The sequence below is a fragment of the Streptomyces sp. BE20 genome, assembly GCF_036322525.1.
Lineage (GTDB): Bacteria > Actinomycetota > Actinomycetes > Streptomycetales > Streptomycetaceae > Kitasatospora.
Genome location: NZ_JAQYWW010001223.1, coordinates 1 through 56,342, shown reverse-complemented (window position 1 = coordinate 56,342; position 56,342 = coordinate 1). Strand labels below are relative to the sequence as shown.

Here is a 56,342-nt window from a genome sequence, read left to right as displayed (position 1 = left end):
TTCCTGCTCGACCGCACCAACCGCACCTTCCTGGCCATGGCCAGCGTCGAGGGCGGTGTGGAGATCGAGGTCGTCGCGGAGCAGAACCCGGAGGCGCTCGCGAAGATCCCGGTCGACGCCAACGAGGGTGTGACCCCGGAGAAGGCCGCCGAGATCGTCGCCGCGGCGAAGTTCCCGGCCGAGATCGCCGACCAGGTCGCCGATGTCCTGCAGAAGCTCTGGGTCGTCTTCATCAAGGAGGACGCCCTCCTCGTCGAGGTCAACCCGCTGATCAAGTCCGGTGACGGCAAGATCATCGCGCTCGACGGCAAGGTCTCCCTGGACGAGAACGCCGAGTTCCGCCAGCCGGAGCACGAGGCGCTCGAGGACAAGGCCGCGGCCAACCCGCTGGAGGCCGCCGCCAAGGCCAAGGGCCTCAACTACGTCAAGCTCGACGGCGAGGTCGGCATCATCGGCAACGGCGCGGGTCTCGTCATGAGCACCCTCGACGTGGTCGCCTACGCGGGCGAGAACCACGGCGGCGTCAAGCCCGCCAACTTCCTCGACATCGGTGGCGGTGCCTCCGCCGAGGTGATGGCGAACGGCCTGGAGATCATCCTGGGCGACCCCGACGTCAAGTCGGTCTTCGTCAACGTCTTCGGTGGCATCACCGCGTGCGACGCCGTCGCCAACGGCATCGTGCAGGCCCTGGAGCTGCTCGCGTCGAAGGGCGAGGCCGTCACCAAGCCGCTCGTCGTCCGCCTCGACGGCAACAACGCGGAGCTGGGTCGCAAGATCCTCGACGACGCCAACCACCCGCTGGTCCAGCGCGTGGACACCATGGACGGTGCGGCCGACCGCGCCGCCGAGCTGGCCAACAAGTAAGGAAGGGGACTTTCACACCATGGCTATCTTCCTTACCAAGGACAGCAAGGTCATCGTTCAGGGCATGACCGGCTCCGAGGGCATGAAGCACACCCGCCGCATGCTCGCCTCCGGCACCCAGATCGTCGGCGGTGTCAACCCGCGCAAGGCCGGCACCACGGTCGACGTCGACGGCACCGACGTGCCCGTCTTCGGCACCGTCGCCGAGGCCATCGAGAAGACCGGTGCCGACGTCACCGTCATCTTCGTGCCGCCGAAGTTCACCAAGGACGCCGTCGTCGAGGCCATCGACGCCGAGATCGGCCTGGCCGTCGTCATCACCGAGGGCGTCCCGGTGCACGACACCGCAGCCTTCTGGGCCCACGCCGGCTCGAAGGGCAACGTGACCCGGATCATCGGCCCGAACTGCCCCGGTCTGATCAGCCCCGGACAGTCGAACGCCGGCATCATCCCGGCCGACATCACCAAGGCCGGCAAGATCGGTCTGGTCTCGAAGTCCGGCACCCTGACCTACCAGCTCATGTACGAGCTGCGCGACATCGGCTTCTCCTCGGCCGTGGGCATCGGCGGTGACCCGGTCATCGGCACCACCCACATCGACGCCCTCAAGGCGTTCCAGGAGGACCCGGAGACCGAGCTCATCGTCATGATCGGTGAGATCGGCGGCGACGCCGAGGAGCGTGCCGCGGCCTACATCGCCGAGCACGTCACCAAGCCGGTCGTCGGCTACGTCGCGGGCTTCACCGCCCCCGAGGGCAAGACCATGGGCCACGCCGGCGCCATCGTCTCCGGCTCCTCGGGCACCGCCCAGGCGAAGAAGGAGGCCCTTGAGGCCGCCGGTGTCAAGGTCGGCAAGACGCCGTCCGAGACCGCCCGCCTGGCGCGTGAGCTGTTCAAGGGCTGACGCTCCTGCTCAGGTCGAGCGCCCCCGTCCGGTGATCCGGGCGGGGGCGCTCGCCTTTCCGGGGCCGTCGCCCGGTCCCGGCGGCCGGGGTTCAGCGACCGGCCGCGCACGGGTGCAGTGCCCAGTCGTGGCACGGGTGGGGACCGACGGCCACCGTGCCCGGCGGCGGCAGCGCCTCGGCCGCCCGCCCCGCCGTCGGCGGCCGGTACGGATCGTCGGGCCGGGGCGGCGGCGGATCCATCACCACCGGCTCCAGGCCCGGGGTCGGCGAGCACCAGAGGCTGCGGATCCCGGAGGGCGCCCCGTCCGGGAGCAGCGGGAGCAGCGCCTCGGGCTCCGTCGCGAGCGTCGGGACCGGCGCGCAGAGCACCGGCGGCGGCGCATCGGCCGGCCGGAACAGCTCCCCGGGCCCGCCGCCCGCGAGCGTCGCCGCCACCGCGCCGCCCACCGCCACCGTGAGCAGTGCCGCCGCCCCCGTCCGGCCCGCGTTCACCAGCCCGTGCCGGGCCCGCAGCAGCGGCACCGGCGGGCGGTGCGGTTCCGGGGCCCCGCGCACCGCCGCCCGGTGCAGCAGCCCGCTCAGCCGGTCGGCGAACCCGTCCGCCGCCGGGTCCGTCCCGACCAGGTCCGGCACCCAGTGCGCCAGCGACGTCCGGGCCGCCCAGACCCGGCCCTCGGCCGCCGCCACCGTCGACTCCACCTCGACCGCCACCGCGTCGGCCGGCAGGCCCAGGCCGTCGTGCAGCACCAGTGCCCGGCGCTGCGGGCGGGAGAGCCGCCGGAGCGCCTTCAGCAGCGCGCGGTCGCGGTCGGTGAGGCGGTCGTGGTCCGGGAGCACCGCCTGGGACTCGTCGGCCGGGCGCACCTTGATCCGCCGGTGCGGCAGTCGCCAGGCGTGCGCCCGCCGGGGCCCGCCCCGGTGCCACGGCGAGAGGGCCAGCTCGAACGCCCGCGTCCGCACCCACCGTTCCGGCGCGCCCGCCGCGACCACCTCCGTCCACCGCCGCCGCGCCTCTCCGAACGCGCGCCCGACGCAGTGCACGGCCCGGTGCTTGCAGGTGGTGAGCAGGAACGTCTGCTGCACGAGCCGGGTGTGCGTCCTCTCGTACAGCTCCTCGAAGGAGCCCGCGCCGGTGTCCGCGCCGACGCCCTGGTCGACGGTCGGGTCGGTGTGCGGGCCGGTGACGGTGGGAGCGTCCGCGCCGGAGCCGGTGCTCGCCGCTGCCGGACGCTGCCCGTCGGCGGCCGTCGGCGGGCCGGCCTCGCCGGCGGACGCGGTGGGGATGCCCGCCGCCGGGAGTTCGGCGGGGCGGCGGCCAGGGGTGGTCGGCCCACCCTCCCCGGCCTGCGCGGGGGCGGCGGGCCGGGCGCCGGGGGCCGCCGACGGGTCGGCGGCGGGCCGATCGGGCCGCTTGCCCGGTGCGGCCTCCGGTGCAGGGGTACCGGCGCGCGCGGGGGCCTGCCGGGCGGCCGTCGGCTCGTCGTCCTTGCCGTCCTTGTCGTCTTTGCCGGTGCCGGTGCCGGCCGCCGGGCGGCCGCCGGGTGCGGTGTCGGGCGACCGCTTCGTCGGCGCCGCCGGGACGGCCCGGCCGCCGGGTGTGTCACTCCCGGCCCCCGGGGCGGCCGTACCGGCTGACGTCCGGTCGGCCCGGGGCGCCGGGGCGGGTGTGTCGGGGGCCGGGCGACCGTCGGCAGCCGGGTCGCCGGTGCGGACACCTCCCGGGGCGGCGCCGCCGGCCGGGTCCGGCGCCGGGTCGGGGTCGGCCGCCGGGACAGCCTTCGACGCGGCCGTCGGCGTCTCTGCTGCCGATGCCGATGCCGATGCCGACGTCGACCTTTCGGGCCCTACGGGGCCCAGCAGGGCGGCGAAGGCGACGATCTCGGCCTGGGTGCGGGTGCCGAGCTTGCGCAGGGCCCGGTGCTGGTAGCTGCGGGCGGTGGTCGGGGTGACTCCGAGTGCGGTAGCGGTCTCGGCGAGGTCCCGGCCGGCCGCGAGGTGGGCGAAGGCCTCGGCCTCACGGGCCGTCAACCGGCCGAGCAGCCGTGCGGCCTCCTCCTGCGGCGCGGTTCCCGGGGGCGTCTCCTTCGGCGGGGCCTTGGCGGTCCCGGACCGGCCGCGTCCGGCCTTGGCCTTGCCGGGGCGGCCTTTCGCGCCGGCGTTCTGCGGTGCGGGTGGGGGGGTCGGCTGGCCGGTGGGGCGCTCGGCGGTCGGGGGCTTGGTCATCAGACGCTCCGGGCCGGGTCGGTGGCGGCGGCGTGAGGGCAGGGTCTGAAAATGCGCATAAGCCAATAATCTGGGACACCCCGGCGGTTTGCCTCTTCACGGAGCATGGCGAGTCGCCTTGGCACGATGAGCCGCATGACGCAGCTGATGGGCCGTCCGATTCTCGAAGTGCCGGGCGAACTGGGCGCCAGACCGGTGTTGTCCGCCCTGCTGGCGGGGGTCCGGACCGCCCTGATCGGGCTGGCCGCCGTCGCCGTCCCGGTGCTCGGGCTCTGGGTGGTGACCCCGTACGCGGACGACGGTGCGACCGGGGCGTTGCGACTGGCGGGGGCGCTCTGGCTGCTCGGACACGGGGCGCCGGTGCTGCGCGGGGCGTCCGAGGCGCCGCTGACGGTGACCCCGCTGCTGCTCGGACTGCTGACGACGGTCCAGCTGTACCGCGCGGGTGCGCGGGCGGGGAGGCGGACGGGAGCCGGCGGGGCGGGGCGGAGCCGGCGGGGCGGCGCGTTCGCGGTCTGGGCCGGTTACTGCGCGGTGGCGGTCGGGGTGGTGGCGCAGTGCGCGGGTGCGGGGGAGTTCCGCGCGCGGGTGCTGCCGGATCTGCTGGTCGTCGCGGCACTGGCCGGGGCGGCGACGGCGGCGGGTGCCCGTCGCGGGGAGCCGGTGCGGCTGCCGTCGGGTGGGTGGGAGCGCGTGCTGGCCCGGTTGCCGGGGCCGGTCCGGCCGCCGACGGTGATTCGTCCGGTGGGGGGAGCGGAGACGGTCCGGGTGGCGGTGCTGGCGGCCGGGGCGGGGCTGCTGGCGGCGGGCTCGGCGGTGCTGGCCGGGGCGGCTCTGCTGGCAGCGGTGGACGGCGGCGATCGTCCGGCGGCGGCACTGGCGGGTGGCCCGGCGGCGGTCGCGGGGACGGTGCTGCTCGGCGTGGTGCTGCTGCCGAACGCGGTGCTGTGGGGTGCGGCGTACGCGCTCGGGCCGGGGTTCGCGGTGGGCACGGGAGCGGTGGCCGCGCCGACGCGGACGGTCCTCGGGCCGGTGCCGGAGTTCCCGCTGCTCGCGCTGCTGCCGGACCCGGGGGCGGGCGGTTGGCGGCTGCTGGTCTGCCTGCTGCCCGTGGCGGCGGGGGTGGTGCCGGGGCTTCTGCTGGGCCGGGTGGCGGCGGCCGGCGGACGCCCGGAGGGCCCGGCGGAGGCCGAGGCGGCAGCGGGGGCGCCGGAGCGGAGGCGGGGCGAGGAGACCGGGCCGGGTCCGAGGTCGCCGTGGCACGCGTCCGCCACGGTGACGGCGGTGCTGGCGGTCGCACTGCTGACCGGCGGCGGGGCGGCGCTGCTCGGCTGGCTCTCCGGCGGGGCGCTGGCGGGCGGGCGGATGGCCTGGCTCGGCCCGGCGCCGTGGTCGACGGGGTTGGCAGCGACGGTCTGGGTGGCGGTGGTGGCGGGTCCGATCGCGTTGGTGACCCGGGGCCGCGCCCTGCGGGCGTCCGCCGGGCGGACCGGGACCGGCGCGCTCGTCCTCACCGCGCGCCGGGGCGTGCTGCTGCTGCGCGCCCGGTCGTACGCCGCGGTGGTCCGGTTGTCCGGCCGGGCGGGCCGCACGGAGTGAGTCGCGGCAGGGACCGGCCGGAACGGGCCCGTGCCGGCGTCCCGGCATCGACCCCCTGCCGCCGGACACCGACCGCGGACGGCGGTCCGCCCTCGGACCGCCGGCCGGGTGTCGCCTACTCGCTCGTCTTGGTGATGTCCACGTACCACTGCGGTGCGAGCTTGTCGCAGCCGTCGACCGCGCTGGAGGTCAGCGAGTCCTGGACGCAGGTGACGTAGTCGTTGTAGTAGACCGCGAGACCGAGCACCGAGGAGACGAAGACCACCGTCATCGCCCCGGTGAGGATGCCGGCCAGGGCGGCCGGGGTCAGGGGGTTGGGCGTGGAGGGCTCCGACGGCGCCTGACCGGCCGATCCCCCGCCCGCCGTACCCGCGCCGGAGCTCTGCTTGGGGGCCCGCATGGCGGAGACGCCCCAGAAGACGGCGAGCGCGCCGACGAACAGCGCGACGTAGTGCAGCGACGCGAAGGCGCAGACCAGCGAGATCATGCCGGCCAGGGCGGCGTTGCGGGCCCGGCGCTGGGCCGGGTCGTTCGGGTCGAGCTTGGGCGGCTGGGGTGCCGACGGGCGGGGGTTCCGGCCGCCGCCCTGGTAGCCGGGGCTCCACGGGTGCGGCGGCGGGACGAGCGGGCGCTCGTCCGGCTCGCCGTCCTGACCGTCGGGCCGGTCGGCGCCCCCGTTCGGGCGGGGAGCTCGCGGCCGCCACGGCTGGTCAGGGGCATCCGCCGGCGGCGGCGCGAAGGGGTTGCGCTCGCCGGTGTCGTCTCCGCTGCTCATGGTTCGGCCATTCCTTCTCGGTCGGTGGGCGGATGCCCGCGCCACCCTATGATCCCGCAGGCGTGCGCGGGAGGCTTCGGCGGCCTGCCGTCGGAGGCCGACCGGGCCGGGCGGGCTGCCCGGCGAGATCCCGGTCTCAGCTACGCGCGTAGCCCGAGTGGGCGTTTCGGAGGCCGTCCGACCAGCCGTTATCGTGGTGACGGTCAGCAGCTCGCACGGGTTCCCCGGGCTCCCGCGTCGCGGCGGGTTTTCTCGGAGTTCCCCCTCGCTCGACCTGCCGTTCGTAGTGGCCCCACCGCCGGTGGACGTACCAGCGGACGGCGACCGACCTACGGAGAATCGCGCAGTGGCCGCCGCCCCCGCTCAGCTCTTCCCGCCCCGCACGCCCGGACCGGCCCGTCTGGTGGTGCTGGTCTCGGGCTCCGGCACCAATCTGCAGGCCCTGATCGACGCCGCCGCCGACCCGCAGTTCGGCGCCGAGATCCTCGCCGTGGGTGCGGACCGCGACGGCATCGCCGGGCTGGAGCGTGCCGGGCGTGCCGGTCTGCCGGTCTTCGTGCAGCGGGTGAAGGACTTCGCGGACCGGGCCGGCTGGGACCGCGCGCTGGCCGACTCGGTGCGGGCGTACGAGCCGGACCTGGTCGTCACGGCCGGCTTCATGAAGATCCTCGGCCCCGAGTTCATCGCGGCCTTCGCCGGGCGGATCGTCAACACCCACCCCGCGCTGCTGCCCGCCTTCCCCGGCGCCCACGGCGTCACCGACGCGCTGGCGTACGGGGTGAAGGTCACCGGCTGCACCGTCCACTTCGTCGACGCCGGCGTCGACACCGGGCCGATCATCGCGCAGGGCGTCGTGGAGGTTCTCGACGCCGACCACGCCGATGGCGGCGACGCGCTGCACGAGCGCATCAAGACTGTCGAGCGCAAGCTGCTCGTCGACGTCGTGGGCCGGCTGGCCCGCGAGGGTCACCGCATCGAGGACCGAAAGGTATGGATTCCGGCATGAGCGCCGCTCCCACCACGCCCGTTGTCTCCGAGGACGTCCGTCCGATCCGCCGCGCCCTGATCAGCGTGTACGACAAGACCGGTCTGGAGGAGCTGGCCCAGGGCCTGCACGCCGCCGGGGTCGCCATCGTCTCCACCGGTTCCACCGCCGGCCGGATCGCCGCCGCGGGCGTCCCGGTGACCGAGGTCTCCGAGCTGACGGGCTTTCCGGAGTGCCTGGACGGGCGCGTGAAGACGCTGCACCCGCGCGTGCACGCCGGCGTGCTGGCCGACCTGCGGCTGGAGTCGCACCGTGAGCAGCTGGTCGAGCTGGGCGTCGAGCCCTTCGACCTGGTCGTGGTGAACCTCTACCCGTTCAAGGCGACCGTCGCCTCCGGCGCCACCCCGGACGAGTGCGTCGAGCAGATCGACATCGGCGGCCCGAGCATGGTCCGCGCCGCCGCCAAGAACCACCCCTCGGTGGCTGTCGTGGTCGACCCGGCCCGCTACGCCGACGTGCTCGCGGCCGTGCAGTCCGGTGGCTTCGACCTGCTGACCCGCAAGCGGCTGGCCGCCCGGGCCTTCGCCCACACCGCGGCCTACGACGTCGCGGTGGCCGACTGGTTCGAGACCTCCGGCTACACCGAGACCGAGGACGCGTTCCCGGCCTTCCTCGGCTCCACCTTCGAGCGCCAGAACGTGCTCCGCTACGGCGAGAACCCGCACCAGGGCGCCGCGCTCTACACCGACGGCACCGGCGGCCTGGCCGGCGCGCAGCAGTTGCACGGCAAGGAGATGTCGTACAACAACTACGTCGACACCGATGCCGCCCGCCGCGCCGCGCACGACCACGCGGAGCCGGCCGTCGCGATCATCAAGCACGCCAACCCGTGCGGCATCGCGGTCGGCGCCGACGTCGCCGAGGCGCACCGCAAGGCGCACGAGTGCGACCCGGCCTCGGCGTACGGCGGTGTGATCGCCGTGAACCGCCCGGTCACCGTGGCGCTGGCCGAGCAGATCGCCCCGATCTTCACCGAGGTCGTGGTGGCCCCCGGTTACGAGGACGGCGCCGTCGAGGTGCTGGCCCGCAAGAAGAACCTGCGGGTGCTGCTGGCCCCCGAGGCCCCGGCCGTCCGCCAGGAGGTGCGCCAGATCTCCGGTGGCGTGCTGCTCCAGGACGCCGACCGGGTGCACGCCGAGGGCGACGACCCGGCGACCTGGACGCTGGCCACCGGCGAGGCGCTCTCCGAGGCCGAGCTGGCCGAGCTGGCCTTCGCCTGGCGGGCCTGCCGGGCCGTCAAGTCGAACGCGATCCTGCTGGCCAAGGACGGCGCCTCGGTGGGCGTGGGCATGGGCCAGGTCAACCGGGTGGACTCCTGCAAGCTCGCGGTCGAGCGGGCCGGCGAGCGGGCCAAGGGCTCGTACGCGGCCTCCGACGCGTTCTTCCCGTTCGCGGACGGGCCGGCGATCCTGATCGCCGCCGGTGTCCGGGCGATCGTCCAGCCGGGCGGTTCGATCCGGGACGAGGAGGTCGTCGCGGCGGCCGCCGAGGCGGGCGTGACCATGTACCTCACCGGTACCCGGCACTTCTTCCACTGACGCCCCGGCGCGTGAAGCCGCGCCACCGGGACGGCTGACGGAACGGCAGAGCGGCCCGGCCCCCTTCGGTGAGGGGGCCGGGCCGCTCCGTCGTGCGTGGTGCGGGCGCGCGTTACTTCTTGATCACCAGGGTGCCGGCGGCACGGTCGTGCCAGCCCTGCAGCTTCCCGGAGTTGTCGAAGAACGGCGACAGGTAGACCAGTACGGCGCCGATGTAGCAGAGGAAGGCGCCGACGATCGGGATGATGAAGCGGATGAAGCCGCCGCCCAGGCCGGGGACCTGACCGGTGTTCTCCTTGACCACGCGCAGGCCCAGGGCCAGCTTGCCCAGGGTGGCGCCGGCGAAGGAGACCATCAGCCACTCGTACAGCAGGTTGAACACCGACAGCACGCCGATCATGATCATCATGGTGGCGAGGAAGCCGGCGGCGGCGTCCTGGTTCTGCTGGAGGCAGTCGTTGTACGAGGCGCTGCCGTAGCGGTAGGTGCTGCAGTCGTCGGCCTCCTTGGCGATGCCCAGCGCGCTGGCCAGGCCGAGCGCCATCACCAGCGCGATGACCGCGCCGATCGCGAGGCCGTCGATCAGGCGGGCGAGGAACCGCTGGCCCATGGTGGCGAGCTTCACCGTGCCCAGCTGGGCGATGCTGATGTAGCCGTTGTTCGCCTGGAGGGTGCCCGGCGCCGGCGCGTACGCGTACGCCTGCTGCTGCGGCACGCCGTAGGCCGGCTGCTGCGGCGGCTGCTGCGGGTAGCCGTAACCGGCGGCCGGCGGGGCCTGCTGCGGGTAGCCGTAACCGGCCTGCGGCGGCTGCTGCGGCTGCTGGGGCTGGTTGTACGGGTTGTTCGGGTCGGGCGGGTAGCTCATCGATGCCTCCGGGCAGATGGGGACGGTGGGGACGGGACAACGGAGGACCCGGATCGGACCGGTGGATCGGGTGGCCGGTCGGACGGGACGCTAGCGGAGCGCACTGACACCGGGGGCGTGAACAGCCCGGCGTGCGCCCCGATTCAGGACCGGGGGGACGGTGCGAACAGGGGGCGTGACGGCCCTGCGGCGGGCTGCGGCCCGCGTCGGCGGTAGGTCGTCGTCGGCGCGGTGCGATCTGGTCGGCTCACTCTGTTCTTCCCCCGGGTACGCCCCCGCCGGGTCTGTCCGTCGGCCCGTCACCGGGCCGGATGCGGCGGGGAATGCCCGCTCATCGTCAACCGGGCGGCCGTGCGCTGTCCAGCCGCGCCCGCGCGTCGGACCGGACTGTGGCGGAACCGCAATGTGACCCGCACGTTCCGTGCCCGTCCCGGGCCCGCGGGAGCGCGGGACGGGCCCGCCGCGGGCCTGCCGAGGGGCCGCCCGGGGCCCCGACGGCCCGGGTCCGATTCACCGGCGGTGCCGCGGCCACGGCGCGGACGGGACCGGACGGGACCGGACCGGTGCCCGGACGGGTACCCGGACCGATGTCAGGGGCGGTGCCCGGGGCGGTGCCGCCGGCGGCTCGCGAGCCGTGGGCCGGACAGCGACGAGGCCGTGGCGCGGACGGTTGCGGGGATCCGGGAGAATGGGGCCATGACTGCGCAGATTCTCGATGGCAAGGCCACCGCGGCCGCGATCAAGTCCGAACTCGCCGCCCGCGTGGCGGTCCTCAAGACGAAGGGCGTCACGCCGGGCCTCGGTACCGTCCTGGTCGGCGACGACCCGGGCAGCCGCTGGTACGTCAACGGCAAGCACCGCGACTGCGCGGAGGTCGGCATCGCCTCGATCCAGCGCGAGCTGCCCGCCACGGCCACCCAGGAGGACGTCGAGAACGTCGTCCGCGAGCTCAACGCCGACCCGGCCTGCACCGGCTACATCGTCCAGCTTCCGCTGCCCAAGGGCCTCGACCAGAACCCCGTCCTGGAGCTGATGGACCCGGACAAGGACGCGGACGGCCTGCACCCGACCTCGCTCGGCCGGCTCGCGCTCGGCATCGAGGGCCCGCTGCCGTGCACCCCGCTCGGCATCGTCGAGCTGCTGCGCCGCCACGACGTGGCCATCGACGGTGCCGAGGTGGTCGTGATCGGCCGCGGCGTCACCGTCGGCCGTTCGATCGGCCTGCTGCTGACCCGCCGCTCCGAGAACGCCACCGTCACGCTCTGCCACACCGGCACCCGTGACCTGGCCTACCACCTGCGGAAGGCCGACATCGTGGTGGCCGCCGCGGGCGTGCCGCACCTGGTCAAGCCGGAGGACGTCAAGCCCGGCGCGGCCGTGCTGGACGTCGGTGTCAGCCGCAGCGAGGGCAAGATCGTCGGCGACGTGCACCCCGGCGTGGCCGAGGTGGCCGGCTGGATCTCCCCGAACCCCGGCGGTGTGGGGCCGATGACCCGCGCCATGCTGCTGAACAACATCGTCGTGGCGGCCGAGCGCCGCGCCGGCAGCTGACCCCGAGGGCGGAGAACGATGAGCGAACCGCGGCGGACCAGGCGCAGGCCGGTCAAGACCACCGGCACCCTGCCCCCCGAGGGCTCGGCGGCCGCGCTGGGCCGTGAGCACGCACTGCCGGTCCGGCAGTGGCCGATAACGCTGGTCCTGCTGGTGGTCGGCGCCGGCCTCGCGGTCACCTGGTTCGCGGACTTCGAGGACGGCTTCAAGTACGGGCTGCTGATCATCGGCGGCGGGGTGCTGCTCGGTGCGCTGCTCCGGCTGGCGCTGCCCGAGGTCGGCATGCTGGCGGTCCGCAGCCGGTTCACCGACGTGATCGTGCTGACCTTCCTGGGTCTGTCGATCGTGCTGCTGACCCTGGTGGCCCAGCCCAACCCGTGGCTGGAGCTGCCGCTGCTGGACAACATCGGCCAGCTGATCGGCCGTCCACGACGCTGAGCCGTCCACGGCGCCGAGCCGCCCGCAGGGCGGCGTCGCGGCCCCGCCCGACCCGTCGGGCGGGGGCCGTCGTCGTCCGTGACCCACCAGCCGGGACCGCGACCGCGGCGTACGCTTCCCTTTGCGATACCCTGACGCCGGTTCTCTCGATGTCGAGAGACCGTCCTCGGCTCCGGCGCGCCGAACGTGCCTGGGGCACCTGGCGATTTGCTGGAGAAGGTAGAAATGACCCGCACCCCCGTCAATGTCACCATCACCGGAGCCGCCGGCCAGATCGGCTACGCGCTGCTCTTCCGCATCGCCTCGGGCCACCTGCTCGGTGCCGACGTACCGGTGAACCTCCGCCTCCTGGAGATCCCGCAGGGCCTCAAGGCCGCCGAGGGCACCGCCATGGAGCTCGTGGACTGCGCGTTCCCGCTGCTGCGCGACATCAAGATCACGGACAACCCGAACGAGGCCTTCGACGGCGCCAACGTCGCGCTGCTGGTCGGCGCTCGTCCGCGCACCGCCGGCATGGAGCGCGGCGACCTGCTGCAGGCCAACGGCGGCATCTTCGGTCCGCAGGGCAAGGCCATCAACGACAACGCCGCGGACGACATCAAGGTCCTGGTCGTCGGCAACCCGGCCAACACCAACGCCCTGATCGCCCAGCGCAACGCCCCGGACGTGCCGGCCGAGCGCTTCACCGCGATGACCCGTCTGGACCACAACCGGGCGGTCGGCCAGCTGTCGGCCAAGACCGGCACCCTGGTCTCCGACATCAAGCGCGTCACCATCTGGGGCAACCACTCCGCCACCCAGTACCCGGACATCTTCCAGGCCGAGATCGCCGGCAAGCCGGCCTTCGAGGCCGTCGGTGCCGACCAGGCCTGGCTGGAGAACGACTTCATCCCGACCGTCGCCAAGCGCGGCGCGGCCATCATCGAGGCCCGCGGTGCCTCCTCGGCCGCCTCGGCCGCCAACGCCGCCATCGACCACGTCCACACCTGGGTCAACGGCACCGCCGCGGGCGACTGGACCTCCATGGGTGTCGTCTCCGACGGCTCCTACGGCGTGCCGGCCGGTCTGATCTCGTCCTTCCCGGTCACCACCAAGGACGGCGCGTTCGAGATCGTCCAGGGCCTGGAGATCTCCGACTTCTCCCGTGGCCGGATCAACGCCTCGGTCCAGGAGCTGGTCGAGGAGCGCGACGCGGTCCAGGAGCTCGGCCTCATCTGAGTCCGCCCCGCAGTGCTTCGCGACGGCCCGCCCCCTCCGCACCGGAGGCGGCGGGCCGTCGCGCGTCCGGCCCGTGCCCGGCCCGCACGTCCGGCCGTCGCGTCCGGCCGTCGCCCGGGAGGCGGCGCGACGCGGCCGTCCCGGCGCCGTCCGGTCCTACACTGACCCGCTGTGAACGAAACCATCGAGGACGCCGCGCTCGTCCTCGTCTTCATCGCCCTGGGCGGCCTGTTCAACGTCGCCGAGATCTCGCTGATCTCGCTGCGCGAGGGCCAGATCCGGACGCTGGGGGCCCGGGGCACCCGGCGGGCCGCCCGGGCCGCGCACCTCGCGGCCGACCCGAACCGCTTCCTGGCCGCCGTCCAGGTCGGCGTCACCTGCATGGGCTTCCTCTCGGCCGCGTTCGGCGCCGACACGCTGGCCGGCAAGGTGGCTCCGCTCTTCGTCCGGGCGGGGCTCTCCGCGGGGGTGGCCGACGCCACCGCGCTGGTCGGCCTCACCCTGCTGATCAGCTACGTCTCGCTGGTGCTCGGCGAGCTCACCCCGAAGCGGATCGGCCTCCAGCGGGCCGACTCCATCGCGGTGCTGGCCGCGCCCGTGGTGGACGTCATGTCGGTGGTGCTGCGGCCGGTGATCTGGCTGCTCGGTCACTCCACCGACCTGATGGTCCGGCTGTTCGGCGGCGATCCGACCGCGGGGCGCGGCTCGATGAGCTCCGAGGAGCTCCGGGGCCTGGTCGCGGCCAACACCGAACTCGGCAGCGACGAAAGGACGTTGATCGCGGATGTGTTCGCCGCCGGCGAGCGCCAGCTGCGCGAGGTGATGGTCCCGCGCACCGAGGTGACCTTCCTGGACGCCGAGCGCCCGCTGGCCGAGGTCCGCGAGCAGGCGGGCACCTCCCCGCACTCCCGCTACCCCGTGGTCGAGGGCAGCTACGACGCGGTGACCGGCTTCGTCCATGTCCGCGACCTGTACGGCGCCCGCGGCGAACGGGCCGCCAAGGTCCGTGACCTGGCCCGCCCGGTGAAGCTGCTGCCCGGCACCAAGCGGGTGCTGGCGGCGATGGGCGAGATGCGTCGCGAGGGCCACCACCTGGCGATCGTGGTCGACGAGTACGGCGGCACCGCCGGCATCGTCACCCTGGAGGACCTGGTGGAGGAGGTGATCGGCGAGATCCGTGACGAGTACGACAGCCAGGAGCCGACCACCACCCGCCGGCTGGCCGGCGGCGGCATGGAACTGGACGGCCTGCTGAACCTGGGCGACTTCGCCGAGGAGACCGGCGTCACGCTCCCCGAGGGCCCGTACGAGACGGTGGCCGGCTGCCTGGTGGCCGCGCTGGGCCGGCTGCCCGTCGACGGCGACGTGGTCCGGATCCCGGCCGGTCCGGGGGAGGAGGTGCTGCTGACGGTGGCCAAGGTGGAGGGCCGGCGGATCGCCCGGGTCGGGGTGAGTGCGGTCACACTGACGGAACCGCCGGGGGCAGAGGTTTCCTGACCGGTCGGTGGAACTGGAACAATGGCCCGCATGGTCAACGCAGCGGTCACTGGTCCGGTCAAGGACCGTCCCCGGGTTCTCTCCGGGATCCAGCCCACCTCCGGCTCGTTCCACCTCGGCAACTACCTCGGCGCGGTGCGCCAGTGGGTCGACCTGCAGGAGGACAACGACGCCTTCTACATGGTGGTCGACCTGCACGCGATCACGGTCGAGCAGGATCCGGCGACGCTGCGCGAGAACACCCGGGTCTCCGCCGCCCAGCTCCTCGGTGCCGGGCTGGACCCCGAGCGCTGCACCCTGTTCATCCAGTCGCACGTGCCCGAGCACGCGCAGCTCGGCTGGGTGATGAACTGCCTCACCGGCTTCGGCGAGGCCTCCCGGATGACCCAGTTCAAGGACAAGTCGGCCAAGCAGGGCGCCGCCGGCACCTCGGTCGGCCTCTTCACCTACCCGGTCCTGCAGATCGCCGACATCCTGCTCTACCAGGCGGACGCCGTCCCGGTCGGTGAGGACCAGCGCCAGCACCTGGAGCTCACCCGCGACCTCGCCGAGCGGTTCAACACCCGCTACAGCCCGACCTTCACCGTGCCGAAGCCGTACATCCTCAAGGAGACGGCCAAGATCCTGGACCTCCAGGACCCGGGCGCCAAGATGAGCAAGTCCGCCTCCTCCGCCAAGGGCCTGGTGAACCTGCTCGACGAGCCGAAGGCGAGCGCCAAGAAGTTCAAGAGCGCCGTCACCGACACCGGCACGGTCGTCTCCTACGACGAGGAGGAGAAGGCCGGCGTCTCCAACCTGCTGCGGATCCACTCGGCGCTCAGCGGCCAGTCGATCGACCAGCTGGTCGCGCACTTCGAGGGCAAGATGTACGGCGCCCTGAAGACCGAGCTGGCGGAGCTGTTCGCCGACTGGGTGACGCCGTTCCAGCAGCGCACGCGGGGCTTCCTGGACGACCCGGCCGAGCTGGACCGCGTTCTCGCGCTGGGCGCCGAGAAGGCCCGTGACGTGGCGTCGCGGACGCTGGAGACGGTGTACGACCGGATCGGCTTCCTTCCGGCCGCCAAGCGGTGACTCCGCTGACGAGCCTGCCCGGTGGTGGCGGTCTTCCCGGGACCGTCACCATCGGCGTGTCCGTGAGCGTCCCGGATCCGTACGGCTCGGCGATCCAGGACGCGCGGGCCGGGCACGGCGACCCGCTGGCCCGGTCGATACCCACGCACGTCACCCTGCTGCCGCCGACGGAGGTGCCGGCCGAGGCGCTGCCGAAGATCGAGGAGCACCTGGCGGCGGTGGCGGGCGCGCACCGGTCGTTCCGGATGGTGCTGCGCGGCTCCGGCTCCTTCCGCCCGGTCTCCCCGGTGGTCTTCGTCCGGGTCGAGGAGGGCGAGCAGGAGTGCCGGCTGCTGGAGGCGGACATCCGCTCCGGCCCGCTGGCCCGGGAGCTGGCGTTCCCGTACCACCCCCATGTGACGGTGGCCCACGGGCTCGCCGACGACGTGCTGGACCAGGCGTACGAGCAGGCGCGGTCGTTCCGGGCGGCGTTCCCGGTGCCGGGGTTCAGCCTCTCCCGCTTCGACGACGACGAGGTCTGGCGGCCCTGGCGGGCCTACGACTTCGGCTGAGCGCGTCCGAGTCCGAGCATCCGGTCGACCACCCGGCCCGCGGCGCCGCCGTCGTCCAGCGCGCAGTGGACGTCCCGGAAGCGCCGGTGGCGCTCGGCGTGCCCGGCGGGCAGCCCGCCGTCGTCGGCCAGTCCGCGCAGCGCCGCGACCACCTGGTCGGAGTCGTCGAGCAGCGGCCCGGGGGCCTGCGACTCGAAGTCGAAGGTGAAGCCGCGCAGGGTGTCCCGGTAGTGCGCCAGGTCGTAGGTGAAGAAGAGCATCGGGCGGCCGGTGACCGCGAAGTCGAACATGACGGACGAGTAGTCCGTGACCAGCACGTCGGCGATCAGCAACAGGTCCTGCACGTCCGGGTAGTCGCCGCAGTCCCGCACGAAGCCGTCCCGGTCGCCCGCCAGCGGCTCGCGGACGTGCGCGTGCTGGCGGACCAGCAGGACGTGGTCGCGGCCGAGCGCCTCCCGGGCCCGGTCGAGGTCGAGCCGCAGGTCGAGCCGGAAGCCGTCGCCGTCCGGGCGCTGCTGGTCCTCCCGCCAGGTCGGCGCGTACAGCACCACCCGCCGGCCGTCCGGGATGCCGAGCCGGCGGCGGACGGCGGCGGCCCGTGCGGTGTCGGGCCGGGCCAGCAGGTCGTTGCGGGGGTAGCCGGACTCCAGGATCTCGCCGCGGTAGCGGAAGGCCCGGCGCAGGTGCGGGGTGGCGAAGCCGCTGGGTGAGACCAGCAGGCTCCACTGCGGGGTCTCCCGGGCGAGCGCGTCGAGGTAGCCGTGGTCGGCGAGCCAGGGGTTGTCGACGTCGTGGGCGATCCGCTTGAGCGGGGCGCCGTGCCAGGTCTGGACGACGACCTGGCCGGGGCGGCGGCGCAGGAAGTCCGGGAAGTGCGTGTTGCCGACCAGGTACCGGCTGGTGGCCAGGGCCCGGTACCACTCGGGGCTCCAGACCCGCACCGCCCGGACCCCGGGCGGCAGCTCGGCCTGGCCGTCGTCGATCACCCAGAGGTGTTCCAACGGGGCTCCCCGGCGCACGAGTTCGGCGTGCACGGCACGTGGCGAGTCGGCGTAGCCGCGCCCGCCGAAGACGTCGTACAGCACGGTCTCGCGCAGTGGCTCGCGGCGGGCGGCGGGGTAGCCGGCGGAGCGCTGGCGGGCCTGGGTCCAGGCGCTGCGCTCGGTGGCGGTGAGGACGGGCGTGGAGTCCAGCAGCAGGGTGTCGTGCCAGCGCCGCTGGAGCAGGACGCGCTTGCCGCCGGCCCGGGCGGCGGCCGGCAGGGCGGCCAGGACGGCGGGGGCGGCGATCAGCGGGCGCGCGGGGCCGGGCCGTCCGACCGGGTGGAGGGCAGCCTCCCAGAGCCCCTTGCGCAGCGGCAGGTCGGTGCCGTCGGAGCCGGTGCGGGTGGCGGGCAGCCGGACCAGGAACCGGTGGTCGGGGCCGAGGTCGACCGGCCGGCGGATCTCGCTGCCGGTGCCGCTGTGCCGCAGCACCAGTTCCAGCGGTCCGGGGGCGGGGCAGTGGCCGGTGAGCTCGAAGCTGCCGCTCCGGACGGCGAGCCGTTCGACGTAGCCGGCGGCGGGCTGGACGCAGAGCTGGAGCCGGCCGTCGGCGAGGTGCTTGAGGTAGAGCGCCCGGTCGTCGGTGCCGGGCAGCCGGTGCTGGCCGGCGACCGGGCCGTGGCGCTCGTCGAGGACGAGTGGTCCGGCGGAGCCGTCGGGGCGGAGCAGTTCCGGTTCCCAGTGCTCCGGCTCCTGGCCGCCGCGCCCGTCGGCGGTGAACGGCCGGTACGGCAGGTGGACGGCGAGGGACCGCCCGGAGGTGGTGACCGGGTGGATCAGGACGGCGCCGCTCTCGCGGTGGCGCAGTCGCAGCACGGTGCCGGCCGGGCAGGGGGTGGTGGTGGCGCCGCGCAGCCGCAGCCCGTCCGCCGCCTGGTCGGCGCCGGTGAGGCGGGCGCCGGGGCGTTCCAGCCGCAGGCTCAGCCGGCCGTCGGCGAAGTGCGGCTGGAGGCGGACGTCGTGGTCGACCCAGCGGGCGGGCGGGTACTCGCCGGAGCCGCACCAGTGGGCGCCGAGGGCGCCGTACTGCCGGCGCAGCCGGGTGGGGCGGGGGCGGGTGAAGAGGGTGGCCTCGACGGTCCAGTCGCCGAGCAGCCAGTCGTCGCCGGGGCGGAGCCGGCGGGGTTCGACCAGGGCGGTGAAGCCGGCCCAGTCGTTGTTGTGGTCGGGGTGGGCGGCGTCGTCGGTGATCTCGGGAATGCGGCGCGGCCGGGTGGGGAGGTGGAGGGGCGGTTCGTGGTCGTCGCGACGCAGGGTGAGCCAGGTCCAGGCCGAGCCGGGGCGGGCGGTGTCCCGGTCGTCCGGGCGGGCGTAGCCGGTGAGTTCGAGGCCCCGGGCGGTCCAGCGGGCGCGCAGCAGCCCGAAGGCGGCGTCCTCGTCGCCCCCGGGTGACGGTTCGCCGGAGCGGGGTGCGGCGTGCGGGAGGACGAGCCGGGTGAGGACAGTCATCTTCCACGAACCTTTCTCGGCAAGAAATCGCGAAGTTACCGGGAAATGATTCCTGAAGTCAATTAAATGTTTACCTGAATATTGCCTGGGAGTTCTCTCGGAGAATGCGTTCTCGGCGGTGCCCACGGAAAAGGGCGCCCGACGCGATGTTCGCGTCGGGCGCCCTTTTCCGTGGACCGCGGCGGCTACGCCTCGCGGCTCAGCATCGCGTCCACCACCCGGGCGGCGGCCTGGCCGTCGTCCAGGTCGCAGTACTTCTCGCGGAACGCCGCGTACCGGTCGGCGTTCTCCGCGGCCACCTCGTCCACCCGGCCCAGCGCGGCGACCAGCTCCTCGGAGGTGGCCAGCAGCGGGCCGGGCGCCTCCTTCTCCAGCGGCAGCGAGAACCCGCGCAGGTTGTCGCGGTAGTGCGCCAGGTCGTAGGTGAAGAACAGGATCGGCTTGCCGGTCGCCGCGAAGTCGAAGACCGACGCCGAGTAGTCCGTCACCAGCACGTCGGCGACCAGCAGCAGCTCTGCGGTGTCCGGGTAGCTGCTGACGTCCCAGACGTAGCCGTTGCCGGCGCCCGGGATCGGCTCGCGCACGTTGGAGTGCCGGCGGACCAGCAGCACCTGGTCGTCGGCCAGCGCGGCCTGCGCCGCCTCCAGGTCCAGCTGCAGGTTCAGCTGGTAACCGCCGTAGTGGCGGCGGCGGTCCTCACGCCAGGTGGGCGCGTACAGCACGACCTTCTTGCCCTCGGGCAGGCCGAGCCGCTCGCGCACCTGCTCGGCGGTCTTCTCCCGGTCGGGGGAGAAGAACAGGTCGTTGCGCGGCAGACCGCTCTCCAGGATCTCGCCCTTGAAGTCGAACGCGCGACGCAGCACCGGAGCCGCCCAGGTGCTCCCCGCGACCAGCAGGTTCCAGTTCGGGACCTCCTTGGCGAGGCCCTTCAGGTAGTGCGCGTCGGTGAACCAGACCTTCTCGAAGTCGTGGCCGATGTTCTTCAGCGGGGTGCCGTGCCAGGTCTGCAGCACGATCTGCCCGGGCCGGCGGACGAAGAAGTCCGGCAGGTGCGCGCTGGTCACGATGTACTTCGCGGTGGCCAGCGTCTCGAACCACTCGGGGCTCCAGAGCCGGACCGCGCCGGCCGTCTGCGGCAGGTCGGCCTGGAGGTCGTCACTGCCCCACAGGTGCTCCAGCGGCAGGCCGCGGCGGACCAGCTCCTCGTGGATCGCCCGCGGCGAGTCCGCGTAGAGCCCGCCGAGCGCCACGTTGTACAGCACCGTGTCGCGTAGCGGCGCCCGGCGGGCGGCCGGGTAGTCGACCTTCCGCAGCTGGCGCTGGCGCCAGCCGCTGCGCTCCTCCGGAAGCAGTATGTTCTCCGACTCCAGCTGCAGGCCGTCGTGGTGGCGGCGCTCCAGCACGATCCGCTTCCCGCGGGCCTCCACCTCCAGCGGCAGCGAGCCGAAGCACTCGGGCGCGATCAGCGCGTACGAGCTCATGTCCGGGTTGTAGACGACGCCGGCCGGGCGGAACGAGATGTTCCAGCCGCCCTGCGCGAGCGGCGCGTTGCCCGCGAACGAGGCCGTCGGCACGGCCGGCAGCGCGGTCCGGAAGCGGCCGTCCGAGATCTCCACCGGGTAGACGTGCTGCTCCTCGCCCCAGTGGTGGCGGACCAGCAGCTCCCAGTGGTGGTTGCCGGGCAGCGGGAAGGTGCCGCTGAGCAGGAAACCGTCCGCGCCGCGCGAGGTGATCTCGTGGACCACCGGCTGCAGCAGCTGGTCGGAGAGCTGCAGGTAGCCGCCGGGGGAGGGCTTGGAGTACAGCGTGCGCTGCGCCGCGACCGGAGCCTCGGGGTTCAGCAGCACGTTGAGCTGCTCCGGGGCGTTGCGGTCGTCCAGGGCGATCGGGACGCTGAGGCCGTTGGCCAGCTCCAGGGAGGCGTCCCAGCGGTCGCGGGCGCGCTCCTCGGCGATCGGGTCCAGCTTCGCCCAGGCCTCGCGGACGGCGGTCAGCTCGGCCGTCGGGAAGGAGATGTGGAACGGCTGGAGCGTGCCGACCGGGGTGCCCTGCGAGAGCGGGAAGAACAGCTCGCGCTCGGACTCCACGTGGGTCAGCCGCAGCCGCGCCCCGGCCAGCCGGACGCCGGCGCGGGCGGCGCCGGAGATCTCGACCGTGTTGCCGTGCGCGGCCAGCCCGGTCACCCGGACCTGGACGTTCTCGACCCTGACGTAGACGCTGCCGTCGCGGACGAACGGCACGATCCGGACGTCCGGCTCGACCCAGTGCGAGGGCAGGTACAGCGCGGTGTCCGCCCAGCCGGCCCAGATGCGGCCCTTGTAGACGCCGCCCTTGCCGGCGCCGGCCACCAGGACGCGCCAGTTGCCGTCCTTCCACTGGCCCCGGTGCTTGAGCTTCGCCGGGTCGAGGGCGACGGTGAAGCCGGCCCAGTCGCAGTTGTACAGGTCGTGGTGGTTGGTGGCGGTGGCCTCGGGGCTGTACTGGGTCTTCATCGGCACGGCGACGACCCGGCGGCCCTTGGTCTCGCGCAGCACCAGCGTGCGGACCATGTCGAGCTTGTTGGCGGCGCCCAGCTGCTCCGGGTAGGCGTGCCCGGTCAGCCGCAGCCGGCCGCCCTCCCACGCCGACCCGTAGAGCCGGCTGCGGATGACGGTGGAGTTGCGCAGGCTCAGCAGGTTCGACGGCACGCTCTTGCGGCCGCCGCGCAGGAACGGGTAGTCGGCGTACGGGCGCAGCAGGCCCTTGGCGACGACGCCGCCGTTGCTCTCGCCCTCGTACTTGATCTGCTCGACGAACTCGTCGACCCGGCCCTGGAGAGTCAGGTGGTACTTCAGGCGCAGCGGCGCCCGGAGCTTCTTCACCGGGTCCGGGCCGATCGACCGGAGGAGGCGGCTGACGCACTTCACGTAGGCGTCCCGGTACTCCTTGTCGCCGTCCACGACGGACCAGAAGAACATCGGGAGCTCCTCGACGAGGGTGTTCTCGTCGTAGGTGCGCAGGTACTCGGCGAAGCGCGGCTCGGTCTGCTTCTTCAGCCAGCCGCGGACCAGCTCGACCGAGGTGACACGGTCGATCAAGCCCTTCGGGTTGGTGCGCATCTGCGTGATCGACATCTCGCCGACCTCGCGCTCGCGCCAGTGGTAGATCGGCTCGGAGAGCACGTCCACGCTCTTGGCGAGGTAGTGGTGCGGCACGCTGACCGGCGCGTCCTCGTACAGGATGCCCTCGGGGTAGAGGATGCCCGCCGCGTCGAAGAAGGAGCGGCGGTACACCTTGTTCCACGCGGTGCGGTCGGTGACCAGCGAGGGGATCTCGGTGATGTGCGTCTTGAGCACGGTCTTCGCGAACGGGCGGCTGTGGCCGCCGGACTGGTAGTAGCCGATCGCGCGGAACCGCAGCACGTTGCCGGTGGCGAAGTCCGAGCCGGTCTCGTCGAGCGTGTTGATCATCAGCTCGTACGCGCTCGGCGGCATCGAGTCGTCGCTGTCGACGAAGCAGAGGAACTCGGAGTCCGGGTCGATGTGCCGGATACCCGTGTTGCGGGCCGCGCCGAGGCCCTTGTTGACCTGACGCACCAGGCGGAACCGCGAGTCCTCGGCGGCGTAGGCCTCGGCGAGTGCGGCGCTGGTGTCCTTCGAACCGTCGTCGACCATGACGCACTCGAAGTCGGTGAACGTCTGGGCGGCGATCGAGTCGAGACACTCCACGAGGTAGCGCTCGACGTTGTAGATCGGGACGACGATGGAGAGGCGGGGAGCCATCGGCTACGCAGGCCTTTCTCGGGAAGGAGCGTGGCAGCCCGTTCGGGGTCTGACCGCACTTTGAATCGGTGCGTACGTGCCTGTCGATCCTACCGTCCGGCCCAAGGGGCCCCCGGGCAACCGTGGTCCGCCGGCCACTACCCTGTGCCCATGCCCCGCTTCAGCGTGATCGTTCCGGTCCACAAGGTCGAGGAGTACCTCGTCGAGTGCCTCGACTCGGTGCTCGGCCAGGGTGGTCCGGACCTCGAACTGATCGCGGTGGACGACCGCTCCCCGGACGGCTGCGGCGCGCTGCTCGACGCGGCCGCCGTCCGCGACCCGCGGGTCCGGGTGCTGCACCTGCCGGAGAACGTCGGCCTCGGCCGGGCCCGCAACGCCGGCCTCGACGTCGCCACCGGCGACTACGTGGTCTTCCTGGACAGCGACGACACGATGACCCCCGGCCTGCTCAAGGCCGTCGACGACCGGCTCGCGGCCGGCGGCGACCCGGACGTCCTCGTCTACGACTACGCCCGCACCTACGCCGACGGCCGGATCACCCGGGCCGCCTCCTCGCACGTCTTCGGCGCGGCCTCCCCGGCCGTCTTCGACCTCGCCGCCCGCCCGGACCTCCTCGACCTGCTCCAGGTGGTCTGGAACAAGGCCTACCGGCGCGACTTCGTCACCGCGCAGGGCCTCGCCTTCCCGGCCGGCTACTACGAGGACACCCCCTGGACGTACCCGGCGCTGCTCGCCGCGCGGAGCATCACCCTGCTCGACCGGGTCGGCGTGCACTACCGCCAGCGCCAGGAGGGCGGCAACATCCTGGCCACCGCGAGCCGCCGGCACTTCGACGTCTTCGCCCAGTACGACCTGGTCTTCGCCTTCCTGGACGGCCGCCCCGGACTGGACCACTGGCGCCCGGTGGTCTACGGCCGGATGCTGCACCACCTCAACACCGTGGTCTCCCGGCCCGGCCGGGTCCCGCCCGGCGACCGCCGCGAGTTCTTCCGCCGCGCTGCCGCGCACTGCGCCCGGCTCCGCCCGGCCGGCTACCGCCCGCCCGCCGGGGTGGCCGGGATCCGGACCGAGCTGCTCGCCCAGGGCCGGTACACCCCCTACCAGGCGGTCCGCGCGCTGGCCCGGGCCCGCCGGCTGGTGCGGCGCTGACGCTCCGCCCGCGGAGCGGGTCGGCGGACCTGCCGGTGCGCCGGGGAGTCTGACGGCCATTCGGGCGACCTGCCGGTATAACCGGACGGGTGGACTTCCTGACCCGCCTTCCGGTGATCGGCCCGCTCGTGGCACGGGTGCTGCACAGCCGCCCGTACCGTGCCTACGAACACTTCACCGCCGTCCGCGGCAACCGGCTGGCCGGCGCGGTCACCTTCTTCGGCTTCCTCGCGCTCTTCCCGCTGCTCACGGTGGCGCTGGCGATCGCCGTCGCCACCCTCAGCGACGCCCGCGTCCAGGACATCCAGGACCGCATCTCCGAGCAGCTGCCCGGTATCTCGGACGCGCTCAACCTGCCCTCCCTGGTGGCCAACGCCGGCGCGGTAGGGCTGGTCAGCGGCGTCCTCCTGCTGCTCTCCGGGCTCGGCTGGGTGGACACCATGCGCACCTCGATCCGGGACGTGTGGCAGTTGCCCGACGAGGAGGGCAACCCGCTGCTGCGCAAGGGCTGGGACTGCCTGGTCCTGGGCGGCCTGGGCGTGGTCTCGCTGTTCTCGCTGGGGGCCTCGGCCGCGGGGACGACGCTGGCCGGCCGGATCGCCGACTGGATCGGCCTGGGCCGCGGCGGGCCCGGCGGTTACCTGCTCACCGGCGTGGGCCTGCTGGTCGCGGTCGCCTCGGCGATGCTGCTCTTCGCCTACCTGCTGGCGCCGTTCGCGCGGATCGGCGGGCAGCGCCGGCGGGTCGTGCTGCAGGGGGCGCTGATCGGCGCGGTCGGCTTCGAGCTGCTGAAGATCCTGCTCTCCTCCTACCTCGGCTCGGTCGCGGGGAAGAGCCTCTACGGCGCCTTCGGGGTGCCGGTGGCACTGCTGCTCTGGATCAACTTCGTCTGCCGGCTGCTGATGTACTGCGTGGCCTGGACGGCGACGGCCGACCCGGAGGCCGCCCGGGACCGGGTCCGCGAGCGGGCCCGCGCGATGGTCGAGGCCGCCGACGAGGCCGTTGACCGGGCCGCCGACCAGACGAAGCCCGGAGCGAAGGCCGGAGCGACGAAGGCCGGAGCGGAGGCCCCGGCCGGAGGCGCTGCGGACGGCGGGCGTGAGAGCGGCCCCGGGGGCGGGGGCGAAGCGGACGGCGGCGCGACGGAGGCCCGGCCCCGGACGTGAGACCGGGCCCCGTCACGGGTTTCAGCCGCCGCCGGCGCGCCGCCGGTTGAGCAGCAGCAGCCCGGCGGCGCCGCCCGAGGTGAGGGCGAGCGCGACGGCGATCCAGCCGACCGGGCCGAGCCCGTCGCCGTCGCCGTCGCCGCCAGTGTGCGCGGCGGATGCCGTGTCCGCGGCGGTGGCCGTGGCGGCCGGCGAGGGGTGCGGCGGCGGTGCGGGTGCGCCGGCGGCGCCGCCCGCCTGGCCGGTCGGGACCGGTGCGGCGGTCTCGCCCTCCTCGACCAGCTTCCCGACCGGGGTGACCTTGCCGGCCGCGGCGAAGCCCCAGTCCAGCAGCGCCGCCGTCTCGTCGTAGACCTTCTGGTACGAGGTCGGGTGCATGACCGTCACCAGCAGGGTGCGACCGTCCCGCTCGGCGGCGCCGACGAAGGTGGAGCCGGCGTTGGTGGTGAAACCGTTCTTCACGCCGATCAGGCCGGGGTACTTGCCGAGCAGCCGGTTGGTGTTGGCGATCCCGAAGCTGCCGCGCTGCCCGGTGTTCTTGTCCACCGCGCCGGGGAACAGCATGTCGCGGGTGGCGCAGTACCCGCGGAAGTCGGGGTTGCGCAGCCCGGCGCGGGCGAACAGGGTCAGGTCGTAGGCCGAGGAGACCTGGCCCTCCGCGTCGTAGCCGTCCGGCGAGACCACCCGGGTGTCCCGGGCCTGGAGCGCCTCCGCCCGGGCCTGCATCTCGGCGACGGTCTGCTGGACGCCGCCGTTCATGTGCGCGAGGACGTGCACCGCGTCGTTGCCGGAGCTGAGGAAGACCCCGCGCCAGAGGTCCTCGACCCGGTACTCCAGGTCCTCCTTGATGCCGACCAGGGAGCTGCCGGCGCCGATCCCCTGGATCTCCGCGTCCGCGACCTTGTGCACGGCGTTGCGGTCGAACTTGGGCAGCACGGTGTCGGCGAAGAGGATCTTGAGGGTGGAGGCCGGGGCCAGCCGCAGATGCGGGTTGCTGGCCGCCAGCACCTCGCCGGACGCCGCGTCGGCGACTATCCAGGACTGCCCGGTGAGATCGCCCGGCAGGGCCGGGGCGCCGGCCAGTGGCGCCACCTGGACCCCGGGGAGGCCCAGCCGTTCGCCGCCGACCGCGGCCGGCGGCGGTGGTTCGTTCGGGGCCGCGACGGCCACCGGGGCGGCGAGGAGGAGCGGAAGGGCCGCGACGGGCGCGGCGATCACACGTGCGAGCTTCGAGCAAGTGGGCACCAGCAGACGGTACCCAGTGCGGGCCCCCGCCGTCCGCCACTCCGTCGTCCTCCGCCGCAGGAGGGGCCCGCCGTACTCCGAACGGCCGCCCGCGCATACTGGGGAGGCACGTCGTCTTCACCGCTCCGCCGCCTTCACCGCGTCGCCCCACCGCCCCACCGAGGAACGCCCCATGAAGCTCAGTCGCCGCACCTCCTGGTTCCTGACCGCCTTCGGCGTCTGGTCCATGATCATCTGGACCACCTTCGTCAAGAACCTCTGGAAGGACTCCGGCGGTCAGGCCTTCGTCGACGGCGACCACGGGCAGCCCACCGCCTTCTTCTGGATCCACCTGCTGCTCGCCGCGACCTCCTTCGCACTCGGCGTCGCCGTCGGCGCGGTCGGCGTCCGCGGCCTGCGCGCCGCCCGGCGGGAGCCGGTCGCCGACTGACGCGATACCCGGTTGCCTGACGGTCCGGCAGGCTGGAAGTATCCCCACCGCTCGATCGCGATCGAATCTTCTTTCGCGTCCTTCATCGCACCAAGGGTGGGGTACTCCATGAAGCCTGCGCACCTCCGTCGGCTCGGCGGGGCGGCTGCCGTCGCCGTGGCGGCAGGTCTGCTCGCCGCGCCGACCGCCGGCGCGGCCGAGACCGGCCTCCGGGTCACCGGGACCACCGCGTCCCCGCGGCCCGGGAACGTTTCCGAGGGCGTCGTCACCGACGCCTGCGACGCCACCACCGCACCCGGCTGGATCGGGCGGACCACCGACGGCCCGACGCTCAGGGCGACCGTCGCCTCGGACACCGCGGGCACCCCCTCCGCCCGCTTCTCGGTCCGGGACCTCACCGCCGACGGCGCCGCCGTCTTCAGCGCCGTCCGCGAGGCCTCCGCCTGGAACAAGGAGGCGACCACCCTCGTCCCCGGCCTGGTGGACGGCCACAGCTACGCCTGGAACGCCCGCGCCCTCCAGGGCCACAAGATCTCGGCGGCGTCCCCGGACTGCCACTTCAAGGTGGACCTGACCAGCGCCCAGCCCACCGTCTCCTCCCCGGACTTCCCGCCGCTCGGCTCCGGTCAGACGCCCGGCAAGTACGCGGGAGAGACCGCCGCCTTCGTCATCAGCGGTACCGACCCGGCCCCCGCCGGCGGGGGCGGGGCCTCGGGCCTGGCCTGCTACCGGTACGCCTTCAACGACAGCCTCCTGATGTCCGGCGGCTGCGACAGCGGCGCCAGCGTGAAGCCCGGCCCGGGCGGCACCGTCACGCTCGACGTCAAGGTGAGGGAGTGGGGCACCAACGTCCTGTACGTCAAGGCGGTGGACAACGCCGGCAACAGCAGCTTCAACACCGGCTACCACTTCTACGCCCCCTCGGACCCGCGGCCGAAGGACCTCGGCGTGCTGCGCTGAGCCTTCTCCGGGTACGGCGAAGGCCCCGTCCGATCGTGAGATCGGACGGGGCCTTCGTCAGGGAGCGGGGATCAGAAGCGACGGGTGACCAGCGCCCGCTTCACTTCCTGGATCGCCTTGGTGACCTCGATGCCACGCGGGCAGGCCTCCGAACAGTTGAAGGTGGTCCGGCAGCGCCAGACGCCCTCACGGTCGTTCAGGATCTCCAGCCGCTGCTCCGCACCCTCGTCGCGCGAGTCGAAGATGAAGCGGTGCGCGTTGACGATCGCGGCCGGACCGAAGTACTGGCCGTCGTTCCAGAAGACCGGGCAGGACGACGTGCACGCGGCGCACAGGATGCACTTGGTGGTGTCGTCGAACCGCTCGCGGTCCTCGGCGGACTGCAGGCGCTCGCGGGTCGGGTCGTTCCCCTTGGTGATGAGGAACGGCATGACGTCCTTGTACGCCTGGAAGAACGGGTCCATGTCCACGATCAGGTCCTTGAGGACCGTCAGGCCCTTGATGGCCTCGATCGTGATCGGCTTCTCCGGGTTGACGTCCTTGACCAGGGTCTTGCACGCCAGCCGGTTGCGGCCGTTGATCCGCATCGCGTCGGAGCCGCAGATGCCGTGGGCGCAGGAACGGCGGTAGGTGAGGGTGCCGTCCTGCTCCCACTTGATCTTGTTGAGCGCGTCCAGGACGCGCTCCTTCGGGTCCATCTCCAGCTGGTAGTCGACCCACACCGGGTCCGGGTGCTCCTCCGGGTTGAACCGGCGGATCCGGAAAGTGACGGTGATCAGCTTGACGGCCCCGCTCTCGGCCGCGTCCAGAGCGGCCGAGTGCTTCTCCACGGTCGGAGTGCTCATCAGTACTTACGCTCCATCGGCTGGTAGCGGGTCGTGACGACCGGCTTGTAGTCGAGGCGGATGGAGGTGGTGCCGTCCGCGGCAACCTCCTGGTACGCCATGGTGTGCTGCATGAACTTCACGTCGTCACGGGTCGGGAAGTCCTCGCGGTAGTGACCGCCGCGCGACTCCTCGCGGGCGAGCGCGGAGACGGCCAGGACCTCGGCCAGGTCGAGCAGGTTGCCCAGCTCGACTGCCTCCAGCAGGTCCGTGTTGTAACGGAAGCCCTTGTCCTGGATCGCGACGTTCTTGTACCGCTCGCGCAGCGCGGCGATGTCCTCGACCGCCTGCTTGAGGGTGGCACCGGTGCGGTAGACCATGGCGTTGGTGTCCATGGTCTCCTGCAGCTCCTTGCGGATCACCGCCACGGACTCGGTGCCGGTGGACTCGCGCAGGTTGTCGACCAGGGCCTGGACCTTCTCGGCCGGGTTCTCGGGAAGCTCGGTGTAGCCCACCGTCTGCGCGTAGTCGGCGGCGGCGATGCCGGCGCGCTTGCCGAAGACGTTGATGTCCAGCAGCGAGTTGGTGCCCAGGCGGTTGGCGCCGTGCACGGACACGCAGGCGACCTCGCCGGCCGCGTACAGGCCGGGGACCACGTCGGTGTTGTTGCGCAGCACCTCGCCCTCGACGTTGGTCGGGATGCCGCCCATGGCGTAGTGCGCGGTCGGCTGGATCGGGATCGGGTCCGTGTAGGGCTCGATGCCGAGGTAGGTGCGCGCGAACTCGGTGATGTCCGGGAGCTTGGCGTCCAGCTGCTCCGGCGGCAGGTGGGTGAGGTCCAGGTAGACGTGGTCGCCGTCCGGACCGCAGCCGCGGCCTTCGCGGATCTCGGTGTAGATCGCGCGGGAGCAGACGTCACGGGACGCGAGGTCCTTCATGACGGGGGCATAGCGCTCCATGAAGCGCTCGCCGTCCTTGTTGCGCAGGATGCCGCCCTCGCCGCGGGCGCCCTCGGTGAGCAGGATGCCCATGCGCCAGATGCCCGTCGGGTGGAACTGGAAGAACTCCATGTCCTCCAGCGGCAGGCCGCGGCGGTAGACCAGGGCCTGGCCGTCACCGGTGAGGGTGTGGGCGTTGGAGGAGACCTTGAAGAACTTGCCGGTGCCGCCGGAGGCGAAGACGACCGACTTGGCCTGGAAGACGTGGATCTCGCCGGTGGCCAGCTCGTAGGCGACGACGCCGGCGGTCTTGCCCTCGTTGAGCAGCAGGTCGAGGACGTAGAACTCGTTGAAGAACTCGACGCCGTGCTTGACGCAGTTCTGGAACAGCGTCTGGAGGATCATGTGACCGGTGCGGTCGGCCGCGTAACACGAGCGGCGGACCGGGGCCTCGCCGTGGTTGCGGGAGTGGCCGCCGAAGCGGCGCTGGTCGATCCGGCCCTGTTCGGTGCGGGAGAAGGGGAGACCCATCTTCTCCAGGTCGAGGACGGCGTCGATGGCCTCCTTGCACATGATCTCGGCGGCGTCCTGGTCGACCAGGTAGTCACCACCCTTGACCGTGTCGAAGGTGTGCCACTCCCAGTTGTCCTCCTCGACGTTGGCGAGGGCGGCGCACATGCCGCCCTGGGCCGCGCCGGTGTGGGACCGGGTGGGGTAGAGCTTGGTGAGCACCGCGGTGCGGCTGCGCTGGGTCGACTCGATGGCCGCGCGCATGCCGGCGCCGCCGGCGCCGACGATGACGGTGTCGTACTGGTGAATCTGCATGGGGGTTCTAACTCGCCTCTGGCCTCTGCCGATTGCCGATTAGATGTTCGGGTCGAAAGTGAAGATCACCAGGGTGCCGAGCAACACGGTGAAGACCGTGGCGGCGCCCATGAGGCCCTTCAGCCAGAGCCGGGTGGAGTCCTTCTCGGCGTAGTCGTTGATGACCGTCCGCATGCCGTTGGAGCCGTGGAGCATGGCCAGCCAGAGCATCAGGAGGTCCCAGCCCTGCCAGAACGGCGAGGCCCAGCGGCCGGCCACGAAGGCGAAGCCGATCTTGGAGACGCCGCCGTCGAGCACCAGCATGATCAGCAGGTGGCCGAGGATCAGCACCACGAGGACGATGCCGGACAGGCGCATGAAGAGCCAGGCCAGCATCTCGAAGTTGGTACGGGTGCGGCGCGGGGTCTTCTTCGTCCGCTGGCGCGCCGGCTCGATCACGAAGTCGTCGGCGGGGTTGCCCGTGCCGAGACCCTTGCCGGTGTGCGCCTGGGCGGAGGGGACCACCAGGGCGTCGGAGATTTCCGTGGACATGTCTCAGATCACTTCCCGAACCAGGAGGTCAGCGTGTGCTGCAGGATCGGGTAGAAGGCGCCGGCCATCAGGACGACCCAGACCCCGACCACGGACCAGAGCATCTGCCTCTGGTACTTCGGGCCCTTCGACCAGAAGTCGACGGCAACGACCCGCAGGCCGTTCAGGGCGTGGAACAGGATGGCGGCCACCAGGCCGTACTCCATCAGGTTCACGAGTGGCGTCTTGTACGTCTGAATGACGGTGTCGTACGCCTCGGGGGACACGCGCACCAGTGCGGTGTCCAGGACATGTGCAAACAGGAAGAAGAAGATGAGGACGCCGGTGACTCGATGAGCCACCCAGCTCCACATGCCTTCCCGGCCGCGGTACAGCGTTCCAGCCGGCACGGAAAAACCCTCCGGAAGCGATTGGGGGCTCGGCCGGCTTCGGTGTCGGTCAGCCCGGCCGGGTACGGTCCACCGGCCGCGAGCATCCTATCGACGCCGTGTCGGGAACCGCCTCCGGGGGCCCGAGGTGTGATCAATCAGGCACGACTGGCCTAGTCGGGCGGGAACCCGGGCATCGGTTGTCACGGAAAGTGACGGTTCGGGCGCGCTACCGTGCGCACCCCCCGAACCCTGTCGCCGACACCCTGCCGAGGCCCCCGTGCTGCCTTCCCCTCCCCGCCCCTCGCCCGTTCCGCCGCCCCGTCTCTCGCCCCGCCTATCGCTCAGGCCCTCGACCCGTCCGCTGTCCGGCCTGGTGCTCGGCGCCCTGTTCCTCGCCACCGGCTGCGCCACCGTGGACGGCTCCGCCGACCGGGCCCGGGGCGGCGGCCCGGGCCGGGAGCTGTCGGCGGCCGAGCTGCGCGCGGCCGTGGTGACCGACGCCGACCTCGGCCCCGGCTACACGGTCACGGTGATGACGCCGGGTCACGGCGAGACCGGCTCGGGGGGCGGGCGGGAGGTCGCCGACCTTCCGGTGTGCCAGCCGCTGCTGGACGCGGTGACCCCGGCGGTGGCGGCCGGCGCGGCCTCGGCCCCGCCCGGCCCGGCGGCGCCGTACGCGGAGACGGACCTGGGCGTGGCGCGGGCCGCGGACCCGGAGGGGAGCGTCTACGGGGGGCTGCTCGGCTACCGGGGCGACCGGGCGGCCCGGCTGCAGGCGGAGCTGGGGGGTCTGTTCGGTCCGTGTGCGGACTTCACCTCGACGGCGCCGCCGCCGCCGGCGGAGAAGGGGCGCAAGGAGGTGCGGACCCGGCACCGGCTGAGCCGGAACGACACGCCCACGCCCGGGGGAGCCGACGCCGTGACCGGATTCACCCTCACGAATGAATCGGGGCCGGTGGTGCTCGCTCAGCGTGCGGTGCTGGCGCGGGTCGGTCCGGCGCTGGTGGTGTTCAGCACGGTCGGTGTGGGCCCGGCTCCGGCCCCCGAGCCGGACGGGCGGATCGTCGGACAGCAGGTGGCCAAGCTGCGGGCGGCCCAGAAGGGCTGAGCCGCCCGGAGAACGACCGGGCCGCCCGGTCCGGCCGCTCCGCCCGGGTGGGACGGTGCGGCCGGCCGGGCGGCTCAGCGGGCCGAGGCCCCGGAATGGGTGGCGACCAGGTGTTCCAGGCGGGTGAGGGCGATCCGGCGCAGTTCGTCGGACGCCACCAGACGCTCCTCGTCCCGGTCGTTGGCGAGCCGGGTGCGGATCGAGCTGAGGACGGTGTCGAGCATCTCCTCGGGGACGACGTTCTCCAGGCAGACCACGAAGACGTGGCCGAACCTGGCCTCGTAGGCGGCGTGGGCCGCCCGGAGCGCGGTGTGCGCCGCCTGGCTGCCGGGTGCGCGCATGCCGAGGAGCGGCTGCGGCATCCAGCTCTCGTCCGCCAGCGCCTCGGCCAGGTCGGCCGGGCGCAGGTCGTACGAGGCCTCGCTGGCGGCGGCCAGCAGGGACTCTATGTCGGGGTAGGGCCGGTGCGCGGTGAGCCTGAGGGCCCACCGGTGGCTGCCGCAGCAGGCCAGCAGGGCCTCTTCGGCGGCGCCGGCGTCGGCCTCGTTGAAGCGGTGAAGTCCGAGGAGGGTCGGCTCGGTCCGGGGGTCGAGCCGCTGTGACGGAATGTCGCTGGCCAGCGGGTCCTCCTCGTGAGGGCGGGAAGGGGCCGGTGAAGTGGCGGTGAAGTCAGGTGAAGTATGAGGCTGCGGGGCGGCGTCCAACGCCCCTCCGTCAGCGACTCAAAGGTAGTTGAGCGGTCATCAGTTGGGGAGAGCGCACGCGGATTTCATCCGAACGAGCTATCAAGTTGTGACGTTGACACCTCGGTGTCAGCGCCCTCCCCATCTTCATCTGCTACGACGTGCCGTCCCCCGTGCCCCTTCCGTCAGCACCGCGTTCCACGGGGTCGCTCCGCACGGCGCCCGGCAACGCGTCAGGAACACCTGGTCCCGGCGGCCGGGAGCGTTCCCTCGGCGAGGTAGGCGGCGTAGGCCGCGTCGATGCAGCCGTTGCCCTTGCCGAAGGCGCCGTGGCCCTCGCCGACCCGGGTCAGCAGGGTGGCGTTGGCGAAGCCCTTGGCCAGCGACTCGGCGGCGGCGTACGGGGTGGCCGGGTCTCCGGTGGAGCCGACGACCAGGATCGGCGCGCTGCCCTCGGCCCGGACGGTGTGCGGCTTCTCGGGCGACTTGAACGGCCAGCCGGTGCAGGAGCCCTCGGTGAAGTCCTCCGCGGTGACGTCCTTGGTGAGCAGCGGGGCCTCCTGCCGGAGCTTCGCCACGGCCGCCTGGGCCTGCTCGGGTGTCGGGGCCGAGGAGGCGCCGTCGGCGCAGCGGACGGCGACCAGGGCCGCCTCGCTGGGGTCGTAGTGGCCCTGGTCGTCCCGGCCGTTGGACTCGTCGGCGGAAGCGAGCAGGACGTTGCCCTGGCGGGCCTGCATCGCCTCGGCGAAGGCGAGCCGCAGGTACGGCCAGTAGGTCTTCTCGTCGCCGTAGAGCATCTGCGTGACGCCGGTCCAGGCGAGGCCGCTGCCGACCTTGCGGCCGTCCTTGGTGGGCAGCGGCTTGTCGCGCAGCCCGTCGAGGAAGTCGGCGGCCTTCTTGGCGGCCTTGGCGGAGGACTTGCCCAGCGCGCACTCGTCGGCGTGGTTCTCGACGCAGTCGACGGCGAAGCGCTCGAAGGACTTCGCGAAGCCGATGATCTGGTTGACGCTGCTGTCGAGGCTCTCCTGGGCGGGGTCGACGGCGGCGTCGAGGATCAGCCGGCCGGTGTTCCCGGGGAACTCCTCCGCGTAGAGCGCGCCGAGGTAGGTGCCGTAGGAGATGCCCAGGTAGTTGAGCTTCTGGTCGCCGACGGCGGCGCGCAGCACGTCCAGGTCGCGTGCGGTGCTGCGGGTGCCGACGAAGGGCAGCAGCTTGCCGGACTTGGCCTGGCAGGCGGCGATGTACTCGGCCTCCTGCTTGTCCGACAGGGCCTTCGCCTCCTGCGGGTCGAGCGGGTCGTCCTGCGCGTTGAGCGCGTCGCGCTGCTTGTCGTCCAGGCAGACCACCGGGGAGCTCCCGCCGGTGCCGCGCGGGTCGAACCCGATCACGTCGAAGCGGTTGTGCAGGGTGCCGTCGAACTGCTCGGCGCCGAACTTGACCATCTCCACGCCGGAGCCGCCCGGGCCGCCGGGGTTGACCATCAGCGAGCCGATCCGCTGGTCCTGCTTGCCGGCGGGCAGCTTGATCAGCGCGAGGTCGAGGGCCTCGCCCGCCGGGTCGGCGTAGTCGAGCGGGACGTGCAGCTTGCCGCACTTCATCAGGGACGTGTCGATCTTCGCCTCGGCCGCCTTGGCGTCCGGGGCGCAGGCGGCCCAGCTGATCTGCTGGCCGTAGAACGGCTTGAGCGCGGGGTCGGCGGCGCCGGTCGGCTTCGCGGTCGGGGTGGGCGTCGGGGTGGGCGTCGGCGTCCCGGCGGTTGCGGTGGCGGCCGTCGGCGGGGTGGTGGCGGCCTGGTCCTGGGCGGGCTTCTGGTCCCCGCCGCACGCCGTGGTGAGGAGAAGGGTGCCGGCAGCGACCGCGGCCAGCAGAAAGCGCGGGCGGGCGGCCCGATAATTCGTCATCGCACGTATGTACCACTGTCAGGTGACAACCCCGGTGCGCACCCCCGGGGTACCGGCCCCGGAAGGCCGGTACCGAAAGGATCGAACGCATGCGAACTGCCTGAACGCCGCCATGGGCCGGGCCGCACTGCGGCGGGCCGGCCCGGGGGCGGGGGAGGGGTCAGAGCTCCCGGTGCACCTTGTGGTTGGCGGCCTGGGCGCGCGGGCGGACCACCAGCAGGTCGATGTTGACGTGGGACGGCCGGGTGACCGCCCAGGCCACGGTGTCGGCGACGTCCTCCGAGGTCAGCGGCTCGGCGACGCCCGCGTACACGGAGGCGGCCTTCTCCTCGTCGCCCCGGAACCGGGTGACGGCGAAGCCCTCGGACTTGACCATGCCCGGGGCGATCTCGATCACCCGGACCGGCTCCCCGCACAGCTCAAGCCGGAGCGTCGCGGCGATGGTGTGCGCCGCGTGCTTGGCCGCCACGTAGCCGCCGCCGCCCTCGTACGCGGCCAGCGCCGCGGTGGAGGAGAGGACGAGGATGGTGCCGTCGCCGCTCGCCCGCAGGGCCGGCAGCAGCGCCTGCGTCACGTGCAGCACGCCGAGCACGTTCACCTGGTACATGGCCAGCCAGTCCGCCGGGTCGCCCGACTCCACCGGCTCGGCCCCGATCGCCCCGCCGGCGTTGTTCACCAGGACGTCGACCCGGCCGATCCCGGCCGCGAAGGCGTCCACGGCGGCCCGGTCGGTCACGTCCAGGGTGTGGGCGCGCCCACCGATCTCCTTGGCCAGCTGCTCGATCCGGTCGGTCCGGCGGGCGGTCAGCACCACGTCGAAGCCCTCGGCCGCGAGCCGGCGGGCGGTTGCCGCGCCGATCCCGCTGCTCGCGCCGGTGACGACGGCCACCTTCTGCTCGGTCATTGCCACTCCTGAGATATCCGGTCGGTTCAGCCGATCATCTCAAGGCCGCTCGCCCCTGGGCCGCCGGCGTTACATTGCGAGGGGAGGGGACCGTCCGGCCGAACACCGCGGAGGACACCATGACCCCCGAACCGCCGCCCGAACCGCGCCGCACCGAGTCGGGCCTCCCGATCGCGCCGCTCTACGGCCCCGAGGCCCGGGCCGGCCGGGACCCGGCCGAGCGGCTGGGCCGGCCGGGCGCGTACCCGTACACCCGGGGCGTCCACCCGTCGATGTACACGGGCCGGCTCTGGACGATGCGCCAGTACGCCGGCTTCGGCACCGCGGCCGAGTCCAACGCCCGCTACCGGCAGCTGATCGCCGGCGGCTCCACCGGCCTCTCGGTCGCCTTCGACCTGCCGACCCAGATGGGTTACGACTCGGACGCCCCGCTCGCCGCCGGGGAGGTCGGCCGGGTCGGCGTCGCGGTGGACAGCGTCGAGGACGTGGCCGACCTGTTCGAGGGCATCCCGCTCGGCGAGGTCTCCACCTCGATGACCATCAACGCACCGGCCGCCCTGCTGCTCCTGCTCTACCAGCTGGTCGGCGAGGCCCGGGGGGTGCCGCCGGCCCGGCTCACCGGCACCGTGCAGAACGACGTGCTCAAGGAGTACATCGCCCGCGGCACCTACATCTTCCCGCCGCGGCCCTCGCTGCGGCTGGTCGCGGACGTCCTCCGGTACTGCCGGGCCGAGATCCCGCGCTGGAACACCATCTCGATCTCCGGCTACCACATGGCCGAGGCCGGGGCGACGCCCGCGCAGGAGGTCGCCTTCACCCTGGCCGACGGCATCGCGTACGTGCGCGCCGCACGGGCGGCGGGTCTGGCGGTGGACGACTTCGCGCCCCGGCTCTCCTTCTTCTTCGTGGCCCGGACCACGCTGCTGGAGGAGGTCGCCAAGTTCCGCGCGGCCCGCCGGATCTGGGCCCGGGTGATGCGCGACGAGTTCGGTGCCCGGGACCCCCGCTCGCAGATGCTGCGCTTCCACACCCAGACCGCCGGGGTGCAGCTGACCGCCCAGCAGCCCGAGGTCAACCTGGTCCGGGTCGCGGTGCAGGCCCTCGCGGCGGTGCTCGGCGGCACCCAGTCGCTGCACACCAACTCCTTCGACGAGGCGATCGCGCTGCCCACCGAGAAGGCGGCCCGGCTCGCCCTGCGCACCCAGCAGGTGCTCGCGTACGAGACGGACGTGACCGCCACCGTCGACCCGTTCGCCGGCTCGTACGCCGTGGAGGCGCTGACCGACGCGACGGAGGAGGCCGTGCTCGCGCTGATGGCCCGGGTCGAGGAACTCGGCGGCGCGGTGGCCGCGATCGAGGCCGGGTACCAGAAGACGGAGATCGAGCGGAACGCCTACCGGATCCAGCGGGAGACCGAGGCGGGGGAGCGGACGGTGGTCGGGGTCAACCGGTTCCGGCTGGCGTCCGAGGAGCCCTACCGGCCGCTCAGGGTGGACCCGGAGGCCGGCCGGCGGCAGGTGGCCCGGCTGGCCCGGGTGCGGGCGGCGCGGGACCGGTCGGCGGTGGACCGCTCGCTGGCCGCGCTGCGCCGGACGGCCGGGGGGCCGGGCAACGTGCTGTACCCGATGCGGGAGGCGCTGGCCGCCCGGGCCACCGTGGGCGAGGTCTGCGACGCGCTGCGCGAGGTCTGGGGCGGCTACGCCCCGGTCGAGCGGTTCTGAGTGGTGCGGGGCCGGACCGTCGGTGTCGCCGTGCGATTCCGAGCCATCGTCAATTCCCCTGGTGGGAGGGGCGTGACCTTGATCGCCGACGGTCGTTGCACTGGGCAGGAATCTGGGGAAGGCGGCTGAAACAAGATGTCATACCCACCTGCTCGGCCGGTATGCGCCCATCCGGGGACTTCTTTTCCGGAAGTCGGGCCAAATCCCCCCAACGGGCCTACCCTTGTTGAGATGAACCGTCGTGAGTCCGCCCAGTCGGCCGTCACCCTCACCGCTGCCCGTCCCGCCGCCGGTCTCCGTGACCGGGTGAGCGGGCTGGAGCCCGAGCTGATCGCCTTCCGGCGGGACCTGCACCGGCACCCGGAGCTGGGCCGCCAGGAGTTCCGTACCACCGGCCTGCTGCGCGACCGCCTGGTCGCCGCGGGCCTCGCCCCCCGGATCCTCCCGGGCGGCACCGGAATGCTCGTCGACATCGTTCCCGAGTCCGCACCGCGCGGGGCCGGCTTCCTGGCCTTCCGCGCCGACATCGACGCCCTGCCGATCGACGACGCCAAGACCGACGTCCCCTACCGTTCGACCGTGCCCGGCCGGGCCCACGCCTGCGGCCACGACGTGCACACCTCGGTGGTGCTGGGCACCGCGCTGGTGCTGGCCGAGGCGGCCCGCACCGGCGAGCTGCGCCGTCCGGTCCGGTTGGTCTTCCAGCCCGCCGAGGAGGTCATGCCCGGCGGTGCGCTGGACGTGATCGCGGCCGGCGGGATGGACGGCGTCGAGCGGATCTTCGCGGTGCACTGCGACCCGAAGGTGGAGGTGGGCCGGGTCGGGCTGCGGGTCGGGGCGATCACCTCGGCCTGCGACCGCCTGGTCCTGAGCCTGGACGGTCCCGGCGGCCACACCGCCCGCCCGCACCTGACCACGGACCTGGTCACCGCGATCGCCCGGATGGCGGCCGACCTCCCGACCCTGCTGGCCCGGCGGATGGACCCGCGCTGGGGCGTCTCGCTGGTCTGGGGCCGGATCGCCGCCGGCTCCGCGCCCAACGTGATCCCGCAGCACGCGGAGCTGGAGGGCACCGTCCGCTGCCTGGAGCTGGCCGGCTGGCGGGATGCGCCGGAGCTGCTGCACGAGCTGATCGCCAGGCTCGCCGAGACGTACCGGGCCAAGTGGACGCTGGACTACCACCGGGGTGTCCCGCCGGTGGTCAACGAGGCGGTCTCGGTGGCCCTGCTGGAGGAGGCCATGACAGCGCGTTTCGGCCGCTCCGGCCGCCAGGTGGTGGAGGACACCGAGCAGTCGCTCGGCGGCGAGGACTTCTCCTGGTACCTGGAGCACGCTCCGGGTGCGCTGGCCCGGCTCGGCGTCCGCACCCCCGGCGACACCGCCGTCCGTGACCTGCACCAGGGCAGATTCGATGTGGACGAGCGCGCGATCGCGATCGGTGTGGAGCTGTTCGCGGCGCTGGCCCTGGATCCGGACACGGAGCCCGGGGAAGGCTCCGAGGTCCTCTGAGGGCCCTTTCGGCGGTCGTAAACCGGACACTCACCATGAGTGTCCGGTTTGTCGCAATACAGGCTTTATTTACGGTTACGTACACTGGGCTGCGCCAGTTCCGACCGCCGTTCCTGCACGGAAAAGGGGCGTCGGGAGGGCCGTGAGACCACGGTTTGATAACAACCCGAATGCTCCGGCGGCCCGTAACCCAACCGTGTTCTACGCGCGTTACGGTGGCGTCCGACCACGCTAATCGGGTGCGTGTGAGAAGGAGATACTCCCTTGCGCCGTTCTACTAAGCTCGCCGCGGTTGTGCTCTCGGGTTCCCTGGGCATCGCCTCGCTCGCCGCTTGCGGCGCAAAGAGCAACGACACCGCCGCCTCTTCCGGCTCCGCCGACGGCGGCCTGAAGGTCGGCATGGCCTACGACATCGGTGGCCGTGGCGACCAGTCGTTCAACGACTCCGCCGCGCGCGGCCTGGACAAGGCCAAGAACGAGCTCGGCGTCGCCGTGACCGAGGCCGACGCCAAGACCGGCGAGGCCGAGGCCGACAAGGAGACCCGGCTCAAGAACCTGGTCACCGCCGGCTACAACCCGATCATCGCGGTCGGTTTCGTGTACCAGGCTGCGGTCGAGAAGATCGCCAAGGAGAACCCGAACACCAAGTTCGCGATCATCGACTCGGCCTCCGAGACCCAGCCGAGCAACGTCACCTCGCTGACGTTCTCCGAGCAGGAGGGCTCGTACCTGGCCGGTGTGGCCGCCGCGCTCAAGTCGAAGAACAAGCACGTCGGCTTCATCGGCGGCGTGCAGACCGAGCTGATCAAGAAGTTCGAGGCGGGCTACCGCGCGGGCGTCAAGTCCGTCGACCCGAACATGCCGGTCGAGGTCACCTACCTCACCACGCCCCCGGACTTCTCCGGCTTCGCCTCGCCCGACAAGGGCAAGGAGGCCGCCCAGGGCCAGCTCGACAAGAAGGCCGACGTCATCTACACCGCCGCCGGCTCCTCCGGCAACGGCGCGATCGAGGCCGCTGCCAACGCCAACGCCCTGGCCATCGGCGTCGACTCCGACCAGGCCGCCCAGCCGGCCCTGGCGAAGTACAAGAACAGCATCCTCACGTCGATGGTGAAGAACGTCGACAAGGCCGTCTTCTCCTACGTCGAGTCGATCAAGAAGGGCACCCCCTTCACCGGCGTGAAGAACTTCGACCTCAAGGCCGACGGTGTCTCGCTGGCCACCACCGGCAACAAGATCGACGACATCAAGGCCAAGCTCGACGAGGCCGGCAACGCCATCAAGAGCGGCGCCACCACCGTCCCGACCGACCCCACCAAGTAGGGGTTCGACCGGACGTCGCTGCCGCTGCCGCCTGCCCGGCAGCGCCATGATGGACGCAACATCAGGGAGGGGCCCGGAAGGGTGCGCTCAGTGCGTACCCCCGGGCCCCGTCCCGTCCCTCCACCGCTTTTCGCTTTTGGCCCTCCAGCGCAACGACGCGCCTCCAGACCACCAGGAGATCGCCATCACCGCATCCGACCCCGCCCCGCACACGGGCGGTACCCCCAGCGCGGGGACGGCGACACCGGCCGTCGAACTGCGCGGCATCACCAAGCGCTTCCCCGGTGTCGTGGCCAACCACGACATCAACCTCACCGTCCGCACCGGTACCGTGCACGCCCTCATGGGCGAGAACGGCGCCGGCAAGTCGACGCTGATGAAGATCCTCTACGGCATGCAGAAGCCGGACGAGGGCACCATCGCGATCAACGGTGAGCTGTGCGAGTTCAACACCCCGGGCGAGGCCATCGCGCGCGGCATCGGCATGGTGCACCAGCACTTCATGCTCGCCGACAACCTCACCGTCTGGGAGAACGTCGTCCTCGGCGGCGAGCACCTGTACGGCATCGGTGCCAAGGCCAAGGCGAAGATCAAGGAGATCTCCGACCAGTACGGCCTGGGCGTGCGCCCGGACACCCTGGTCGAGGACCTCGGCGTGGCCGACCGCCAGCGCGTCGAGATCCTCAAGGTGCTCTACCGCGGCGCCAAGATCCTGATCCTCGACGAGCCCACCGCGGTGCTCGTCCCGCAGGAGGTCGACGCGCTCTTCGACAACCTGCGCGAGCTCAAGTCCGAGGGCGTCACCGTCATCTTCATCTCGCACAAGCTGCACGAGGTGCTCTCGGTGGCGGACGCGATCAGCGTCATCCGCCGCGGCACCACCGTCGGCGACGCGGACCCGAAGAGCGTCAGCGCCCGCCAGCTGGCCGAGCTGATGGTCGGCTCCGAGCTGCCCTCCCCGGAGAGCCGCGAGTCCACCGTCACCACCGACGTGATGCTGGACGTCGCGGGCCTGCGGATCGCCAAGACCGACGCCGAGGGCATCGAGCGCGTGGTCCTGGACGACATCTCGCTGCGCATCCACAAGGGCGAGATCCTCGGCATCGCCGGCGTCGAGGGCAACGGCCAGGCCGAACTGGTCGAGGCCGTCATGGGCATGCTGCCGCTCGACGCAGGCGCCGTCACCCTCGACGGCAAGGACCTCTCCGGCACCCTCACCCGGGCCCGCCGCCAGGCCGGCATCGGCTACATCCCCGAGGACCGCCACCGGCACGGCCTGCTGCTGGAGGCCCCGCTCTGGGAGAACCGGATCCTCGGCCACGTCACCGAGGCCCCGAACTCCAAGGGCGTCCTGCTCGATCCCGCCGGTGCCCGCAAGGACACCGCGCGGATCGTCGAGCAGTACGACGTCCGCACCCCCGGCATCGAGGTCACCGCGGCCTCCCTCTCCGGCGGCAACCAGCAGAAGCTGATCATCGGCCGCGAGATGAGCCACCGGCCCAAGCTGCTGATCGCCGCCCACCCCACCCGCGGTGTGGACGTCGGCGCGCAGGCGCAGATCTGGGAGCACATCCGGGTCGCGCAGCGCGAGGGCCTCGCGGTCCTGCTGATCTCCGCCGACCTGGACGAGCTGATCGGGCTCTCCGACACCATCCGGGTGATCTACCGCGGCCGGCTGGTCGCCGACGCGGACCCGGCCACCGTCACCGCCGAGGACCTCGGCACCGCGATGACCGGTGCGGCCCGCGGCCACATCGAGTCCGAGCCCGAGGCCGTCGAGGAGTTCCAGGCGACCCGGGTCGAGGGCACCGAGGCCGAGCCCGCCGCCGGGGACGACGCCCCGTCCGTCACCGCCGGGGACGACACCCCCACCGACACCGCCGACGACCAGCAGGCGGGGGAGTAGCCACATGACCAGTCCCAACCCCGCAGCCAAGCGTTCGCTGGCGCAGCGGATCAGCGGCGAGAAGATCGTGCTCGCCCTCGCAGCGCCGGTGCTCGCCGTGCTGCTCTCCGTCGTGATCTGTTCCGTCCTCCTGGCGACCTCGGGCAAGAACCCGTTCGACGCCTGGAACGTGATGATCACGTACGCCACCAAGTCGGACGGCCAGGTGGCCATCCTCAACCGGTCCACCACGTACTACCTGGCCGCCGCGGCCGCCGCCTTCGGCTTCCGGATGAACCTCTTCAACATCGGCGTCGAGGGCCAGTACAAGGTGGCCGCGCTGTTCGCCGCCTTCGTCGGCAGCCGGCTCGACCTGCCGTCGTTCATCCAGATCCCGCTGCTGCTGATCACCGCCATGCTGGTCGGCGGCCTGTACGCGAGCATCGCCGGTCTGCTGAAGGTCCTCCGCGGCGTCAGCGAGGTCATCTCGACCATCATGCTGAACGCCATCGCGGTCGCCATTGTCGGCCTGCTGCTCGTCCCCGGCATCTTCGCGCCGGAGAAGAGCGGCACCAGCAACTCGATCCAGACCGCCCCGGTCTCGGAGTCCAGTCACTTCTTCGCGATCAACACCGACGGCGGCCCGCTCTACGGCTTCCTCTTCATCGCGATCCTGGTCGGCGTGGCCTTCCAGTTCACCCTGACCCGGACCCGCTTCGGCTTCGACCTGCGCGCCACCGGCCGCTCGGAGTCCGCGGCGACCGCGTCCGGCGTGAACGTCAAGCGCATGGTCGTCATCTCCATGGCGGTCTCCGGTGCGCTGGCCGGTCTGATCGGTCTGCCCGAGCTGCTGCAGAACTCGTACAACTACGGCCAGAGCTTCCAGGGCGGCCTCGGCTTCCTGGGCATCTCGGTCGCGCTGCTCGGCCGCAACAGCCCGATCGGCATGGCCTTCGCGGCCCTGCTCTTCGCCTTCCTGGACGCCACCGGCTCCCAGCTGCCGCTCCAGGGCGGCTTCCCGTTCGAGATCGTCCCGGTCATGCAGGGCACCATCGTCATCTGCGTCGTCGTCGCCTACGAGCTGGTGCGTCGCTACGGCCTCAAGCGCCAGCAGCAGAAGGTCGGCGCCGAACTCGCCGCCCAGGCCGCCGCGGCCAACGAGAAGAAGGAGGTGTCCGCATGAGCACGGCCACCGCAGCCCGGGCGAAGGCGCCGGGCGCTCCCGCCAAGAAGCGCAAGATGTCCTGGCCGGTGGTGCTGCTGCTGATCGCGGGCGCCCTGGTCCTCTTCTCGGCCGTCGGCATGATCACCGACAACCACTCGCTGACCTCCTCCGGTCAGGTCACCGCCGCGCTCAGCGCCGCCGTGCCGATCGGCATGGCGGGCCTCGGCGGTCTCTGGTCCGAGCGGGCCGGCGTGGTCAACATCGGCCTCGAAGGCATGATGGTCGCCGGCACCTTCGCCGGCGCCTGGGGCGGCTACCTGGTCAGCCCGTGGTTCGGCCTGGTGGCCGGCATGCTCGGCGGTGCGCTGGGCGGTCTGCTCCACGCGGTCATCACCGTGACGTTCGGCGTCGACCACATCGTCTCCGGCGTCGGCGTCAACCTGCTGATCCCCGGCATCTGCGCGTACGTCAACCGGATCTACTACAAGGACTACATCTCCGCCGGTGCCGGCGCGAACCAGTCCCCGCCGGCCGATCCGCTGCCGTACATCACGATCCCCGGCCTCTCGTCCGGCCTGAAGGACATCGAGACCCACCACTGGTTCCTGGTCTCCGACGTGGCCGGCGTGCTCGGCGGTCTGGTCACCAACATCTCGGTGGTCGTGCTGCTGGCCGGCGCGCTGATCGTGGTCAGCTACTTCGCGCTCTGGCGCACCGTGTTCGGCCTGCGGCTGCGCTCCTGCGGCGAGAACCCGACCGCTGCGGAGTCGCTGGGCGTCAACGTCTACAAGTACAAGTACCTCGCGGTCATCACCTCCGGCGCCTTCGCGGGCCTCGGCGGCGCGTACCTCTCGCTGGTCGCGGCGCACTTCTACAAGGACGGCCAGACCAACGGCCGTGGCTTCATCGGCCTCGCGGCGATGATCTTCGGCAACTGGATGCCGGGCGGTCTCGCCATGGGCGCGGGCCTGTTCGGCTTCACCGACAGCCTCCAGCTGCGTGACCCGGAGTCGGTGCACGTGCTGATCCTGGTGGTCGCCATCGCGATGGTGCTGCTGGCGCTCTGGAACCTGTACCGCCGCAAGATCCCGGCCGCGCTGATCACCTTCGTGGTCGCCGGTGGCCTCTTCACCTGGTACTTCACCACCGAGGAGGTGCAGCGTCCGCTGATCGTGGCGACGCCGTACGTCATCACCCTGGTGGTGCTCTCGCTGGCCTCGCAGCGGCTGCGCCCGCCGAAGGCCGACGGCCAGATCTACCGCAAGGGCCAGGGCAAGTGACGGCCGCGGCCCCGACGGTCGACTGGGAGGCGCTCCGCGAGGCGGCGCGCGAGGCGATGACCCACGCCTACGCCCCGTACAGCAGGTTCCCGGTCGGCGCGGCCGCCCTGGTGGACGACGGCCGGGTGGTCACCGGCTGCAACGTCGAGAACGCCTCGTACGGGATCGGCCTCTGCGCCGAGTGCGGTCTGGTCTCCGCGCTGCACGCCGGCGGAGGCGGCCGGCTGACCGCGTTCACCTGCGTGGACGGGGCCGGCGAGCTGCTGATGCCGTGCGGGCGCTGCCGCCAGCTGCTGTACGAGCACGGCGGGCCGGAGCTGCTGATCGAGCTGCCGTCCGGGGTGCGCCCGATGAGTGAGGTCCTGCCCGACGCGTTCGGGCCGGAGCGGCTCTAGCACTGCCATTTGTTACGCGCGTAGAGTGTCGCGAGCGGGCCCTGACCGGGCCGACTCGCGGCACTCTTCGCTTTTCGGGTGCCGCCTGCGCGCGATGCTTTCCGCGTGCGGCACCCCCGCACGCCGCTTTTGAATGCCGCTTTTGAACGCTGCTTTTCCGAAATCCCCTCCCGGGAGCAATGGAGCAACCATGGACGCCATCTCCGTCATCAGGACCAAGCGCGAGCGCGACGAGCTGAGCGACGCTCAGATCGACTGGGTCATCGACGCCTACACCCGCGGCGAGGTCGCCGACGAGCAGATGTCCGCCCTGGCCATGGCCATCCTGCTGAACGGCATGAACCTCCGCGAGATCAGCCGCTGGACCGACGCGATGATCCGCTCCGGCGTCCGGATGGACTTCTCGTCCCTCGCCCAGCCCACCAGCGACAAGCACTCCACCGGCGGCGTCGGCGACAAGATCACCCTGCCGCTCGCCCCGCTCGTCGCCGCCTGCGGCGCCGCCGTCCCGCAGCTCTCCGGCCGCGGCCTCGGCCACACCGGCGGAACCCTCGACAAGCTGGAGTCCATCCCCGGCTGGCGCGCCCTGCTCTCGAACGACGAGATGATGGACGTGCTGCGCTCGTCCGGCGCGGTGATCTGTGCGGCCGGCGACGGTCTCGCCCCCGCCGACAAGAAGCTGTACGCCCTGCGCGACGTGACCGGCACCGTCGAGGCCATCCCGCTGATCGCCTCCTCGATCATGTCCAAGAAGATCGCCGAGGGCACCGGCGCACTCGTGCTGGACGTCAAGGTCGGCTCCGGCGCGTTCATGAAGAACCTCGGCGACGCCCAGGAGCTGGCCCGCACCATGGTCGGCCTGGGCAAGGCCGCGGGCGTCAACACCGTCGCGCTGCTCACCGACATGTCCACCCCGCTCGGCCTCACCGCGGGCAACGCGCTGGAGGTCCGCGAGTCCGTCGAGGTGCTGGCCGGCGGCGGCCCCGCCGACGTCGTGGAGCTCACCCTGGCGCTGGCCCGCGAGATGCTGGCCGCCGCCGGCGTCCACGGCAAGGACCCGGCCGACGCGCTGCGCGACGGCTCCGCGATGGACCACTGGCGCCGCATGATCACCGCCCAGGGCGGCGACGTCGACGCCCCGCTGCCGGTCGCCCGCGAGCAGCACGTCATCACCGCCCCGGCCTCGGGCGTGCTGACCAGCCTGGACGCCTACGCCGTCGGCGTCAGCGCCTGGCGCCTCGGCGCGGGCCGGGCCCGCAAGGAGGACCCGGTGCAGGCGGGCGCCGGCGTCGAGATGCACGCCAAGCCCGGCGACACCGTGGTGGCCGGCCAGCCGCTGCTCACCCTGCACACCGACACGCCCGAGCGCTTCGAGTACGCGGTCGAGGCCCTCGCGGGCGGCGTCGAGGTCTCCCCGGCCGGCACGGCGTTCACCCCGAACCCGATCGTGCTGGACCGCATCGCCTGATATCGCCTGATCCCGCGCCTGCCCACCGGGCCCCCGGTGGGCGGGCGTCCACGGGCCGGCGTCAGCCGGCGGCGGCGAGGGCGAGCTTGAGGAACTCCTCGGGCGCCTCGCGGATCAGGTCGTGGCCGAAGGGGAGGGTGATCACCGTCCAGGTCGGGTCCTCGCTCAGCCGCGTGAAGGTCTCCAGGAGCGGGCTCTCCTCGAAGGCCGAGGCGTGGAGGTAGGTGCGCCGGGTGACGGCGTCCAGGGCGCCGGTCAGGGTGATCGACTGCAGCAGGGACGCCAGCGGGTGGACGCCGGCGCGCGGGTCCAGCGCGGGATTGCGGCCCGCCGTGGTGAGGCCGTCGGCGGACGCGCCGGCCAGGTACCGCTGCTTCCAGACCTCGTCGACGATCCCGTACGCCGACTCGCCGTCGCGCGGGACGAAGGCGTCCGCGTACAGCAGCGACGCGATCCGCTCCGGCACCCGGTCGGCCGCGCCGGAGGCGACCATCCCGCCGTAGCTGTGCGCGACCAGCACCACGTCCGTGAGCTGCTCGGCCTCCAGCACGGACACCACGTCCTGGATGTGCGTGTCGAGGTTGACCGTCCCGTTGTTCAGGTGGCCGCGCTCGGCCACCCCGGTCAGCGTCAGCGGGTACACCTCGTGCCCGGCGGCGCGCAGGCCGTCCGTGAGCGGCCGGAACCACCAGCCGCCGTGCAGCATGCCGGGGATCAGGACGAAGGCGGTCATCGTGCGCTCCTCTGCTCGTACGGGTGGGAAGAGTCGTACGGGTCGTACGGGTCGTACGGGAGGAAAGCTACGGCGGATACCTGACAGCGAACGTCAGGTATCCGCCGGGCGGCGACGGAATCGGCAGGTCCCGGGGCGTGATCCGGCGGCGGCATCCGACGGGGTGGACCCGGGAGGGCTACCGGGCGGAGAGCCCGCCCGGCAGACCTTCGGCCCGCCGGAGGGTGGCGGCGGTGTGGGCGCGGCGGGTGGCGTAGAGGGTGACCCCGGCGGCGAGGGCCATGGCGGCGAGGCCGACGGTGGCGGCGCCCGGCCAGCCGGTGGAGTGGTAGGCGTCCGCGCCGACGGTGCCGCCGAGGCTGTTGCCCAGGTAGTAGGCGATCAGGTACAGCGCGGAGGCCTGGGCGCGGCCCTCGGTGGCGGTGCGGCCGACCGCCGAGGACGCGGTGGCGTGGCCGGCGAAGAAGCCGGCGGTGATCAGGACCAGGCCGAGCAGCACGCAGGCCAGCGAGTCGGCGAGCGAGAGCAGCAGACCGGCGGCGGTGGTGCCGATCGCGACGTAGAGCGCGCCGCGCCGGCCGAGCCGGCCGGAGAGTCGGCCGGCGGCGGCCGAGGTGCCGGTGCCGACCAGGTAGACGACGAAGATCGAGGCGGCCACCGACTCCGGCAGGTGGAACGGCGCGGCGATCAGCCGGTACCCGACGGTGTTGTAGACCGCGCCGAAGACGGCCATGAAGAGCATCCCGAGCAGGTACAGCCGGACCAGCAGCGGGTTGCCCAGGTGGCGGCCGACCGTGCGGGCCAGGGCGCGGGCGTCCACCGGGGCCGGGGCGAAGTGCCGGGCGGCGGGGATGAGCAGCCGGAAGGCCAGCGCGGCCAGCAGCGCGAGGGCGGCGGAGGCCGCCAGGCCCCAGCGCCAGCCGAAGCCGGCGGCGACCCAGCCGGAGAGCAGCCGGCCGCCCATGCCGCCGATGCTGTTGCCGGCCACGTACAGACCCATCGCGGAGGCCAGCGCGGAGGGGTGGACCTCCTCGGCGAGGTAGGCCATCGCGGTGGCGGGTAGCCCGGCGAGGGCGGCGCCCTGGAGGACCCGGAGCACGACCAGGGTGGTCAGGTCGGGGGCGAAGGGCAGCGCCAGCGCGAGGGCGGAGGCGGCCAGGACGGACGCCGTCATCACGGCGGTGCGGCCGTACCGGTCGGAGAGCGCGCTGGCGGGGAGCAGGGCGAGGGCGAGTCCGAGGGTGGCGGCGGAGGCCGTCCAGCTGGCCTGGCCGGGGGTCAGGTCGAGGTCGGAGGAGAGGACCGGCAGCAGGCCCTGGGTGGAGTAGAGCAGGACGAAGGTCGCGATACCGGCGGCGAACAGCGCGAGGTTGGCGCGGCGGAAGGCGCGCTGCCCGGGGCGGTGGCGGTCGTCGGCGGTGGCGGCGGCGACGGCCTCCGCGGTGGCGGCGGGCCTTCGCGCCGCGGTGCGCTGCCAGGCGGCGGTGTCCTGCCGCGCTGCGGCGTCCTGCCGGGCGGTGGCGGTCGCCGGGGCCGCGGCGGTCCTCGGTCCCGCGGCGGTCTTCGGGATCGGCTGGGCGAGGGCGTCCGGAGTGGCCACGGACGCCCCGGTACTGGAGGGCTGCATGGGATCGACCGTAGGCCCGGCCGAATGATGCGTCCAATGCATGAGACGTCGATAATGCATGCCTACGGGTATGAGTCGAGCGTGCGGCGGTGAGGGTGGTGCGTGCAGGCGTGGAGGACGACGGGGGAAGCGGGGCCCCGGCCCGGCTCGCGGAGTTGGGGCCGGACCTTCCGGCGACGCAACTGGCCCCGAGGCTGGCCCAGTTCGCGGCGGTGGCGCGACTGGAACACGTGACGCAGGCGGCCGCGGTGCTGGGCATGCCGCAGCCGACGCTGTCCCGGGCGGTGGCCCGGCTGGAGGCCGAGCTGGGGGTGGACCTGCTGGCCCGTCAGGGCCGGACGGTCCGGCTGACCAGGGCCGGCCGGCTGCTGCTCGACTCGGTCGAGCGGGCCCTGGCCGAGGTCGAGCGCGGTGCCGAGGCGGCCCGCGCGGAGGCGGACCCGGCGACCGGCCGGGTGGCGTTCGGCTTCCTGCACACCATGGGGACGGACGCGGTCCCGGCGCTGCTCCGGGACTTCCGGGCCGCGTACCCGCAGGTGCGGTTCCAGCTGGTGCAGGACTACGTCGGCGCGATGCTGGGCCGGCTGCGGGCCGGGGAGCTGGACCTCTGCCTGGTCGCGCCGGTGCCGGACGACGATCCGGCGCTGGTGGCCCGCCGGCTGGACGAGCAGCGGCTGCACCTGGTCGTCCCGGCCGACCACCGGTTGGCGGGTCGGCGCCGGATCCGGCTGGCGGAGGTGGCGGAGGAGCCGTTCGTCGGGCTGGAACAGGGGTACGGGCTGCGGGCGATCACGGACGGGTTCTGCGCGGAGGCGGGGTTCGTGCCGAGGCTCGCGTTCGAGGGCGAGGAGGCGGAGACGCTGCGCGGGCTGGTGGCGGCCGGCCTGGGGGTGGCGCTGCTGCCGCCGGCGCTGGTGCCGCGGCCGGGGGCGGTGGAGCTGGAGGTGACGGCGCCGCGCACCCGGCGGGCGATCGGGCTGGCCTGGGCGGCGGGGCGGCCGATGACCCCGCCGGTGGCGGCGTTCCGGGACTTCGTGCTGTCGCGGCGGGGGCGGCTGCTGGAGCACGACTGAGGCGGGCGGCGGTCCGGACGACCGACGAGTAGGTTGCCCGGATCGTCCCTTTGGTGGAATTCCCGGTGGACATTGGCCGATTCGGCCGGTGAACGGTGGCCCGTCTACGCGCGTAGGAGCTACACTCCCGCAATGGAGAAGCAGATCCCCGTCACCATCGCGGGCGCCGGCCCCCGCATCCCCACCGCCGATCAGATCGTCCGCGCTCCGAAGGTGCTCCTGCACGACCACCTCGACGGCGGACTGCGCCCCGAGACCGTGGTCGAGCTGGCCGCGGCCGTCGGCTACCAGGGACTCCCCACGACCGACCCCAAGGAGCTCGGTGAGTGGTTCCGCGAGGCCGCCGACTCCGGCTCGCTGGTCCGCTACCTGGAGACCTTCGCGCACACCTGCGCCGTCATGCAGACCCGCGACGCCCTGATCAAGGTCGCCGCCGACTGCGCCGAGGACCTCGCCGCCGACGGCGTCGTCTACGCCGAGGTCCGCTACGCCCCCGAGCAGCACCTCGAAGGCGGCCTGACCCTCGACGAGGTCGTCGAGGCCGTGCAGGACGGCTTCCGCCTCGGCGAGGCCAACGCCCGCGCCGCGGGCCACCGCATCCGGATCGGCACCCTGATCACCGCGATGCGGCACGCCGCGCGTTCGCAGGAGATCGCGGAGCTGGCCAACCGCCACCGCGACTCGGGCGTCGTCGGCTTCGACATCGCCGGCGCCGAGGCGGGCTACCCCCCCACCCGCCACCAGGCCGCCTTCGACTACCTCAAGGGCGAGAACAACCACTTCACCATCCACGCGGGCGAGGCCTTCGGCCTGCCGTCGATCTGGGAGGCCCTGCAGTGCTGCGGCGCCGACCGGCTCGGCCACGGCGTGCGGATCGTCGACGACATCACGGTCGACGAGGACGGCAGCGTGCAACTGGGCCGCCTGGCCGCGTACGTCCGCGACAAGCGGATCCCGCTGGAGATGTGCCCGACCTCCAACCTGCAGACGGCGGCGGCCACGTCGTACGCCGAGCACCCGATCGGGCTGCTCAGCCGGCTGAAGTTCCGGGTCACGGTGAACACCGACAACCGGCTGATGAGCGGGACCAGCATGAGCAAGGAGTTCGGCCACCTGGTCGAGGCCTTCGGCTACACGCTGGGCGACATGGAGTGGTTCACCGTGAACGCGATGAAGTCGGCGTTCCTGCCGTTCGACGAGCGGCTCGCGATGATCAACGACGTGATCAAGCCGGGCTACGCCGAGCTCAAGGCCGAGTGGCTGTTCAGCGCCGGCAGCTGACGCCGTCGCCGTTCGTCGGATGAACGCCCCTCCGGGCCCGTCCTGAACGTCCTTTTCGGGCAAGGAATTTGGCGTTCATCCGACTACCCACTCGTGTGGGTGAACCGCCTTTGGTCCTCGTGCGATCCAATCAATACGGTGTGCCAGTCAATGCTGACCGGCCGTGGCGGACGGAACCCGTCGTGCCAGCCGTACCGGTCGGCCACCGACGAGGACCCAAGGGGACCAACCACATGAAGCAGGCCACTCTCAAGGCCGCCGGCACCGCCGCGCTCGGCCTCGCCATCGCCGCCGTCGGCGCCGGCAGCGCGTCCGCCGCCCCCGCCGCCACCGGTGGCCTGGGGCTCCCGACCGGCGCGCTGACCAACCCGGCCGTCACCGGTGCCGTCACCGACACCGCCGCCAAGCTGCCCGGCGGTGACCGGGTCGCCAACACCCTCGGCACCCTCGCCCCGAGCGCGGGCCAGGCCACCGCCCCGGTCGCCGGTGCGGCCGGCAACCGCGCGGGCGTTCCGAGCATCCCGGGCCTCGACAAGACCCCGGTCGGCGGGCTCACCGGGCTCCTCCCGGGCCTCGGCGGCTGACGCTCCGCACCCGCGCACGGCGAACGGGCCGCTCACTCCCCCCGGAGTGAGCGGCCCGTTCGCCGTGGTCGACCTGTGGTGGTGGTCCCGGTGGTCCCGGCCGGTGGTTCTGGTGCTCTCGCCGGGGAGGTTCGCGGTGGCCGTCCCCGGCGGGGCGGTCACGGCTCCTGGGGGAGTACCAGCCAGAGCGCCAGGTAGATCAGGAACTGCGGGCCGGGCAGCAGGCAGGAGACCAGGAAGATCGCGCGGACGGTCCACGGGGTGAGTCCGAACCGCTCGGCGATCCCGGCGCAGACGCCGGCGATGACGCGGTTGTGGCGGGGGCGGGCGAGGCGGCTCATGGCGTACTCCGTTGCTGTGGCGCCGGTGGCCGGTCCCTCCGGCTGGCGTACCTCCATGCTCCGCCGGATTCCCGGCCGGTACCTCAGCCCGCAAGCCGATCCGGCCCCTGACGTCCTTCCCCTCGCAGGGTGACCCGGCCTCCGGGTTTTCCTCAGGGTCGCCCCGGAGGTTGGCGTGCGGACGGAGTGGGAAGTCGGCCGGTCCGACGTCTCGTGCGGGGTGCCCGACTGCACGGGGACGGCGCGCCCGCCGTGCCCGGCCGGGCACGGCGTCCCGGGCGATCCGCTGCCGTTCCGGTGTGGTTCCGCTGTCGGTCCTCGGCGATAGCGTCGTGCCATGAGCTCCTCCCTGAGTGTGTACCTGTTGGACCCCGAGGCCACGCGCGCCCTGGTCGGCTCCGGTGACGACCAGCTGCTCCAGGTCGTCAAGGACCGCTTCGGCGCGGACCTGGCGTCGGACGACGAATGGTTCGAGTCGGAGATCGAGGCCGGCGCCCCGACGGCCTACGAGGCGCTGCACGCCGTGGTGCACGCCGGGCCCTTCGTGGAGAACAGGGAGCACGCGTTCCAGTACGGCTACGCCTACAAGCGTCTCTGCGGCCTGACCGGGTCCTTCCTGGACAACTCCTCCTTCAGCCCGTTCAAGGGCGACTGGCTGTCCGTCGTCGACGAGGGCCTGAAGGCACTGAGGATCACCGCCGTGTCCGTGTCCGAGTTCGGTTACTCCGGGCTGCCCGCGCCCGTTCCGTCCTCGTACCTGCCGGGTTGCGGCGAGTGGACGCACGAGCAGTGCCTGCGGGCCCTGGAGGAGTTCGAGGAGACCAAGCGGCAGGGGCACGCGCCGCCGCTGGATCCGGAGGTGGTCGAGGCCGTCATGGACGTCATCAAGTGGCTGCGCCACGTCGAGGCGCGTCCGGGCTTCGGCGTCGTGGGCTTCGTGTCGTAGCGGCGTCGGGCTCGTCCCGGCCGCGGGCGGCGCCGGGACGAGGCTCGGAACCACCACTCCGGGGGCCCCGCGCCCCCGGCTACGGCACGAGAACGACCTTGCCGAGGTTGCGGCGCTGTTCGATGACGGCGTGGGCACGGGCGGCCTCGGCGAGGGGGATCTCGGCGTGGACGGCCGGGCGCAGGGTGCCCGCGTCGCGCAGCTGCCAGAGCTCGCGGAGCCGGCGGGCGTGGACGTCCGGCTTGCCGAGGGCGACGGCGCGCATCTGGAAGCCGATCAGGGACGCGCCGTGGAGCAGGAGTTCGTACGCCTCGACGGTGCCGCCGCCGGAACTGTAGGCCACCAGCCGGCCGCCGGTGGCGAGGGTGCGGACGGCGGGTGCGAGCAGGTCGCCGCCGACGCCGTCGAGGATCACGTCGTACGGGGCGCCCCAGTCGGCGTCGTCGTAGTGGACCACCTCGTCGGCCCCGAGGCCGCGCACGAAGTCGTCCTTGGCGGGGTTGCCGACGGCCGCGACGACACGGCCCGCTCCGCCGGCCCGGGCGTACTGGAGGGCGAGCGCGCCGACCCCGCTCGCGGCGGCCGTGACCAGGACGGACTCGCCGGGCTCCACGCGGGCCGACTCGTAGGCCCCGCACGCCACGAGCCCGCTGCGGACCAGGGCGACGGCCTCGACGGCGGTGGCGTCGTCGGGGATCCGGGAGGCCATCGCGGTGTTCAGGACGGCGAACTCGGCGTAGGCGTCGGCGAAGCAGAGTCCGGTGACGCGGTCGCCGACGGCGAAGGCGGCGTTGCCACCGGGTGCGCCGTCTCCCGGGCCCGTGGCGACGACCCGCCCCGCGACCTCGCCGCCGAGGGGGACCGGCCCGCCGCCCTCGCGGACCTTGCGGACGGTCGGCAGGGTGACGCCGACCGCCTCGACCCGGACCAGCAGTTCCCCGGCTCCCGGGGTGGGGGCGGCGGCCTCCTCGGCGCGGAGCGCGGTGTGGCCGTCGTCGATGTCGTGGCGGATGCGCAGCACAGGACCTCCCGGCCTGAAGTCATTGGATATCCCAACGATAGGCCGAAAGTCATGGGGAAGTCCAATGAAAACCCGAGTAGCCTGGGACCATGACCTCGCCCCTCCAGCACCTCCAGTCCCTGCCGAGCTGGCTCGCCGGTCGCGTCGCGGCGCGCGGCCGGGGCCTGGTCGCCGACGCGATCGCCGGGGAGGGACTGAGGCTCATGCAGCACGCGGCGCTGGCCGCCACCGCCGAGTACGGCCCGGTGGCCCAGGCCGACCTGGGGCGGCTGCTCGCCGTCGACCCCAAGGACATGGTCGGCATCCTCAACCACCTCCAGCGGGCGGGGTACGTCCTGAGGTCCCCGGATCCGGCCGACAAGCGGAAGAACGCGGTGACGGTGACCCCGGAGGGGGCGGCGGTGCTCGCCCGCTGCGCGGCCCTGGCCGAGGCAGCCAACGAGGAACTGCTCGCACCGCTGAACCCGGACGAGCAGCGGCAGTTGATGGCCCTGCTGGCGCGGGTCCACGAGGGGGCGTAGGGCCGCCGGGCGGTGCGGGGTCGCGCGGTGGCGCCGGCTCCGGCAGGAGGGATCTCGGCCTGTCCGGGGGCGGTTCGGCCGTGGATCCGTCGGCAACCGATCCGTCGGTAGCCTGGGCGGATGACCGAGAGCCTTGATGCGACGGACTGGGCGATCCTGGCGGAGCTCCAGCGGGACGGCCGGGTCGCGTTCACGGAGCTGGCGCGGCGGGTGAACCTGAGCGCGTCGGCGACGACGGAGCGGGTGCGGCGGCTGGAGTCGGTCGGGGTGATCACGGGCTTCCGGGCGGAGGTCGACCTGGAGCGGGCCGGGTACCCGGTGCACGCCGTGGTCCGGCTGAAGTACCCGGGGCCGGGGACGCGGCACGAGCCGTTGCGGCGGTTGCTCGGGGAGCGTCCGGAGATCCTGGAGTGCCTGCGCACCACCGGGGACGACTGCTACGTCATGAAGGTGGCGACCACGTCGCTGGCGCATCTTGAGGAGATCGTCGACGAGCTGGCCCAGTTCGGGAGCACGACCACCAGCCTGGTGCTGAGCCGGACGCAGTCGTCCCGCGGCCCGGCCGCACCCCGGGCGGTCGCCGCGTCGTCGTGAGGCGGGGCGCAGGTGGCAAGGATGCAATCCGCGTGCGGTCGGGGCTCGCGTCCGGGCGTTCGTCGTCCTCCGGAGGGGTCAGGGGGTGTCCGGGGCCGGCAGGGGGTGGCCGTCGCCCGCGGACAGGCTGAACACCTTGACGTGCATGTCGGTCGTGACGGTGATCCGGTCGGGGCCCGTCCACGTCGCGGACTTGAACGCTCCGTAGCCCGGGTACTGCCCGGCCATCTCGTGGACGGTCCACCGGCGGGCGCACCAGCCGGTGCCGGCCTCGACCAGGATCGACCAGTACTGGCTCTCGGTCTCGCCTCCCGGATCGGCCTGGAGGCGTACGACGAGCGCCCGGTCGGGCCGGTCCGGGGCCTGCTCGCGGCTCATCGTCTCGGTGACGCGCAGGCCCTGGAGCAGGACGCCGCCGATCATGACCGTGATCCAGACGAGCACGGTGAAGAGCGCCGCGACGATGCGGTCGCGGCCGGGCTTCATGAAGCAGGCGGCGAGCACCAGCAGGGCGAGCGAGCAGCTGATCAGCAGTATCGGGCGGTCGAAGGCGTCGGCGACGAGCAGGTGTCCGCCCGAGCGGCTCTCCCAGATTCCCGCGGCGTACAGGCACACCGGCAGCGCAGCGGCTCTGGAGAGGAGTCGGCGCGTCGTCCGGCGATGTGCGGTGGGGAACATGTGTACGGACTATGGGACTTCGCCCGTAGGCACGTCAAGGACGGTGCACGGGTCGGAGTGGGAAGTCGGTGGTGTCGACTTTTGGTGCGGGTGCGGGTGCGGGTGCGGGTGCGGGTGCGGGTGCGCGGTGGGTGGGCGGCGGCTGGGGCGGCAGCCGCCGTGCGGGTGGGGCGGGATCAGCGCGGTATGCGCCTGTCGGGCTCGTCGTCGGCCGGTTCGCGGTGGACCCTGAGGGCGGTGATGACGCCCAGGGCGACGGTGGTCATCGCGAGGGCGAGGAGGACGGCGAAGGCCGCGCCGACCAGGTGGTCGGCGGTGCCGGGCCTCGCCGCTGGATTCGCAGGAGGCGGTGGCCGAGCCGGGCGGCGAGGGCGTGGAGGAGGTCCTCGGCCTGGTCGCGGGTGAGGGGGACGGCGAGGTGCTCGCCGGGGGCGGCGTGGATGTCGAGGTCGGGGGCGAGGCGGAGCTGGAGGGTGGCGTCGGGAACGGTCTCGACGGTGACGTGGGCGACGGTGGTGCGCTCGGTGTGGACGGCCTCGGTGACGAGGGGGATCAGGAGTCCCACGGGGGGTCGTTCCTTTCGGTGGAGCGGAGGAGGTGGAGGAGGTTGAGGAGGGTGGCGACGGGGGCGTTGCCGAAGTCGACGAGGAGGCGGCCGTCGACGGTGGTGCCGTTGGTGGCGGCCGATCCCCACTGGATGCCGAACGGGCGGCCCGCTTCGTGGAGTTCGCGGAGGAGCGCGGCGACCTCGGACTCGGTGTAGGTGCGG

50 protein-coding genes (1 of these 50 running past the window's edge) are annotated in these 56,342 nt (G+C 72.8%); 30 read left to right on the top strand and 20 right to left on the bottom strand.

Annotated elements, in window-relative coordinates:
- Both sucC and sucD read left to right on the top strand, forming a co-directional pair.
- Positions 1–864 carry the 3' portion of an ADP-forming succinate--CoA ligase subunit beta gene (sucC, locus tag PUR61_RS42520; protein ID WP_329885332.1) on the top strand. 309 nt of this gene lie to the left of the window's left edge, so the window shows 864 of its 1,173 coding nt (coding positions 310–1,173); its start codon lies beyond the left edge, outside the window; the stop codon is at positions 862–864.
- A gap of 19 nt (positions 865–883) precedes the next feature.
- The gene (gene sucD / locus PUR61_RS42515; RefSeq protein ID WP_329885331.1) at positions 884–1,768 is read left to right on the top strand and encodes a succinate--CoA ligase subunit alpha; all 885 of its coding nucleotides are present in this window, start codon (positions 884–886) and stop codon (positions 1,766–1,768) included.
- Between the two features lie 91 nt (positions 1,769–1,859).
- Here sucD and PUR61_RS42510 read toward each other — a convergent pair whose 3' ends face one another.
- Positions 1,860–3,992, bottom strand: a complete 2,133-nt coding sequence (locus PUR61_RS42510) for a sigma factor-like helix-turn-helix DNA-binding protein (RefSeq protein WP_329885330.1) — start codon at positions 3,990–3,992, stop codon at positions 1,860–1,862.
- A gap of 135 nt (positions 3,993–4,127) precedes the next feature.
- Here PUR61_RS42510 and PUR61_RS42505 point away from each other — a divergent pair, with 135 nt between their 5' ends.
- Positions 4,128–5,591 (top strand): cell division protein PerM, encoded by a 1,464-nt coding sequence (locus tag PUR61_RS42505; protein WP_329885329.1) that lies wholly within the window; start codon positions 4,128–4,130, stop codon positions 5,589–5,591.
- A gap of 115 nt (positions 5,592–5,706) precedes the next feature.
- On the opposite strand, the gene PUR61_RS42500 is transcribed toward PUR61_RS42505, so the two are convergent.
- On the bottom strand, positions 5,707–6,366 hold the full coding sequence (locus PUR61_RS42500; protein ID WP_329885328.1) for a hypothetical protein: 660 nt from the start codon (positions 6,364–6,366) through the stop codon (positions 5,707–5,709).
- Positions 6,367–6,712: 346 nt separating this feature from the next.
- Here PUR61_RS42500 and purN point away from each other — a divergent pair, with 346 nt between their 5' ends.
- Together purN and purH are read left to right on the top strand one after the other, a co-directional pair.
- The gene (gene purN, locus PUR61_RS42495) at positions 6,713–7,372 is read left to right on the top strand and encodes a phosphoribosylglycinamide formyltransferase (protein ID WP_329885327.1); all 660 of its coding nucleotides are present in this window, start codon (positions 6,713–6,715) and stop codon (positions 7,370–7,372) included.
- Positions 7,369–8,949 (top strand): bifunctional phosphoribosylaminoimidazolecarboxamide formyltransferase/IMP cyclohydrolase, encoded by a 1,581-nt coding sequence (gene purH / locus PUR61_RS42490; protein ID WP_329885326.1) that lies wholly within the window; start codon positions 7,369–7,371, stop codon positions 8,947–8,949. The genes purN and purH overlap by 4 nt, the downstream gene beginning before the upstream one ends.
- A 112-nt stretch (positions 8,950–9,061) precedes the next feature.
- Here purH and PUR61_RS42485 read toward each other — a convergent pair whose 3' ends face one another.
- Positions 9,062–9,814 (bottom strand): RDD family protein, encoded by a 753-nt coding sequence (locus tag PUR61_RS42485; RefSeq protein WP_329885325.1) that lies wholly within the window; start codon positions 9,812–9,814, stop codon positions 9,062–9,064.
- Between the two features lie 696 nt (positions 9,815–10,510).
- Here PUR61_RS42485 and PUR61_RS42480 point away from each other — a divergent pair.
- The 6 genes from PUR61_RS42480 to PUR61_RS42455 all read left to right on the top strand — a co-directional run bounded on the left by PUR61_RS42480 (position 10,511) and on the right by PUR61_RS42455 (position 16,140).
- A complete protein-coding gene (locus PUR61_RS42480; protein ID WP_329885324.1) occupies positions 10,511–11,365 on the top strand; it encodes a bifunctional methylenetetrahydrofolate dehydrogenase/methenyltetrahydrofolate cyclohydrolase in 855 nt (284 codons plus the stop codon).
- Between the two features lie 18 nt (positions 11,366–11,383).
- On the top strand, positions 11,384–11,803 hold the full coding sequence (locus PUR61_RS42475; RefSeq protein ID WP_329885323.1) for a DUF3017 domain-containing protein: 420 nt from the start codon (positions 11,384–11,386) through the stop codon (positions 11,801–11,803).
- 225 nt (positions 11,804–12,028) lie between these two features.
- Positions 12,029–13,021: a malate dehydrogenase gene (locus tag PUR61_RS42470; RefSeq protein WP_329885322.1), complete on the top strand. Its 993-nt coding sequence runs from the start codon at positions 12,029–12,031 to the stop codon at positions 13,019–13,021.
- Between the two features lie 171 nt (positions 13,022–13,192).
- Positions 13,193–14,518, top strand: a complete 1,326-nt coding sequence (locus PUR61_RS42465; RefSeq protein ID WP_329885321.1) for a hemolysin family protein — start codon at positions 13,193–13,195, stop codon at positions 14,516–14,518.
- Between the two features lie 30 nt (positions 14,519–14,548).
- A complete protein-coding gene (gene trpS, locus PUR61_RS42460) occupies positions 14,549–15,589 on the top strand; it encodes a tryptophan--tRNA ligase (RefSeq protein WP_329885320.1) in 1,041 nt (346 codons plus the stop codon).
- A 62-nt stretch (positions 15,590–15,651) separates the two neighbouring features.
- Positions 15,652–16,140 (top strand): 2'-5' RNA ligase family protein, encoded by a 489-nt coding sequence (locus PUR61_RS42455; RefSeq protein ID WP_329885319.1) that lies wholly within the window; start codon positions 15,652–15,654, stop codon positions 16,138–16,140.
- Here PUR61_RS42455 and PUR61_RS42450 read toward each other — a convergent pair.
- Entirely contained in the window at positions 16,125–18,632 is a 2,508-nt protein-coding gene (locus PUR61_RS42450; protein ID WP_329885318.1) for a CDP-glycerol glycerophosphotransferase family protein, read from the bottom strand. The two genes, PUR61_RS42455 and PUR61_RS42450, sit on opposite strands and share 16 nt — an antisense overlap.
- 185 nt (positions 18,633–18,817) lie before the next feature.
- Entirely contained in the window at positions 18,818–22,393 is a 3,576-nt protein-coding gene (locus PUR61_RS42445; RefSeq protein ID WP_329885317.1) for a bifunctional glycosyltransferase/CDP-glycerol:glycerophosphate glycerophosphotransferase, read from the bottom strand.
- Positions 22,394–22,543: 150 nt separating this feature from the next.
- On the opposite strand from PUR61_RS42445, the gene PUR61_RS42440 reads away from it, so the two are divergent.
- Together PUR61_RS42440 and PUR61_RS42435 are read left to right on the top strand one after the other, a co-directional pair.
- Positions 22,544–23,542 carry a glycosyltransferase family 2 protein gene (locus PUR61_RS42440; protein ID WP_380516527.1) on the top strand — a complete coding sequence of 333 codons (999 nt, stop codon included), beginning with the start codon at positions 22,544–22,546 and terminating at the stop codon, positions 23,540–23,542.
- An 89-nt stretch (positions 23,543–23,631) separates the two neighbouring features.
- Complete coding sequence (locus PUR61_RS42435; protein WP_329885316.1) at positions 23,632–24,708, top strand: YihY/virulence factor BrkB family protein; 1,077 nt, start codon at positions 23,632–23,634, stop codon at positions 24,706–24,708.
- Positions 24,709–24,729: 21 nt separating this feature from the next.
- Here PUR61_RS42435 and PUR61_RS42430 read toward each other — a convergent pair whose 3' ends face one another.
- Positions 24,730–25,953, bottom strand: a complete 1,224-nt coding sequence (locus tag PUR61_RS42430) for a D-alanyl-D-alanine carboxypeptidase family protein (protein WP_443035340.1) — start codon at positions 25,951–25,953, stop codon at positions 24,730–24,732.
- Between the two features lie 172 nt (positions 25,954–26,125).
- Between PUR61_RS42430 and PUR61_RS42425 the strand changes: the two genes are divergently transcribed.
- Positions 26,126–26,383 carry an SCO4848 family membrane protein gene (locus PUR61_RS42425; protein WP_329885315.1) on the top strand — a complete coding sequence of 86 codons (258 nt, stop codon included), beginning with the start codon at positions 26,126–26,128 and terminating at the stop codon, positions 26,381–26,383.
- Positions 26,384–26,491: 108 nt separating this feature from the next.
- Positions 26,492–27,343 carry a hypothetical protein gene (locus PUR61_RS42420; RefSeq protein WP_329885314.1) on the top strand — a complete coding sequence of 284 codons (852 nt, stop codon included), beginning with the start codon at positions 26,492–26,494 and terminating at the stop codon, positions 27,341–27,343.
- 71 nt (positions 27,344–27,414) lie between these two features.
- Here the strand turns inward: PUR61_RS42420 and PUR61_RS42415 are convergent, their stop codons facing one another.
- Genes PUR61_RS42415 through sdhC form a run of 4 tightly spaced genes read right to left on the bottom strand, consistent with a single transcriptional unit; the run spans position 27,415 to position 30,850 of the window.
- Complete coding sequence (locus tag PUR61_RS42415) at positions 27,415–28,188, bottom strand: succinate dehydrogenase iron-sulfur subunit (RefSeq protein WP_329885313.1); 774 nt, start codon at positions 28,186–28,188, stop codon at positions 27,415–27,417.
- Positions 28,188–29,930: a succinate dehydrogenase flavoprotein subunit gene (gene sdhA, locus PUR61_RS42410; RefSeq protein ID WP_329885312.1), complete on the bottom strand. Its 1,743-nt coding sequence runs from the start codon at positions 29,928–29,930 to the stop codon at positions 28,188–28,190. The genes PUR61_RS42415 and sdhA overlap by 1 nt, the downstream gene beginning before the upstream one ends.
- Positions 29,931–29,969: 39 nt before the next feature.
- Positions 29,970–30,461, bottom strand: a complete 492-nt coding sequence (locus tag PUR61_RS42405; protein WP_329885311.1) for a succinate dehydrogenase hydrophobic membrane anchor subunit — start codon at positions 30,459–30,461, stop codon at positions 29,970–29,972.
- An 8-nt stretch (positions 30,462–30,469) separates the two neighbouring features.
- Positions 30,470–30,850, bottom strand: coding sequence for a succinate dehydrogenase, cytochrome b556 subunit (sdhC, locus tag PUR61_RS42400; protein WP_329885310.1), 381 nt, complete (start codon positions 30,848–30,850; stop codon positions 30,470–30,472).
- A 355-nt stretch (positions 30,851–31,205) separates the two neighbouring features.
- On the opposite strand from sdhC, the gene PUR61_RS42395 reads away from it, so the two are divergent.
- Positions 31,206–31,940 carry a hypothetical protein gene (locus tag PUR61_RS42395; RefSeq protein WP_329885309.1) on the top strand — a complete coding sequence of 245 codons (735 nt, stop codon included), beginning with the start codon at positions 31,206–31,208 and terminating at the stop codon, positions 31,938–31,940.
- A gap of 74 nt (positions 31,941–32,014) precedes the next feature.
- Here PUR61_RS42395 and PUR61_RS42390 read toward each other — a convergent pair whose 3' ends face one another.
- The 3 genes from PUR61_RS42390 to PUR61_RS42380 form a co-directional block, all read right to left on the bottom strand.
- A complete protein-coding gene (locus tag PUR61_RS42390; RefSeq protein WP_380358639.1) occupies positions 32,015–32,560 on the bottom strand; it encodes a 2-oxo-4-hydroxy-4-carboxy-5-ureidoimidazoline decarboxylase in 546 nt (181 codons plus the stop codon).
- A gap of 296 nt (positions 32,561–32,856) precedes the next feature.
- On the bottom strand, positions 32,857–34,524 hold the full coding sequence (locus tag PUR61_RS42385; RefSeq protein ID WP_329885308.1) for an alpha/beta hydrolase: 1,668 nt from the start codon (positions 34,522–34,524) through the stop codon (positions 32,857–32,859).
- A 160-nt stretch (positions 34,525–34,684) separates the two neighbouring features.
- Positions 34,685–35,428: an SDR family oxidoreductase gene (locus PUR61_RS42380; protein WP_329885307.1), complete on the bottom strand. Its 744-nt coding sequence runs from the start codon at positions 35,426–35,428 to the stop codon at positions 34,685–34,687.
- A 119-nt stretch (positions 35,429–35,547) separates the two neighbouring features.
- Between PUR61_RS42380 and PUR61_RS42375 the strand changes: the two genes are divergently transcribed.
- The 8 genes from PUR61_RS42375 to PUR61_RS42340 all read left to right on the top strand — a co-directional run bounded on the left by PUR61_RS42375 (position 35,548) and on the right by PUR61_RS42340 (position 46,174).
- Positions 35,548–37,149, top strand: a complete 1,602-nt coding sequence (locus tag PUR61_RS42375) for an acyl-CoA mutase large subunit family protein (protein ID WP_329885306.1) — start codon at positions 35,548–35,550, stop codon at positions 37,147–37,149.
- Positions 37,150–37,380: 231 nt separating this feature from the next.
- Positions 37,381–38,658 (top strand): amidohydrolase, encoded by a 1,278-nt coding sequence (locus tag PUR61_RS42370; protein WP_329885305.1) that lies wholly within the window; start codon positions 37,381–37,383, stop codon positions 38,656–38,658.
- 264 nt (positions 38,659–38,922) lie between these two features.
- On the top strand, positions 38,923–39,981 hold the full coding sequence (locus PUR61_RS42365; RefSeq protein WP_329885304.1) for a BMP family lipoprotein: 1,059 nt from the start codon (positions 38,923–38,925) through the stop codon (positions 39,979–39,981).
- A 343-nt stretch (positions 39,982–40,324) separates the two neighbouring features.
- Positions 40,325–41,887: an ABC transporter ATP-binding protein gene (locus PUR61_RS42360; protein WP_329885726.1), complete on the top strand. Its 1,563-nt coding sequence runs from the start codon at positions 40,325–40,327 to the stop codon at positions 41,885–41,887.
- A 4-nt stretch (positions 41,888–41,891) separates the two neighbouring features.
- Complete coding sequence (locus PUR61_RS42355; protein ID WP_329885303.1) at positions 41,892–43,049, top strand: ABC transporter permease; 1,158 nt, start codon at positions 41,892–41,894, stop codon at positions 43,047–43,049.
- On the top strand, positions 43,046–44,311 hold the full coding sequence (locus PUR61_RS42350; RefSeq protein WP_329885302.1) for an ABC transporter permease: 1,266 nt from the start codon (positions 43,046–43,048) through the stop codon (positions 44,309–44,311). Before PUR61_RS42355 ends, PUR61_RS42350 begins: the two co-directional genes overlap by 4 nt.
- Entirely contained in the window at positions 44,308–44,706 is a 399-nt protein-coding gene (locus PUR61_RS42345; RefSeq protein ID WP_329885301.1) for a cytidine deaminase, read from the top strand. The genes PUR61_RS42350 and PUR61_RS42345 overlap by 4 nt, the downstream gene beginning before the upstream one ends.
- A gap of 190 nt (positions 44,707–44,896) precedes the next feature.
- Complete coding sequence (locus PUR61_RS42340; protein WP_329885300.1) at positions 44,897–46,174, top strand: thymidine phosphorylase; 1,278 nt, start codon at positions 44,897–44,899, stop codon at positions 46,172–46,174.
- Positions 46,175–46,235: 61 nt separating this feature from the next.
- On the opposite strand, the gene PUR61_RS42335 is transcribed toward PUR61_RS42340, so the two are convergent.
- Together PUR61_RS42335 and PUR61_RS42330 are read right to left on the bottom strand one after the other, a co-directional pair.
- Positions 46,236–46,907 (bottom strand): alpha/beta fold hydrolase, encoded by a 672-nt coding sequence (locus tag PUR61_RS42335; protein WP_329885299.1) that lies wholly within the window; start codon positions 46,905–46,907, stop codon positions 46,236–46,238.
- 178 nt (positions 46,908–47,085) lie between these two features.
- Positions 47,086–48,534 (bottom strand): MFS transporter, encoded by a 1,449-nt coding sequence (locus PUR61_RS42330; protein ID WP_329885298.1) that lies wholly within the window; start codon positions 48,532–48,534, stop codon positions 47,086–47,088.
- Between the two features lie 155 nt (positions 48,535–48,689).
- On the opposite strand from PUR61_RS42330, the gene PUR61_RS42325 reads away from it, so the two are divergent.
- The 3 genes from PUR61_RS42325 to PUR61_RS42315 all read left to right on the top strand — a co-directional run bounded on the left by PUR61_RS42325 (position 48,690) and on the right by PUR61_RS42315 (position 51,472).
- A complete protein-coding gene (locus PUR61_RS42325; RefSeq protein ID WP_329885725.1) occupies positions 48,690–49,607 on the top strand; it encodes a LysR family transcriptional regulator in 918 nt (305 codons plus the stop codon).
- 132 nt (positions 49,608–49,739) lie between these two features.
- The gene (locus PUR61_RS42320) at positions 49,740–50,888 is read left to right on the top strand and encodes an adenosine deaminase (protein ID WP_329885297.1); all 1,149 of its coding nucleotides are present in this window, start codon (positions 49,740–49,742) and stop codon (positions 50,886–50,888) included.
- Positions 50,889–51,121: 233 nt separating this feature from the next.
- Positions 51,122–51,472, top strand: coding sequence for an ATP-binding protein (locus PUR61_RS42315; protein WP_329885296.1), 351 nt, complete (start codon positions 51,122–51,124; stop codon positions 51,470–51,472).
- A gap of 158 nt (positions 51,473–51,630) precedes the next feature.
- Here PUR61_RS42315 and PUR61_RS42310 read toward each other — a convergent pair whose 3' ends face one another.
- The gene (locus PUR61_RS42310) at positions 51,631–51,813 is read right to left on the bottom strand and encodes a PspC domain-containing protein (RefSeq protein WP_329885295.1); all 183 of its coding nucleotides are present in this window, start codon (positions 51,811–51,813) and stop codon (positions 51,631–51,633) included.
- Between the two features lie 337 nt (positions 51,814–52,150).
- Between PUR61_RS42310 and PUR61_RS42305 the strand changes: the two genes are divergently transcribed.
- Positions 52,151–52,759, top strand: a complete 609-nt coding sequence (locus tag PUR61_RS42305; protein WP_329885294.1) for a DUF7691 family protein — start codon at positions 52,151–52,153, stop codon at positions 52,757–52,759.
- A gap of 79 nt (positions 52,760–52,838) precedes the next feature.
- Here PUR61_RS42305 and PUR61_RS42300 read toward each other — a convergent pair whose 3' ends face one another.
- Entirely contained in the window at positions 52,839–53,780 is a 942-nt protein-coding gene (locus PUR61_RS42300) for a quinone oxidoreductase family protein (RefSeq protein ID WP_443035339.1), read from the bottom strand.
- An 89-nt stretch (positions 53,781–53,869) separates the two neighbouring features.
- On the opposite strand from PUR61_RS42300, the gene PUR61_RS42295 reads away from it, so the two are divergent.
- Together PUR61_RS42295 and PUR61_RS42290 are read left to right on the top strand one after the other, a co-directional pair.
- A complete protein-coding gene (locus tag PUR61_RS42295) occupies positions 53,870–54,301 on the top strand; it encodes a MarR family winged helix-turn-helix transcriptional regulator (protein ID WP_329885293.1) in 432 nt (143 codons plus the stop codon).
- Between the two features lie 120 nt (positions 54,302–54,421).
- Positions 54,422–54,895 carry an Lrp/AsnC family transcriptional regulator gene (locus PUR61_RS42290; RefSeq protein WP_329885292.1) on the top strand — a complete coding sequence of 158 codons (474 nt, stop codon included), beginning with the start codon at positions 54,422–54,424 and terminating at the stop codon, positions 54,893–54,895.
- Between the two features lie 78 nt (positions 54,896–54,973).
- Here PUR61_RS42290 and PUR61_RS42285 read toward each other — a convergent pair whose 3' ends face one another.
- The 3 genes from PUR61_RS42285 to PUR61_RS42275 form a co-directional block, all read right to left on the bottom strand.
- Positions 54,974–55,573: a hypothetical protein gene (locus tag PUR61_RS42285; RefSeq protein ID WP_329885291.1), complete on the bottom strand. Its 600-nt coding sequence runs from the start codon at positions 55,571–55,573 to the stop codon at positions 54,974–54,976.
- Between the two features lie 262 nt (positions 55,574–55,835).
- A complete protein-coding gene (locus PUR61_RS42280) occupies positions 55,836–56,138 on the bottom strand; it encodes a hypothetical protein (RefSeq protein ID WP_329885290.1) in 303 nt (100 codons plus the stop codon).
- On the bottom strand, positions 56,126–56,342 hold a 217-nt coding region (locus tag PUR61_RS42275), incomplete at its 5' end, for a hypothetical protein (RefSeq protein ID WP_329885289.1). The genes PUR61_RS42275 and PUR61_RS42280, both read right to left, overlap by 13 nt.

Coding starts and splice junctions, on each gene's coding strand:
- sucD (WP_329885331.1), top strand. CDS start 884: ATGGCTATCTTCCTTACCAAGGACAGCAAGGTCATCGTTCAGGGCATG.
- PUR61_RS42510 (WP_329885330.1), bottom strand. CDS start 3,992: ATGACCAAGCCCCCGACCGCCGAGCGCCCCACCGGCCAGCCGACCCCC.
- PUR61_RS42505 (WP_329885329.1), top strand. CDS start 4,128: ATGACGCAGCTGATGGGCCGTCCGATTCTCGAAGTGCCGGGCGAACTG.
- PUR61_RS42500 (WP_329885328.1), bottom strand. CDS start 6,366: ATGAGCAGCGGAGACGACACCGGCGAGCGCAACCCCTTCGCGCCGCCG.
- purH (WP_329885326.1), top strand. CDS start 7,369: ATGAGCGCCGCTCCCACCACGCCCGTTGTCTCCGAGGACGTCCGTCCG.
- PUR61_RS42485 (WP_329885325.1), bottom strand. CDS start 9,814: ATGAGCTACCCGCCCGACCCGAACAACCCGTACAACCAGCCCCAGCAG.
- PUR61_RS42480 (WP_329885324.1), top strand. CDS start 10,511: ATGACTGCGCAGATTCTCGATGGCAAGGCCACCGCGGCCGCGATCAAG.
- PUR61_RS42475 (WP_329885323.1), top strand. CDS start 11,384: ATGAGCGAACCGCGGCGGACCAGGCGCAGGCCGGTCAAGACCACCGGC.
- PUR61_RS42470 (WP_329885322.1), top strand. CDS start 12,029: ATGACCCGCACCCCCGTCAATGTCACCATCACCGGAGCCGCCGGCCAG.
- trpS (WP_329885320.1), top strand. CDS start 14,549: ATGGTCAACGCAGCGGTCACTGGTCCGGTCAAGGACCGTCCCCGGGTT.
- PUR61_RS42450 (WP_329885318.1), bottom strand. CDS start 18,632: ATGACTGTCCTCACCCGGCTCGTCCTCCCGCACGCCGCACCCCGCTCC.
- PUR61_RS42445 (WP_329885317.1), bottom strand. CDS start 22,393: ATGGCTCCCCGCCTCTCCATCGTCGTCCCGATCTACAACGTCGAGCGC.
- PUR61_RS42440 (WP_380516527.1), top strand. CDS start 22,544: ATGCCCCGCTTCAGCGTGATCGTTCCGGTCCACAAGGTCGAGGAGTAC.
- PUR61_RS42425 (WP_329885315.1), top strand. CDS start 26,126: ATGAAGCTCAGTCGCCGCACCTCCTGGTTCCTGACCGCCTTCGGCGTC.
- PUR61_RS42420 (WP_329885314.1), top strand. CDS start 26,492: ATGAAGCCTGCGCACCTCCGTCGGCTCGGCGGGGCGGCTGCCGTCGCC.
- PUR61_RS42415 (WP_329885313.1), bottom strand. CDS start 28,188: ATGAGCACTCCGACCGTGGAGAAGCACTCGGCCGCTCTGGACGCGGCC.
- sdhA (WP_329885312.1), bottom strand. CDS start 29,930: ATGCAGATTCACCAGTACGACACCGTCATCGTCGGCGCCGGCGGCGCC.
- PUR61_RS42405 (WP_329885311.1), bottom strand. CDS start 30,461: ATGTCCACGGAAATCTCCGACGCCCTGGTGGTCCCCTCCGCCCAGGCG.
- PUR61_RS42385 (WP_329885308.1), bottom strand. CDS start 34,524: ATGACGAATTATCGGGCCGCCCGCCCGCGCTTTCTGCTGGCCGCGGTC.
- PUR61_RS42380 (WP_329885307.1), bottom strand. CDS start 35,428: ATGACCGAGCAGAAGGTGGCCGTCGTCACCGGCGCGAGCAGCGGGATC.
- PUR61_RS42375 (WP_329885306.1), top strand. CDS start 35,548: ATGACCCCCGAACCGCCGCCCGAACCGCGCCGCACCGAGTCGGGCCTC.
- PUR61_RS42370 (WP_329885305.1), top strand. CDS start 37,381: ATGAACCGTCGTGAGTCCGCCCAGTCGGCCGTCACCCTCACCGCTGCC.
- PUR61_RS42360 (WP_329885726.1), top strand. CDS start 40,325: ATGGGCGAGAACGGCGCCGGCAAGTCGACGCTGATGAAGATCCTCTAC.
- PUR61_RS42355 (WP_329885303.1), top strand. CDS start 41,892: ATGACCAGTCCCAACCCCGCAGCCAAGCGTTCGCTGGCGCAGCGGATC.
- PUR61_RS42350 (WP_329885302.1), top strand. CDS start 43,046: ATGAGCACGGCCACCGCAGCCCGGGCGAAGGCGCCGGGCGCTCCCGCC.
- PUR61_RS42340 (WP_329885300.1), top strand. CDS start 44,897: ATGGACGCCATCTCCGTCATCAGGACCAAGCGCGAGCGCGACGAGCTG.
- PUR61_RS42335 (WP_329885299.1), bottom strand. CDS start 46,907: ATGACCGCCTTCGTCCTGATCCCCGGCATGCTGCACGGCGGCTGGTGG.
- PUR61_RS42330 (WP_329885298.1), bottom strand. CDS start 48,534: ATGCAGCCCTCCAGTACCGGGGCGTCCGTGGCCACTCCGGACGCCCTC.
- PUR61_RS42320 (WP_329885297.1), top strand. CDS start 49,740: ATGGAGAAGCAGATCCCCGTCACCATCGCGGGCGCCGGCCCCCGCATC.
- PUR61_RS42315 (WP_329885296.1), top strand. CDS start 51,122: ATGAAGCAGGCCACTCTCAAGGCCGCCGGCACCGCCGCGCTCGGCCTC.
- PUR61_RS42310 (WP_329885295.1), bottom strand. CDS start 51,813: ATGAGCCGCCTCGCCCGCCCCCGCCACAACCGCGTCATCGCCGGCGTC.
- PUR61_RS42305 (WP_329885294.1), top strand. CDS start 52,151: ATGAGCTCCTCCCTGAGTGTGTACCTGTTGGACCCCGAGGCCACGCGC.
- PUR61_RS42295 (WP_329885293.1), top strand. CDS start 53,870: ATGACCTCGCCCCTCCAGCACCTCCAGTCCCTGCCGAGCTGGCTCGCC.
- PUR61_RS42290 (WP_329885292.1), top strand. CDS start 54,422: ATGACCGAGAGCCTTGATGCGACGGACTGGGCGATCCTGGCGGAGCTC.
- PUR61_RS42285 (WP_329885291.1), bottom strand. CDS start 55,573: ATGTTCCCCACCGCACATCGCCGGACGACGCGCCGACTCCTCTCCAGA.